This window comes from Pseudomonas sp. GP01-A4, from assembly GCF_058780865.1.
On record NZ_JBYSWF010000017.1, the window covers coordinates 56,384 to 103,866 of the forward strand.

Genomic DNA, 47,483 nt, shown 5'->3' on the forward strand with positions numbered 1-47,483 from the left:
CTCGCGGCTGGTTCTGGCGGGTGACCGTGGGTTTCGTGGTGTTCCATGTGCTGCGGCATTTTCCGTCGTGGACCGGCTGGTTGCCGGCCCACAAGCCGAGGTTGAAACCCTTCGTTCTTGAGGAGCGTGCGGATCATGACCCAAGCTCGCATCGCTGAAGAAAGCGCTCGCCCCGGCTTCTTGAAACGCTGGAAAAAACCGCTGACGGTGGTGTTTTTCCTGGTGCTGATCGTGTTGTTCACCCTGCTCGCCCGGCGTATCGACTGGAGCGAAGTGCTCGACACCCTGGGCGACTTCAAGCTGCGCACGCTGCTCATCGCGGGTGCGCTGACCCTGTGCAGTTTCCTGGTGTATTCGTGCTTCGACCTGATCGGCCGCACCTACATCCGCCAGCCGTTGGGCTGGAAGCAGATTTTGCCGGTGGGCATCATCAGCTATGCGTTCAACCTCAACCTGAGCGCGTGGGTTGGGGGCATCGCCATGCGCTATCGGTTGTATTCCCGACTCGGGGTGAGCAGCGGGAACATCGCGAAGATCCTCGGCTTGAGCCTGGCCACCAACTGGTTCGGCTACATGGCGATCGCCGGCGCGGTATTCAGCAGCGGGCTGGTGACATTGCCGCCGGGGTGGAAGCTCAGCAGCGGTGCGTTGCAAGGCGTCGGCGTGCTGTTGGTAATGGCGAGCCTGGGTTACCTGCTGGCCTGTCGCTTGTCGAAAAAGCGCGCATGGTCGATACGCGGGATTGAAATCAGCCTGCCGTCGCTGCGCATGGCAGTGTTGCAGTTGGCGCTCGGCGCGCTGAACTGGTCGCTGATGGCAGCAGTGATTTTTACCCTGCTGCCCAAGCAGCTGGATTACCCCGTGGTGCTCGGGGTGTTGCTGATCAGCAGCATTGCCGGAGTGGTCACACACATCCCGGCGGGGCTTGGTGTGCTGGAGGCTGTCTTCATTGCCTTGCTGCAGCACGAAGCGTCCCGCGGCAGCCTGCTCGCGGGGTTGATCGCCTACCGCGCGATCTACTTCATCCTGCCGCTGCTGGTGGCCCTGGTGATGTACCTCGCGGTGGAAGCCAAGGCCAAGGCGCTGCGGGTGAAGAAGACGCCTACGACTGGATGATACTCAAGCGTTCGCCCACCACCATCTCGGTGATCCAGTCCACGAGGATCGAGGTGTAGGCCTGCTGGGACACAGGGTCGCTCAGGGAGTGGTCCGCACCGTCGATAATCCGGTGGGTCAGCGAGTGCGTCTGCTGGCAGGCGGCGCGGTAGCTCATGATGGTGGCGTGGGGCACGTGGTCATCCGTTTCGGATTCAACGATCAGCACATCACCGGTGAACGCCGCGCAGGCATGCAGCGCGCGATTGGTTTCGGCGTGCACAAAGGTCCCGCGATAATCCATCAAGTCGGCCTTGTCCAGGTCGCGCTTGGGCTTGAGCCATTCCTGGTCGCGGTACAACGCGGGCACCCGCAGCGCCAGCCAGCGCACAGGGCGCAGCGAAGTGAGGATGGCGGCCAGGTAACCGCCGTAGCTGGTGCCTACCACCGCCACCGCCGAGGTGTCGATGGCCGGGTGTGACAACAGGCGGTCGTAGGCCGCGAGCAGGTCGCGCAGGTTGTCTTCGCGGGTGACGCGGGATAACGGAATGCCGTTGCCGGCATGGCCACGCAGGTCGAATGTAAGGCATACACAACCGAGCCCGGCGATACCCTTGGCGCGTTCCAGGTCACGCTCCTGGCTCCCGCCCCAGCCGTGCACAAACAACACCCCCGGTACTTTCGATTTGGGACTGAGGAAGGTCCCGCTCATCTGTTCGTCGTCGATATCAATGGCAATGGTTTCGCTTCTAGCCGTCATAGGATTTGACCGTCACGTACTTGAGAAGAAAGTCGCTGTTTTCTGCCGGGCCCCGGTACACCTCGATCGCGTCAGCCGGCAGTGGCTGGTCGACGTAGGTTTCTACCGACGAGACATAAATCGCCCGCAGCCCGGGATTGTTGACGAAGCTTTGCAGCGCCGCGACTTCCGCGCTGCTGGCCCCGCCCATGCGCCAGGACTGCTCGAGCACGCCGCTGCGGCGTTGGCCGTCGCTGTCCAGGCCCTGGGCGATGTCGTAATTGCGCCGCGAGGCGTAGAACCCGGGATAGGCCTCATCCGCCGCGTTATCGAAGACCTGCGCTTGCTGGATGGCCAGGCGCACGTCATCGGGCAGGTCGAGCTTGAGCAGGTCTTCGTAGTAGCCCTGGACCACCAACAGGTTGGAACCACCATAGACCTCTTCGCCCTGCCCGTCCCGGGTCAGGTATTGATCGCCGCAGTAGCTGATGACGTGATCGCCGATAAAGCTCTGGCCGACACTGTGGGTGACCACGTCGCGCAGGTCCTGCTCCAGCACCACGCCGTCGCTGAACAATTGCGCCGCATCAGGGCGCGCGAGGATGGCGTCGAACTCGTCGAGGCTGCGGATCACTTCCTGGCCGCGACCGGCGCAGGCATGCACGGGCTTGAGACGGATCGGGCCGGTGTACAGCAAATGGGTCGCCGCCGGCCGCGCATCTTCCAGGGCGTGCACACTCAACCCATCCAGCACCACATTGCGGATGCGCTCGGAAAACAGCGGCGACCAGCCTTCGGGCGCAACCGCGTTTTTATTCAGCAAACCGTGGCTGATGGCCTTGGTACAGATGAAATCGTGATCGACGTAGCCGCCCCACAAATCCTCAGGGCCTTTGACGCCGAATTGCCGCGCCTGGGCCGCACCGACCAGCGTCTGAGTGGGCAATAGATAGAGGTCGCGCCCACTGTGCTGCTCAGGGTTATAGCTGCCGCCATATTTGAGCCCGAGGACGTGCGCCAGCCAGCGGGCCAGGGCGCGGTTGGTCTCCACTTCGTGCAATGGCGCTTGCGGACGGATTGAATGCGCCACCACGATTTTTTTGCGATTTGTCGGGGTCATGCGTCCCCCTTGGCTCTGCTGCCATGTGTGTAAGGAAACGGTAGCAGGGATCAAGCCAAGGCGGCGTTTGTCTAAACGCGCGGGGAATCAATCAGTTGCGGGAAAAGCGATAGCACTTGGCCTGTTTTATTCTGCACGATGTGATCCCGGTGTCGCGGTTTTCTGCACGATTCAGGCTTGCGCCTTGGAGGGCGTCACGCCGAAACGGCTGCGGTAATCACTTGGCGCCAGCCCGGTGATTTTCTTGAAGGTGGCGCGGAAGGCGCCGGGGTCCTGATACCCCACGGTCCAGGCGATGTGATCAATGGTGCCGTTGGTGAACTCGAGCATTTGGCGCGCCTTGCCGACACGCAGGTGCTGGCAATATTCGGTGGGTTTCAAACCGGTGGCGGCGCGGAACCGTCGCAGGAAGGTGCGTTCCTCAAGTCCCGCCTCCTGCGCCATGGCAGCCAACGAAACATCCACCGCACCGCTGGCCTGCAGCCAATGTTGCACCTTGAGAATCGCAGCGTCGCCATGGGCAAGGATCGGCGCAAAGTTACTGCCGCACTCACTGGCGCTGTCACTGTGTTCGATCACCAGGAAACGCGCGGTGCTGGCAGCGATGCTCGGGCCGAGCAAACGGTCCACCAGGCGCAGGCCCAATTCGGACCAGGCCATGAGGCCGGCGGTGGTGATCAAGTCGCCGTCGTCGACGATGGGTTTGTCGGCTTCCAGGCGAATCGCCGGATAACGGGCGGCGAAGGTTTTCGCCGACGTCCAGTGCGTGGTGGCGCTGCGACCGTCCAACAGGCCGCTTTCCGCCATCAGGATCGAACCTACGCACACGCCGCCCAGAATGGTCCCGGAGCGATGTTGCTGGCGCAGCCAATCCAGCAATTCGGCGGACGCCTGGCCCTCGGAAAAGCCGGCAATGGAGGGTGGAATCAGCAAGGCCGTCAACCTATCCCCGCTACCGGGCTCGCTATCGAATACACGGGTCGGCGCACCGCCTGTTTCAGCCTGCCAATGGCTGATGCGCAGGGACGGCAGTTGCTCGGACTGATGCTCGGTCGCAATCCGGTTGGCGACCGCGAACAGGTCGGTCAAGCCATGCACGGCGGCCATTTGCGCACCGCTGTAGATCAGCACGCCGAGTTCGACGATCGCCATTGTCAGTTTTCCCTCTGTTATTGTCGGTGCGGCCAATCCCCAGGCGTCACGCCAGCCAGGATACTGGACGCATCAACCCTCACAAGGAAACCAACATGGCCAAGCAAGCGCTCATCCTAATCGATATCCAGAACGACTACTTCCCCCAGGGCAAGTGGCCGCTAGACGGAGTGGACGCGGCGGCAGACAAGGCGCAGCAAGTGCTACAGGCATTTCGCCAGGCAGGCGATACGGTGATTCACGTACGCCACGAATTCACCTCCGACGATGCCCCCTTCTTCACCCCGGGCTCGGAAGGTGCACACCTGCACCCCAAGGTGCTGAACCAGGCCGATGAGCCCGTGGTGCTCAAGCATTTCGTCAATGCGTTCCGCGAAACCAACCTGCGGGCCCTGCTGGAACAACGCAGCATCACCGAACTGGTGGTGGTAGGCAGCATGAGCCATATGTGCATCGACGGCGTGGTGCGCGCCGCGTCGGACCTGGGCTACAGCGTGACCGTGATCCACGATGCCTGCGCCACGCGGGACCTGGAATTCAATGGCAGCGTCGTGCCGGCAGCCCAGGTGCATGCGGCGTTTATGTCGTCGCTGGGGTTTGCTTATGCGAGCGTGGTGTCGGCGGAACAGTTCTTGTCCGCCGATTGACCTTCTCCGCGCTTACCGGGTAGCGATGATGAACAGGCGCGGAAACGGCAGCAACACAGTGCCATCGGCCAGCGCTGGATAAGCCTTGGTGATCCGCGCCAGGTACTCGTCGAGGAAGGCGTTCCTTTCTGACTCGGTCAGGGGCGCCAGGAATGGACGCAACGCCGAACCCTTGAACCACTCCACCACCGCGGCGGAACCTGCCAGCGGATGGTGGTAAGTGGTGCGCCATACATCCACGGTGGAACAGTGTTGGCTCAGCAACTCAAAGTAGTAGCTCGCGGTATGGCGTTCATTGTGTTTGACGCTGCCGATCTTTGCGGCCCACGGGCCGTCCGCCGCGACTTCCCGCGCCAGCTTGTGGGCCGGCTCGTCAAGATTGTCGGGCGTCTGCACCGCCAGGGTGCCGCCGGGAGTCAGTTGATTGACTAAATGCGGATACAGCGTGGCGTGATCAGGCAGCCATTGCAGCGATGCATTGGCGAGGATGACGTCGAATTTCTGCACAGGGTTCCAGGCGCCGATATCAGCCAATTCGAAGTTCAACGCGGGCAGGCGCTTGCGGGCGTCGACCAGCATGTCATCGGAACTGTCCATGCCGGTGACCAATGCCTGCGGAAAGCGATCAGCCAGGACTTCAGTCGAATTGCCCGGGCCGCAACCCAGGTCGACGGCGGTGCGCACATCACCCTCAGGGATGGCCGCTACCAGATCCCGGACGGGACGAGTGCGCTGTTGTTCGAACATCGAGTATTGCTTGGCTGACCAGGTCATTGCGGCATTCCTTCTTCTGTGAGGAGTGAGGACAGCCTAAATCTTGTGATCCATGAGAACAAATGCCACGATTGATCATCTCCCATACCTGAAAAGTATCCCTATGCTGGAACTCAGGCAGCTCAGGGCCTTTGTCGCGATTGCCGAAGAAGGCTATATCACCCGCGCGGCAGAACGTCTGGGCATGCAGCAACCGCCGCTGACCCGCCTGTTGCAAAGTCTTGAAGCCGAGTTGGGTGTGGTGCTGATGGAGCGCCTGCCACGAGGCGTGCGCCCGACCACTGCGGGGCTGGCCTTGCTGGAGGAGGCGCGGCATATCTTGGCCAGCGTCGATGGTGTGGCCGACATTGTGCGCCGCGCCGCCCGAGGTGAACGCGGACGCCTGGCGATTGGTTTCACCAGCTCCGCCGCCTTGCATCCGTTTGTGCCCAGCGTACTGCGCCTGTTTCGGGAAACCTTTGTCGGCGTTTCAGTGGTACTGGAAGAAGCCGGTACCGGTGAACTGCTGGACGCGTTGCTGCACGAAAAGCTCGACGCGGCGTTCATTCGCTCGCCGCTGAGCGGGACGCAGGCGTTGCAGGACCAGCCAATTCTGGTAGAGCCAATGTTGCTGGCGCTGCCTACCGATCATCCACTGGCTATCAACCCGTCGACGCCGCTGCCATTGGCGGCATTGGCCACCGAGGCGTTTGTGCTGTATCGCCGCCGGGTGGGGCTTGGGTTGTATGACGCGATTCTGGTGGCGTGTCGCGAAGCAGGTTTCAGCCCGCAGGTTGTGCAAGAGGCGCCGCGCATGACGGCGACATTGAGCCTGGTGGCTGCGGGGCTTGGGGTTTCGGTTGTGCCTGCCTCAATGCAACGGTTGCGGGGCGACGGGATTGTTTATCGGGAGCTTTCGGAGTGCCGGAGCCTGGTGGCGCCGTTGCACCTGGCTACCCGGGTAGGTGATACGTCGTCGGTATTGGAGAGGTTTCGGGAGTTGGTGGTGAGCGCCGCTTCTACTGACGTTTAGCGGATTGCCGTGTCCGCAATGAAAAACCCCCGGGGCCAAGGCCACCGGGGGTTTTCTGGTGTTACGCGACAGTTCTGGGTCTCAAGCGACCTTAGAACGGAATATCGTCATCAAAGCTGTCGAAGTCGGCTGCCGGCTGAGGAGCGGCCTGCTGTGGCGCTGGACGCGACTCACGCTGTGGCTGCTGGGTTGGCTGCGGACGGGACTGCTGCTGTGGACGCGGTGCCGAGTTGGACATGCCGCCCTGGCCCTGTTGGTCGCCCTGTGGACGGCCGCCCAGCAGTTGCATGGTGCCTTGCATGTCGACCACGATTTCGGTGGTGTAACGCTTGATGCCGTCTTTTTCCCACTCGCGGGTTTGCAGCTTGCCTTCGATGTAGACCTGCGAACCTTTGCGCAGGTATTCACCGGCGATCTCTGCAACCTTGCCGAACATCGACACACGGTGCCATTCGGTTTTCTCGACCTTCTGGCCGGTTTGCTTGTCGGTCCACTGTTCGCTGGTCGCCAGACTCAGGTTGGTCACGGCGTTACCGTTCGGCAAGTAGCGAACTTCGGGATCCTGGCCGCATGTACCGACCAATATGACTTTGTTAACCCCACGGGCCATAACGTTCTCCTAGGCTGGGCGCGCTGTCGGCACTGGGTTGACCAGTTGCTCGAGCGTCGCGCGATCCAATAATTCGGTGTCCAATTTGATGTAAATGGCCGCCTCTTCAGCAACCACGACTGCATCTGTTACCCCAACGACGGCCTTCAGGCGCTCTACCAGACCGGCTTCACGAATCGCTTCGGGCGATAACGGCAGACGCAGGCTTGTGACGTATGGGGGTTCGCGCATGGTAACAGCAAAGGCCAGCCAAAGTGCAGCCAGCCCGGCGCATCCAAGGAACACAACCGACAAACCGCCATGCTGGAACATCCAGCCGCCCATGATCCCGCCCAGTGCAGAACCGAGGAACTGGCTGGTGGAATACACGCCCATCGCCGTGCCTTTGCCGCCGGCCGGTGAAACCTTACTGATCAGCGAAGGCAATGAAGCCTCCAGCAGGTTGAACGCGGTGAAGAACACCACCGTGCCGATCACCAGCGCCCGCAGGCTGTCGCCGAACTGCCAGAAGAATAGCTCAGTGAGCATCAATGTCGCGACGGCGCCCAGCAGAACTCGTTTCATTTTGCGTTTCTTCTCGCCGTAGATGATGAACGGGATCATGGCGAAGAACGAAATCAGCAGCGCGGCCAGGTACACCCACCAGTGCTGCTCCTTGGGCAGCCCGGCTTTTTGTACCAGGGCCAGGGGCAAGGCGACGAAGCTGCACATCAGCATTGCGTGCAATACGAAGATACCCAAATCCAGGCGCAACAGGTCCGGGTGCTTGAGTGTCGGCAGCAATGCCTGCTTGGCGACGCCCGACTCACGGTGCTGCAACGGCCCCGTGGAATGCGGAACCATGAAGGCTACGATCACGATGCCGAACAGCGCCATGCCACCCGTCGCCAGGAACAGGCCGTGCAAGCCGAACGCGCGGGTCAGCAGCGGGCCAACTACCATCGCCACGGCGAACGAAAGACCGATGGTCATGCCGATCATCGCCATGGCCTTGGTACGGTGTTGTTCGCGGGTCAGGTCGGAGAGCAGTGCCATGACGGCGGCGGAAATCGCGCCGGCGCCTTGCAGGACGCGTCCGGCGATCACGCCCCAGATAGAGTCGGCATTGGCCGCAAGCACACTGCCCAGGGCGAAGACGATCAGGCCGAGGTAGATCACCGGCCGGCGGCCGATGCGGTCGGAAATGACGCCGAACGGAATCTGAAACAGCGCCTGGGTCAGGCCATAGGCGCCAATCGCCAGGCCGATCAGGGCCGGGGTCGCTCCTGCGAGATCCATTCCATAGGTTGCCAGCACCGGCAACACCATAAACATGCCAAGCATACGGAATGCGAACACCAGGGCCAGACCGCTTGCTGCGCGGGTCTCGCTGCCACTCATGCGTTCGCTGTGGGGATCGTGCATGGATAAACCTCGTGTGAACCGGCGGCGATTCTACCAGTCCCATCGATTGAGAGGGTATATGCGGCGCTTTGCCGCGCAGCTTTCATGTAAGGCTGCACCCGGCACTTTGACAGTGTATATTCATCCAGTCTTTAGCCGTATACTCCTGCATTATTTACGCCCGCCGTGCGAGGCCATCTTGGACAAGATCCTGATTCGTGGGGCTCGAACCCACAACCTGAAGAACATCGACCTGACCCTGCCACGGGACAAACTGATCGTCATCACCGGCTTGTCCGGGTCCGGCAAGTCGTCCCTGGCGTTTGACACGCTGTACGCCGAAGGCCAGCGCCGCTACGTGGAATCCCTGTCGGCCTATGCCCGCCAATTCCTGTCGATGATGGAAAAGCCCGACGTCGACACCATTGAAGGCCTGTCGCCTGCGATTTCCATCGAACAGAAATCCACCTCCCACAACCCGCGTTCCACCGTGGGCACCATCACCGAGATCTACGACTACCTGCGTCTGCTGTATGCCCGCGTCGGTATTCCCCGCTGCCCGGACCACGACATTCCCCTGGAAGCCCAGACCGTCAGCCAGATGGTCGACCTGGTGCTGGCCCAGCCGGAAGGCGCCAAGCTGATGCTGCTGGCACCGGTGATTCGCGAGCGCAAGGGTGAACACCTTTCGGTCTTTGAAGAACTGCGTGCCCAGGGTTTCGTGCGTGCCCGCATCAACGGCAAGCTCTACGAGCTGGACGAAGCGCCGAAGCTGGATAAACAGAAGAAGCACTCGATTGATGTGGTCGTCGACCGTTTCAAGGTGCGTGCCGATTTGCAGCAGCGCCTGGCGGAGTCTTTCGAGACCGCGCTGAAGCTGGCAGACGGCATTGCCCTGGTGGCGCCGATGGACGACGAACCCGGGGAAGAAATCATCTTCTCCGCGCGCTTCGCCTGCCCGATCTGCGGCCATGCCATCAGCGAGCTGGAACCGAAGCTGTTTTCCTTCAACAACCCGGCCGGCGCTTGCCCGACCTGTGATGGCCTGGGGGTTAAGCAATTCTTCGACATCAAGCGCCTGGTCAACGGTGACCTCACACTGGCGGAGGGTGCGATACGTGGCTGGGACAGGCGTAACGTCTATTACTTCCAGATGCTGGGTTCGTTGGCTTCGCACTACAAGTTCAGCCTGGAAGTGCCGTTCAACGAACTGCCGGCCGAACAGCAGAAATTCATCCTGCATGGCAGCGGTTCACAGAACGTCGACTTCAAGTATTTGAACGACCGTGGCGATATCGTCAAACGCTCGCACCCGTTCGAAGGCATCGTGCCGAACCTGGAGCGGCGCTACCGCGAGACGGAGTCCGCCAGCGTGCGCGAGGAACTGGCCAAGTTCCTCAGCACCCAGCCTTGCCCGGATTGCCGTGGCACACGCCTGCGCCGTGAGGCACGGCATGTGTGGGTTGGCGAGAAGACCCTGCCGGCAGTGACCAACCTGCCGATTGGCGATGCCTGCGAATACTTCGGCACGCTGAAACTGACGGGCCGCCGCGGGGAAATTGCCGACAAGATCCTCAAGGAGATTCGTGAACGGCTGCAGTTCCTGGTCAACGTGGGCCTGGACTACCTGTCGCTGGACCGCAGTGCCGACACGCTTTCCGGCGGTGAAGCCCAGCGGATTCGCTTGGCCAGCCAGATCGGTGCCGGCCTGGTGGGCGTGTTGTACATCCTCGATGAACCGTCGATTGGATTGCATCAACGGGACAACGACCGCTTGCTGGGCACGCTGAAGCACCTGCGGGACATCGGCAATACGGTGATCGTGGTCGAGCACGATGAAGACGCGATTCGCCTGGCCGATTATGTGGTCGATATCGGCCCGGGAGCGGGTGTTCACGGTGGGCATATTGTCGCCGAGGGCACGCCGGCTGAAGTGATGGCGCATCCTGACTCGCTGACCGGTAAGTACCTGTCGGGTCGCGTGAAGATCGCCGTGCCGGCCAAACGCACCCCGCGCAACAAGAAGATGGCACTGCACCTCAAGGGCGCGCGTGGCAACAACCTGCGCAATGTCGACCTGGAGATCCCGCTGGGCCTGCTGACCTGTGTGACCGGTGTATCCGGTTCGGGCAAATCAACGCTGATCAACAACACGCTGTTCCCGTTGAGTGCCACTGCACTGAACGGCGCGACCACCCTGGAAGCCGCCGCTCACGACAGCATCAAGGGCCTGGAACACCTGGACAAGGTGGTCGATATCGACCAAAGCCCGATTGGCCGCACACCGCGCTCCAACCCGGCGACCTACACCGGGCTGTTCACGCCGATTCGCGAGCTGTTCGCCGGCGTGCCGGAATCGCGCTCCCGTGGCTACGGGCCTGGCCGGTTCTCGTTCAACGTCAAGGGCGGCCGCTGCGAAGCGTGCCAGGGCGATGGCTTGATCAAGGTGGAGATGCACTTCCTGCCGGACATCTACGTGCCGTGCGACGTGTGCAAGAGCAAGCGCTACAACCGCGAAACCCTGGAGATCAAGTACAAGGGCAAGAGCATTCACGAAACCCTCGAGATGACGATCGAGGAAGCGCGGGTGTTCTTCGACGCGGTACCGGCCCTGGCGCGCAAGCTGCAGACACTGATGGATGTTGGCCTGTCGTACATCAAGCTGGGTCAGTCGGCGACGACGCTGTCGGGTGGCGAGGCCCAGCGGGTCAAGCTGTCTCGCGAGCTGTCCAAGCGTGATACCGGCAAGACGCTGTACATCCTCGACGAGCCGACCACAGGCCTGCACTTCGCGGATATTCAGCAATTGCTGGATGTGCTGCATCGCCTGCGTGACCACGGCAACACGGTGGTAGTGATCGAGCACAATCTGGATGTGATCAAGACCGCCGACTGGCTGGTGGACCTGGGGCCGGAAGGCGGTTCCAAAGGTGGGCAGATCATTGCGGTCGGCACACCGGAGCAAGTCTCGGAGATGAAGCAGTCTCACACCGGCTTCTACCTCAAGCCTCTGCTGGCTCGCGACAAGGACTGATTGTTCAGCCCCACGAAAAAGCCCCTGTCACCGTGTAAGTGACAGGGGCTTTTTAGTAGCTGGAGGAATCAGAACTGCGATTGCAGGTAATTCTCCAGGCCAATCAGCTTGATCAGGCCCAACTGCTTTTCCAGCCAGTAGGTGTGATCCTCTTCGGTGTCATTCAACTGCACCCGCAGGATTTCCCGCGTGACGTAGTCGTTGTGCTGCTCGCAGAGCTCAATGCCCTTGCAGAGCGCGGCACGGACCTTGTACTCAAGGCGCAAGTCGCTGGCGAGCATCTCAGGCACCGTGGTGCCGGTATCCAGGTCGTCGGGACGCATACGGGGCGTGCCTTCGAGCATCAGGATACGGCGCATCAGTGCGTCGGCGTGCTGTGCCTCTTCTTCCATTTCATGGTTGATACGCTCGTAGAGCTCGGTAAAGCCCCAGTCTTCGTACATCCGCGAGTGAATGAAATATTGGTCACGAGCTGCCAGTTCGCCCGTCAGCAACGTGTTGAGGTAATCGATTACGTCGGGGTGACCTTGCATCGCCCTACATCTCCCTGCTTGAAAGTCTGTAGTTTGAACCATGATGACCCGGAGGTCACGGGACCAACGGCAGAAAAGTGAAGATTTCCGGTGAAAAGTAGCTTAAATAACGCAAAAACCGCCCAAATGAGGGCGGTTCTGCTTATCGTTTAGAGTCAGTTAAGCGATACACCCAGTGCAGATGCGATCCCTTCTCCATAAGCCGGGTCGGCCTTGAAGAAGTACTGCAACTGGCGCTGCACCACGTCGCTGGAAACACCCGCCATTGCGCCGGCGATATTGTTGATCAGCAGGGCTTTCTGCTCATCGTTCATCAGGCGGAACAGCGCACCGGCATGGCTGTAGTAGTCGGTATCTTCGCGGTGATCGTAACGATCAGCCGCACCGCTCAGGGCCAAGGCTGGCTCGGCGTACTGAGGAGCCTGCTTCGGCGCATCGGCGTAGCTGTTTGGCTCGTAATTGGGGGCCGCACCACCATTGGAGCCGAATGCCATCGAACCATCACGCTGGTAGCTGTTGACCGGGCTGCGTGGCGCATTCACCGGCAGTTGCTGGTGATTGGTACCTACGCGGTAGCGATGGGCATCGGCGTAAGCGAACACGCGCCCTTGCAGCATGCGGTCTGGCGACAGGCCAACACCCGGGACCATGTTGCTTGGACCGAAAGCCGCCTGTTCAACTTCAGCGAAGTAGTTCAGCGGGTTGCGGTTCAGTTCCAGCTCACCCACTTCGATCAGCGGGAACTCTTTCTGCGACCAGGTCTTGGTCACGTCGAACGGGTTTTCGTAGTGAGCGTTGGCCTGGGCCTCAGTCATGATCTGAATGCACACGCGCCATTTCGGGAAGTCACCACGCTCAATAGCACCGAACAGATCGCGCTGAGCGTAATCAGGGTCGGTACCGGCCAGGCGTGCAGCGTCAGCCGGCGCCAGGTTCTTGATACCTTGCTTGGTCTTGTAGTGCCACTTCACCCAGTGGCGCTCGCCTTTGGCGTTAATCAAGCTGTAGGTGTGACTGCCGAAGCCGTGCATGTGACGGTAGCCGTCCGGGATGCCACGGTCCGAAAACAGGATGGTGACCTGGTGCAGCGCCTCAGGGGAGTGCGACCAGAAGTCCCACATCATCTGTGCACTTTTCAGGTTGCTTTGCGGCAGGCGCTTTTGGGTGTGGATAAAGTCGGGAAACTTCAGCGGGTCGCGGATGAAGAACACCGGGGTGTTGTTACCAACGATGTCCCAGTTGCCTTCTTCGGTGTAGAACTTCAACGCGAAACCACGCGGGTCGCGCTCAGTATCAGCCGAACCACGCTCGCCACCCACCGTGGAGAAGCGCAGGAAAGTCGGAGTTTGCTTGCCCACAGAATCGAAGAGCTTGGCGCTGGTGTACTGCGTGATGTCTTGAGTGACGGTGAAGGTACCGTAAGCGCCCGAGCCTTTGGCGTGTACACGACGCTCAGGAATGTTTTCACGGTTGAAGTGAGCGAGCTTCTCGATCAGGTGAAAGTCGTCGAGCAGCAGCGGGCCGCGTGGGCCGGCGGAACGGGAATTCTGGTTATCCGCGACAGGTGCGCCGCTGGCGGTAGTAAGGGTTTTATTCTGGCTCATGCTCAATCTTCCTCAGGTCAGTCTTGGAACTGCCGGCTAATCGGCTTGGAGCGATTATTGATCAGGAAGATGACACCATCAAATTTATTAAATCATACCCACCGATAGAAATTAACTAACGATCCATCCGAACGGATATCAGAAGTAGCTGCACGGGCTGAACGTGTATTCGCTCGAGGTAATTCCAGTTTTTAACGCGCACAAAAAACCGGGCACTAGGCCCGGTTCTTCGTTACAGACTGACGTCTTACTCAGCGGATACAGCTTCACCGCCAACTGGACGATCGATCAGCTCAACGTACGCCATAGGCGCGTTGTCACCAGCGCGGAAACCGCACTTGAGGATGCGCAGGTAGCCACCCTCACGGGTAGCGTAACGCTTGCCCAGGTCGTTGAAGAGCTTACCAACGATAGCTTTCGAACGAGTACGGTCGAAAGCCAGACGGCGGTTAGCCAGGCTGTCTGTCTTGGCCAAAGTAATCAGCGGCTCAGCAACGCGACGCAGTTCTTTAGCTTTCGGCAGTGTAGTTTTGATCAGCTCGTGCTCGAACAGCGACACCGCCATGTTCTGGAACATAGCCTTACGGTGCGAGCTGGTACGGCTCAGGTGACGACCACTTTTACGATGACGCATGGTTCATTCCTTACCAAACTCACGTTCGGTGATTACGACGATCAGGCAGTCGCCTTGTCGTCCTTCTTAAGACTTGCAGGCGGCCAGTTGTCGAGGCGCATGCCGAGGGACAGACCGCGGGAGGCCAGAACGTCCTTGATTTCAGTCAAGGATTTCTTGCCCAGGTTCGGAGTCTTCAACAGTTCTACTTCGGTGCGCTGAATCAGATCACCGATGTAGTAAATGTTTTCCGCCTTAAGGCAGTTAGCCGAACGTACAGTCAGTTCCAGATCGTCAACCGGGCGAAGCAGGATCGGATCGATCTCGTCTTCCTGCTCGATTACCACTGGTTCGCTGTCACCCTTGAGGTCGACGAACGCAGCCAACTGCTGTTGCAGAATGGTTGCAGCGCGGCGGATAGCCTCTTCAGGATCCAGAGTACCGTTGGTTTCCAGATCAATAACCAGCTTGTCCAGGTTAGTACGCTGTTCGACACGGGCGTTTTCCACCACGTATGCGATACGGCGAACCGGGCTGAACGAAGAGTCGAGCTGCAAGCGACCAATGCTGCGGCTTTCGTCTTCATCGCTCTGACGCGAGTCGGCCGGTTCATAACCACGACCACGAGCTACGGTGAGCTTCATGTTCAGGGCGCCGTTAGACGCCAGGTTAGCGATTACGTGATCGGGATTAACGATCTCGACATCATGATCCAGCTGAATATCGGCAGCGGTAACCACCCCCGAACCCTTCTTCGACAAGGTCAGCGTAACTTCGTCACGGCCGTGCAGCTTGATAGCCAGACCTTTAAGGTTCAACAGGATTTCAATTACGTCTTCCTGTACACCTTCGATGGCGCTGTACTCGTGGAGCACACCGTCAATCTCGGCCTCGACTACTGCACAGCCGGGCATTGAGGACAACAGGATGCGGCGCAGCGCGTTGCCCAGGGTGTGGCCAAAACCACGCTCGAGAGGCTCGAGAGTGATCTTGGCGCGGGTTGGACTGACAACCTGCACATCAATGTGACGGGGTGTCAGGAACTCATTTACCGAAATCTGCATGGATGCACCTATTTTCTAGCCCTTACTTGGAGTAGAGCTCGACAATCAGGCTTTCGTTGATGTCGGCGGACAGATCACTGCGAGCAGGAACGTTCTTGAAAACGCCCGACTTCTTCTCAGTGTCTACTTCTACCCATTCTACGCGGCCACGTTGGGCACACAGATCGAGAGCTTGGACAATGCGAAGTTGATTTTTTGCTTTCTCGCGAATCGCGACCACGTCACCAGCACGAACCTGGTACGACGGGACGTTAACGGTTTGGCCGTTTACGCTGACGGATTTGTGCGATACCAGCTGACGGGATTCGGCACGAGTCGAACCAAAGCCCATACGGTATACAACGTTGTCCAGACGGCATTCGAGCAGTTGCAGCAGGTTTTCACCGGTTGCACCTTTCTTGCCAGCAGCTTCTTTGTAGTAGCCGCTGAACTGACGCTCGAGAACGCCGTAGATACGACGGACCTTCTGCTTTTCACGCAGTTGGGTGCCGTAGTCGGACTGGCGACCGCGGCGTTGGCCGTGGATACCAGGTGCTACTTCAATGTTGCACTTCGATTCGATCGCGCGCACGCCGCTCTTCAGAAAGAGATCGGTGCCTTCACGACGAGCGAGTTTGCATTTTGGACCAATGTAACGAGCCATTCTTTACAATCTCCTGGATTACACGCGGCGCTTCTTCGGCGGACGGCACCCGTTGTGCGGGATTGGCGTCACGTCGGTGATGCTGGCGATCTTATAGCCACAGCCGTTCAATGCACGGACAGCAGACTCACGACCTGGACCTGGACCTTTGACGTTGACGTCGAGGTTTTTCAGGCCATATTCCAGCGCAGCTTGACCAGCACGTTCAGCAGCTACTTGAGCAGCAAACGGGGTGGACTTGCGGGAACCGCGGAAACCCGAACCACCGGAGGTAGCCCAAGAAAGCGCGTTACCTTGACGGTCGGTGATGGTCACGATTGTGTTGTTAAAAGATGCATGGATGTGGGCGATGCCATCAACCACTGTCTTTTTAACTTTTTTACGAGGACGAGCAGCAGGTTTTGCCATGATTAATTTCCTGTCGATTCGCGTGGGCGATTACTTGCGGATCGGCTTACGCGGACCTTTACGGGTACGCGCGTTAGTCTTGGTACGCTGACCGCGTACTGGAAGACCACGACGATGACGCAGACCACGGTAGCAACCGAGGTCCATCAAACGCTTGATTTTCATGTTGATTTCGCGACGCAGGTCACCTTCAGTGGTGAACTTCGCCACTTCGCCACGCAACAGCTCAATCTGCTCGTCGCTCAGATCCTTGATCTTTGCGGCTGGGTTTACCCCAGTATCTGCGCAAATTTTCTGCGCAGTAGTGCGACCAACACCATAGATGTAGGTCAGCGAGATAACAGTGTGCTTGTTATCTGGAATGTTAACGCCTGCAATACGGGCCATTCAGTGGGACTCCAATTGACAGCTACCTACGCCCCGGAAGCCAAGAAATAGGGCGCGAGATAATATCGCTGTAATAACAAATAATCAACCCGGCAGCGCACTAGCTGCCGGGCTTCAAGCGGATCACACTCAGCCTTGGCGCTGTTTGTGACGCGGTTCCGCGCTGCAAATTACTCGAACAACACCTTCGCGGCGAATAATCTTGCAGTTACGGCACAGCTTTTTCACCGATGCACGAACTTTCATCACCAACTCCTCGAACCTTATGGGTACTCAGCGCAACATGCCGCTGCCGTAACCCTTCAGGTTGGCTTTCTTCATCAGGGATTCGTACTGGTGCGAAACGAGGTGCGATTGTACTTGGGACATGAAGTCCATCACAACCACGACGACGATCAGCAACGAGGTCCCGCCAAGGTAGAACGGAACGTTTGCTGCAACCACCAGGAACTGGGGCAACAGGCAGACGGCCGTCATATATAGAGCACCGAACATGGTCAAGCGAGTCAGAACGCCATCAATGTAGCGCGCAGACTGCTCACCTGGACGAATACCCGGAATAAAGGCACCGGACTTCTTCAGGTTTTCCGCTACGTCTTTCGGATTGAACATCAACGCCGTATAGAAGAAGCAGAAGAAAATAATCCCTGCACTAAACAGCAGAATATTCAACGGCTGACCAGGAGCGATCGACTGCGAGATGTCCTGCAACCAGCCCATACCTTCAGACTGACCGAACCAGGCACCCAACGAAGCCGGAAACAGCAAAATGCTGCTCGCGAAAATGGCAGGAATAACCCCAGCCATGTTCACTTTCAGCGGCAGGTGGCTGGTCTGCGCGGCAAAGACCTTGCGGCCCTGCTGACGCTTGGCGTAGTGAACAGCAATACGACGCTGGCCACGCTCAATGAACACCACAAAACCGATAATCGCTACTGCCAACAAACCGATGGCAACCAGGGCGAAGATATTGATATCACCCTGACGTGCAGACTCGAAAGACTGCCCAATCGCTCTCGGAAGACCGGCAACGATACCTGCGAAAATCAACATCGAGATACCGTTACCAACACCACGCTCAGTAATCTGCTCACCCAGCCACATCATGAACATCGCACCAGCCACAAATGTGGATACCGCGACGAAATGGAAGCCAAAGTCACCAGTGAACGCAACACCCTGCCCGGCCAGGCCAACGGACATGCCGATAGCCTGGACCAGGGCGAGGATGACAGTGCCGTAGCGGGTGTACTGGCTTATCTTGCGACGGCCAGCTTCACCTTCCTTCTTCAACTGCTCCAACTGCGGACTGACGGCGGTCATCAGTTGCATGATGATCGATGCCGAGATGTACGGCATGATCCCCAGTGCAAAGATACTCATCCGTTCCAGCGCGCCGCCGGAAAACATGTTGAACAAGCTAAGAATGGTCCCCTCATTCTGTCGAAACAGGTCTGCGAGTCGGTCCGGGTTGATACCTGGAACCGGGATGTGTGCGCCTATTCGGTAGACGATAATCGCCAGGAACAGAAAACGCAGACGAGCCCAAAGTTCAGACATACCGCCTTTGCCGAGCGCTGAGAGAGCACCTTGCTTAGCCATTTATTCCTCGAACTTGCCGCCAGCTGCTTCGATAGCCGAACGCGCACCTTTGGTGGCGCCGATTCCCTTGCCGATAGTGACAGCGCGAGTCACTTCACCGGACAGCATGATTTTCACACGCTGTACGTTGACGTTGATCACGTTGGCATCTTTCAGGGTCTGCACGGTAACGATGTCGCCCTCCACTTTGGCCAGCTCGGACAGACGCACTTCTGCGCGGTCCATGGCTTTCAGGGAAACGAAACCGAACTTCGGCAGGCGACGATGCAGCGGCTGTTGACCGCCCTCAAAGCCTGGAGCGATGGTGCCACCGGAGCGGGAGGACTGACCTTTGTGGCCACGGCCACCGGTCTTGCCCAAACCACTACCGATACCACGGCCCGGACGATGCTTTTCGCGACGGGAACCCGGCGCTGGACTCAGATCATTGAGTTTCATCGAATTAACCCTCGACACGCAGCATGTAGTAAGCCTTGTTGATCATCCCGCGATTCTCGGGAGTATCAAGTACTTCTACAGTGTGACCGATGCGACGCAGACCCAAACCCTTAACGCACAATTTGTGGTTAGGGATGCGGCCGGTCATGCTTTTGATCAGCGTTACTTTAACGGTAGCCATGATCAGAAGATCTCCTTGACGCTTTTGCCACGCTTGGCGGCAATGGATTCAGGAGACTGCATTGCTTTCAAACCCTTGAAAGTGGCGTGAACCACGTTCACCGGGTTAGTCGAGCCGTAGCACTTGGCCAGAACGTTCTGAACGCCAGCAACTTCGAGGACAGCACGCATAGCGCCGCCAGCGATGATACCGGTACCTTCAGAGGCAGGCTGCATGTACACCTTCGAAGCGCCGTGAGCGGACTTCATTGCGTACTGCAGAGTAGTGCCGTTCAGATCAACTTGGATCATGTTGCGACGAGCAGCTTCCATTGCCTTCTGGATCGCAGCAGGCACTTCACGTGACTTGCCACGGCCGAAGCCAACGCGCCCTTTACCATCACCTACCACGGTCAACGCGGTGAAAGTGAAGATACGGCCGCCTTTAACGGTTTTGGCTACGCGGTTAACTTGAACCAGCTTCTCAATGTAGCCTTCGTCGCGCTTTTGGTCGTTATTTGACATAACTTAGAACTCCAGCCCAGCTTCACGAGCAGCATCAGCCAGCGCTTTCACGCGGCCGTGGTACTTGAAGCCAGAGCGGTCGAAAGCCACTTGCGAGACGCCGGCGGCCTTAGCACGCGTAGCGACCAGCTGGCCAACCTTAGTGGCCGCGTCGATGTTGCCAGTGGCACCATCACGCAGTTCTTTATCCAAAGTCGAGGCGCTTGCCAGGACTTTGTTGCCGTCGGCCGAGATGACCTGGGCGTAGATGTGCTGCGACGAGCGGAACACGCAGAGACGCACGACTTCGAGTTCGTGCATTTTCAGGCGTGCTTTGCGAGCGCGACGCAGTCGAGTAACTTTTTTGTCGGTCATTTGCTATGCCCTACTTCTTCTTGGCTTCTTTACGACGGACGACTTCGTCCGCGTAGCGCACACCTTTGCCTTTGTACGGCTCTGGTGGACGGAAGTCGCGGATCTCAGCGGCCACCTGACCTACCAGCTGCTTATCAATACCCTTGATCAGGATATCGGTTTGGCTAGGGGTCTCAGCGGTGATGCCTTCCGGCAGTTCGTAATCCACTGGGTGCGAGAAGCCAAGGGCCAGGTTCAGAACCGTGCCTTTTGCTTGCGCTTTGTAACCAACACCGACCAGCTGGAGCTTGCGCTCGAAGCCTTGGCTTACGCCTTGGACCATGTTGTTTACCAACGCACGAGTGGTACCGGCCATTGCGCGAGTTTGTTGATCGCCATTGCGAGCAGCGAAACGCAGCTCACCAGCTTCTTCAACGATCTCAACGGACGAATGGATGTTCAGTTCCAGAGTGCCCTTGGCACCCTTCACCGAAAGCTGTTGGCCTGCGAATTTTACTTCGACACCGGCTGGCAGCTTAACGGGGTTCTTAGCGACGCGTGACATGCTTATCCCCCCTTAGAACACAGTGCAAAGAACTTCGCCGCCGACACCGGCAGCGCGCGCAGCACGATCCGTCATCACACCTTTGTTGGTGGAGACGATAGACACACCGAGACCGCCACGAACTTTTGGCAGATCATCAACGGACTTGTACTGACGCAGGCCTGGACGGCTAACGCGCTTCACTTCTTCGATGACCGGACGGCCTTCGAAGTACTTCAGCTCGATGGACAGCAGTGGTTTGATTTCGCTGCTGATCTGATAACCCGCAATGTAGCCTTCGTCTTTCAGGACTTTGGCAACAGCAACCTTCAACGTGGAAGATGGCATGCTTACGACGGACTTTTCAGCCATCTGGGCATTACGGATACGAGTTAGCATGTCCGCTAACGGGTCCTGCATACTCATGGCTAGACGCTCCTAATACAAAAAAATTAGCCTTGCGGCCATTACGTGTCGCCGAGAATCTCCGAGCACAAAACACACGGGCTCAGGCGAGCCGCGTATTTTAGACACACTCCGGAAATGAAACAAGCCCCAAAAGGGGCTTGTTCCAGATTCTAGGCCACCGGCGGTCAGTATCTTGCGATCCTGGCCACCGAGACTTCGAACGTACTTACCAGCTGGCTTTAACCAGACCTGGTACGTCACCACGCATTGCCGCTTCACGCAGTTTGTTACGGCCAAGGCCGAACTTGCGGTAAACGCCGTGTGGACGACCGGTCAGGCGGCAGCGGTTACGCATGCGCGAAGCGCTTGCGTCACGTGGCTGCTTCTGCAGAGCAACTGTAGCTTCCCAACGCGCTTCTGGACTTGCGTTCAGATCAACGATGATTGCTTTCAGTGCTGCACGCTTCTTGGCGTACTTGGCAACCGTGAGCTGACGCTTCAGCTCGCGGTTTTTCATGCTCATCTTGGCCATGGTCCTACTCCAATCAGTTGCGGAACGGGAATTTGAACGCACGCAGCAGAGCGCGGCCTTCATCATCGTTCTTGGCAGTGGTGGTCAGGGTGATGTCCAGACCGCGGAGAGCATCGATCTTGTCGTAGTCGATTTCCGGGAAGATGATCTGCTCTTTAACGCCCATGCTGTAGTTACCACGACCATCGAAGGACTTGGCATTCAGGCCGCGGAAGTCGCGGACCCGAGGCAGGGAGATCGACAGCAGACGATCCAGGAATTCGTACATACGCTCACGGCGCAGAGTCACTTTGACGCCGATCGGCCATCCTTCACGGACTTTAAAGCCAGCGATGGATTTACGAGCGTAGGTCACAACGACTTTTTGGCCGGTGATCTTTTCCAGGTCAGCAACAGCGTGCTCGATGACTTTTTTGTCGCCGATCGCTTCGCCCAGACCCATGTTCAGGGTGATTTTGGTAACGCGCGGAACTTCCATCACGTTCGAAAGCTTAAGTTCTTCCTTAAGTTTCGGTGCGATTTCCTTCCGGTAAATCTCTTTTAGTCGTGCCATGGTCTTCTACCTAGCAGTGTTCAAGCATCAACCGCTTTTTGGGTCGACTTGAAGACACGAATTTTCTTACCGTCTTCTACTTTGAAACCAACGCGGTCAGCCTTGTTGGTTTCGCCGTTGAAGATGGCGACGTTAGAAGCGTGCAGTGGCGCTTCTTTCTCGACGATACCGCCTTGTACGCCCGACATCGGGTTAGGCTTGGTATGACGCTTGACCAGGTTCAGACCACCAACGACCAGACGGTCATCAGCAAGAACCTTCAGCACCTTACCGCGCTTACCTTTGTCTTTGCCGGCGATCACGATGATCTCGTCGTCACGACGAATCTTTTGCATGTCGGATCTCCTTACAGCACTTCTGGGGCGAGCGAGACGATCTTCATGAACTTCTCAGTACGAAGTTCACGGGTCACTGGCCCAAAGATACGGGTGCCGATCGGCTCTTGCTTGTTGTTCAGAAGAACAGCAGCGTTGCCATCAAAGCGGATAATGGAGCCATCTGCACGGCGTACGCCGTGACGAGTGCGGACTACAACAGCAGTCATCACTTGGCCTTTTTTCACTTTACCGCGAGGAATTGCTTCCTTCACGGTAACTTTGATGATGTCACCGATACCAGCGTAACGACGATGGGAGCCACCCAGCACCTTGATGCACATAACGCGGCGTGCGCCGCTGTTATCGGCCACATCGAGCATGGATTGAGTCTGAATCATATAATTTCTCCGACCCCTAGTCCTTAGACTTCCACAGCGCGTTCGAGAACATCAACCAGGGCCCAAGACTTGGTCTTGGCCAACGGACGAGTTTCACGAATAGTGACTTTGTCGCCGATGTGGCACTGGTTGGTTTCGTCGTGCGCGTGCAGCTTAGTCGAACGCTTAACGTATTTACCGTAGATCGGGTGCTTAACGCGACGCTCGATCAAAACGGTGATGGTTTTGTCCATCTTGTCGCTGACAACACGGCCAGTCAGCGTACGGACAGTCTTTTCGGCTTCAGCCATGATCACTTACCTGCCTGCTGGTTGAGCACAGTCTTCACGCGAGCAATGTCACGCTTAACTTGCGAGAGCAGATGAGACTGCCCCAACTGGCCAGTTGCTTTCTGCATACGCAGATTGAACTGGTCGCGCAGCAGGCCGAGCAGTTGCTCGTTCAGCTGCTGTGCGGATTTTTCACGAAGTTCATTCGCTTTCATCACATCACCGTCCGTTTAACAAAGGAGGTGGCGAGCGGCAGCTTTGCAGCAGCCAGGGCGAAAGCCTCACGCGCCAGCTCTTCAGTAACACCCTCGATTTCATACAGGACTTTGCCTGGCTGAATCTGGGCAACCCAATATTCCACGTTACCCTTACCTTTACCCATCCGAACTTCGAGGGGCTTTTTGGAGATAGGCTTGTCCGGGAATACACGGATCCAGATCTTGCCGCCACGTTTAACGTGACGGGTCAGTGCACGACGCGCTGACTCGATCTGACGAGCGGTGAGACGACCACGAGCTACAGACTTCAGCGCATATTCGCCGAAGCTGACTTTGCTACCGCGCTGAGCCAGACCACGGTTGTGGCCTGTCATCTGCTTGCGGAACTTCGTACGCTTTGGTTGCAACATTTGGCGTACCCCTTACTTAGCAGCTTTTTTACGAGGCGCTGGTGCTTGTGGTTTCAGTTCTTCTTGGCGACCACCAATTACTTCGCCTTTGAAGATCCAAACCTTTACACCGATCACACCGTAGGTGGTGTGAGCTTCGTAGTTGGCATAGTCGATGTCGGCACGCAGGGTGTGCAGTGGCACACGACCTTCGCGATACCATTCAGTACGTGCGATTTCAGCACCGCCGAGACGACCGCTCACTTGGATTTTGATGCCTTTGGCACCAATGCGCATGGCGTTCTGTACTGCGCGCTTCATAGCGCGACGGAACATAACGCGACGCTCCAGCTGCTGAGCTACGCTCTGCGCAACCAGCATACCGTCGAGCTCCGGCTTGCGGATCTCTTCGATATTGATGTGCACAGGCACACCCATTTGCTTGGTCAGGTCCTGACGCAGTTTCTCAACATCTTCACCTTTCTTCCCGATAACGATACCTGGACGAGCGGTGTGGATGGTGATACGTGCAGTTTGAGCAGGACGATGGATATCGATACGGCTCACGGACGCGCTTTTTAGTTTGTCTTGGAGATACTCACGCACCTTCAGATCAGCGAACAAGTAGTCCGCATAAGTCCGACCGTCTGCGTACCAGACGGAGGTGTGCTCCTTGACGATTCCCAGGCGAATGCCAATGGGATGTACTTTCTGACCCATCTCTTCGACTCCGTTACTTGTCAGCAACCTTGACAGTGATATGGCAAGACCGCTTGACGATGCGATCAGCTCGGCCTTTGGCACGAGGCATGATGCGCTTCAGCGAACGCCCTTCGTTGACGAAAACGGTGCTGACCTTCAGGTCATCAACGTCTGCGCCTTCGTTGTGCTCGGCGTTGGCTACGGCCGACTCCAGCACTTTCTTGATGATCTCGGCGGCTTTCTTACTGCTGAAAGCCAACAGGTTGAGCGCTTCGCCCACCTTCTTCCCGCGGATCTGGTCGGCGACCAAGCGGGCTTTCTGGGCGGAGATTCGAGCGCCCGACAACTTAGCGGCTACTTCCATCGTTCCTTACCCCTTAACGCTTGGCTTTCTTGTCTGCCACGTGCCCACGATATGTGCGGGTACCGGCAAACTCGCCTAGTTTGTGGCCGACCATGTCTTCGTTCACGAGAACTGGAACATGTTGACGACCGTTATGCACTGCAATGGTCAGACCGACCATTTGTGGCAGGATCATCGAACGACGCGACCAGGTTTTCACCGGTTTGCGATCGTTCTTTTCCGCCGCCACTTCGATCTTCTTCAGTAGGTGAAGATCAATAAAAGGACCTTTTTTCAGAGAACGTGGCACTGTCGTATCCCTCTATTTACTTGCGACGACGGACGATCATTTTGTCGGTACGCTTATTACCACGAGTCTTCGCGCCCTTAGTCGGGAAGCCCCATGGCGATACCGGATGACGACCACCAGAGGTACGACCTTCACCACCACCGTGTGGGTGGTCAACCGGGTTCATGGCAACACCACGAACGGTTGGGCGAACGCCACGCCAGCGTTTGGCACCAGCTTTACCCAGCGAACGCAGGCTGTGCTCGGAGTTCGAGACTTCGCCCAGGGTCGCACGGCATTCAGCCAATACTTTACGCATTTCACCAGAGCGCAGACGCAGGGTCACGTAGACACCTTCACGAGCGATCAGCTGAGCCGAAGCACCAGCGGAACGAGCGATTTGCGCGCCTTTACCCGGCTTCAATTCGATGCCGTGTACGGTGCTACCAACTGGAATGTTGCGCAGTTGCAGAGCGTTGCCCGGCTTGATCGGTGCCAAAGCACCTGCGATCAGCTGGTCACCAGCACTCACGCCTTTAGGGGCGATGATGTAGCGACGCTCGCCATCTGCGTACAGCAGCAGAGCGATGTGAGCAGTACGGTTTGGATCGTATTCGATACGCTCGACAGTGGCAGCGATGCCATCTTTGTCGTTGCGACGGAAGTCGACCAGACGATAATGCTGCTTATGGCCACCACCGATGTGACGAGTGGTAATACGACCATTGTTGTTACGACCACCAGTCTTCGACTTCTTCTCGAGCAGCGGTGCGTGAGGAGCGCCTTTATGCAGCTCCTGGTTGACCACCTTGACCACAAAACGGCGGCCAGGGGAAGTCGGTTTGCATTTAACGATTGCCATGATGCACCCCTTCCTTACTCAGCACTGCTGCTGAAATCGAGATCTTGGCCTGGCTGAAGGGAGATAACTGCCTTCTTCCAGTCATTACGCTTGCCCAGACCGCGAGCAGTGCGCTTGCTCTTACCCAGAACATTCAGGGTAGTAACACGCTCTACTTTCACGCTGAACAGGCTTTCGACGGCCTTCTTGATTTCCAGCTTGGTTGCGTCAGTTGCAACTTTGAAAACGAACTGGCCTTTCTTGTCAGCCAGAACCGTAGCCTTTTCGGAAACGTGCGGGCCAAGCAGAACTTTAAATACGCGTTCCTGGTTCATCCCAGCAGCTCCTCGAATTTCTTCACGGCCGACACGGTGATCAACACCTTGTCGTATGCGATCAGACTAACTGGATCGGAACCTTGCACGTCACGTACATCAACGTGTGGCAGGTTGCGAGCAGCCAGGTACAGGTTCTGATCAACAGCTTCAGACACGATCAGGACGTCAGTCAGGCCCATGCCGTTCAGCTTGTTCAACAGATCTTTGGTTTTCGGCGCTTCAACAGCGAAGTCCTGAACCACGACCAGACGATCAGTACGCACGAGTTCAGCAAGGATGGAGCGCAGTGCTGCGCGATACATCTTCTTGTTGAGCTTCTGGGTGTGATCCTGTGGACGTGCTGCGAAAGTGGTACCGCCGCCACGCCAGATTGGGCTACGGATAGTACCGGCACGAGCGCGGCCAGTACCTTTCTGACGCCAAGGGCGCTTACCGCCACCACGAACGTCGGAACGGGTCTTTTGCTGCTTGCTACCTTGACGGCCGCCGGCCATGTAGGCCACGACTGCTTGGTGAACCAGCGTCTCGTTGAATTCGCCGCCAAATGTCAGTTCGGAAACTTCGATCGCTTGAGCGTCATTTACGTTTAATTGCATGTCAGCTTCCCCTTAACCGCGAGCCTTGGCCGCTGGACGTACAACCAGGTTGCCGCCAGTAGCGCCAGGAACAGCACCCTTGACCAACAACAGATTGCGTTCAGCGTCGACGCGCACTACTTCGAGGGACTGCACGGTCACGCGCTCAGCGCCCATATGACCGGACATTTTTTTGCCCTTGAATACACGACCAGGAGTCTGGCACTGGCCAATAGAGCCCGGGACGCGGTGGGAAACGGAGTTACCGTGAGTGTTGTCTTGGCCACGGAAATTCCAACGCTTGATCGTACCCTGGAAGCCTTTACCCTTGGACTGACCGGTTACATCAACCAGTTGACCAGCGGCGAAGATTTCAGCGTTGATCAGATCGCCAGCCTGGTAGTCGCCGTCTTCAAGACGGAACTCCATGACAGTACGACCAGCTGCAACGTTTGCTTTAGCGAAGTGACCTGCTTGAGCAGCAGTCACACGCGAAGCACGACGCTCGCCGACAGTGACTTGCACTGCACGATAGCCATCGGTTTCTTCAGTTTTAAACTGGGTGACGCGATTCGGTTCGATCTCAATGACCGTGACCGGAATGGAGACACCTTCTTCGGTGAAAATACGGGTCATACCGCATTTACGACCGACTACACCAATAGTCATGTTGTAAACCTCATGAGTGTACGGGGCTTTCACCCGCTATGGCCGCCCATTTCAGAGCGTTACACGACTAAGACCCAAGTCTTAGCCGAGGCTGATCTGTACTTCCACACCGGCCGCCAGATCAAGCTTCATAAGTGCATCAACGGTTTTATCCGTTGGCAGGACGATGTCCAGCACGCGCTTATGAGTACGGATCTCGTACTGGTCACGCGCGTCTTTGTTGACGTGCGGGGAGACCAGAACGGTGAACCGCTCTTTACGGGTAGGCAGTGGAATTGGACCACGCACTTGAGCACCAGTACGTTTCGCGGTTTCCACGATTTCCTGGGTGGATTGGTCGATCAGTTTGTGGTCAAAAGCCTTCAACCTGATACGAATTTGCTGATTTGCCATTGGATTTCAGACTCCGGCTGCTATTCCCAGCGAGCGCAACACGCCCGTTAAAAGGAGGCGCAATTCTATAGACGCCCCATATGGGTGTCAACTCAATAAAAAAGCCCCCGCTGAGCGGGGGCTTTTTCAAGTCATCACTTATTAAGCGATGATTTTGGCTACGACGCCAGCGCCGACGGTACGACCGCCTTCACGGATAGCGAAACGCAGACCATCTTCCATTGCGATGGTTTTGATCAGGGTGACAACCATTTTGATGTTGTCGCCTGGCATTACCATTTCAACGCCTTCCGGCAGTTCGCAGTTACCGGTCACGTCAGTGGTCCGGAAGTAGAACTGTGGACGGTAGCCTTTGAAGAACGGAGTGTGACGACCGCCTTCTTCTTTGCTCAACACGTACACTTCAGCTTCGAAGGTAGTGTGCGGCTTAACCGAACCTGGCTTGACCAGAACCTGGCCACGCTCAACGTCGTCACGCTTGGTACCACGCAGCAGAACGCCGCAGTTCTCGCCTGCACGACCTTCGTCGAGCAGTTTACGGAACATTTCAACACCGGTGCAGGTGGTGACGGTAGTGTCACGCAGACCAACGATTTCCAGTGGATCTTGAACCTTAACGATACCGCGCTCGATACGACCAGTCACAACAGTACCACGACCGGAGATCGAGAATACGTCTTCGATTGGCATCAGGAACGGCTTGTCGATAACACGAACTGGATCTGGGATGTAGCTGTCCAGAGTCTCAACCAGTTTACGAACGGCAGTGGTGCCCATTTCGTTGTCGTCAAGACCGTCCAGAGCCATACGAGCAGAACCGATGATGATCGGAGTGTCGTCGCCTGGGAAGTCGTAAGTGCTCAGCAGATCGCGCACTTCCATCTCAACCAGTTCCAGCAGCTCAGCGTCGTCTACCAGGTCAGCCTTGTTCAGGAAAACCACGATGTACGGAACGCCTACCTGACGGGACAGCAGGATGTGCTCACGGGTTTGTGGCATCGGACCATCAGCGGCCGAGCAAACCAGGATCGCGCCGTCCATCTGGGCAGCACCGGTGATCATGTTCTTCACATAGTCAGCGTGACCTGGGCAGTCAACGTGAGCGTAGTGACGGATCAGCGAGTTGTATTCAACGTGCGCGGTGTTGATGGTGATACCACGAGCTTTTTCTTCTGGTGCGCTGTCGATCTTGTCGAAGTCAACACGAGCCGAACCGAAAACTTCGGAGCAGACGCGAGTCAGAGCAGCGGTCAGAGTGGTTTTACCGTGGTCAACGTGGCCGATAGTGCCAACGTTTACGTGCGGTAGGGAACGATCAAATTTTTCTTTAGCCACGACAATTAACTCCTTGCCTAAAGGACTGAATCAGCCTTGTTTTTTGGATACAGTTTCAGCGATGTGCGCCGGAGCTGTGTTGTATTTTTTGAATTCCATAGAGTAGCTTGCGCGACCCTGAGACATGGAACGAACGTCGGTCGCATAACCGAACATCTCGCCCAACGGAACCTCGGCACGAATCACTTTGCCGGAAACCGTATCTTCCATACCCAAGATCATGCCGCGACGACGGTTAAGGTCGCCCATCACGTCACCCATGTAGTCTTCAGGCGTAACGACTTCTACTGCCATGATTGGCTCAAGCAACTCACCACCGCCCTTCTGGGCCAGTTGCTTGGTAGCCATGGAAGCAGCCACCTTAAACGCCATCTCGTTGGAGTCGACGTCGTGGTAAGAACCGTCAAAAACGGTCGCCTTCAGGCCGATGAGCGGATAGCCGGCAACAACACCGTTCTTCATCTGCTCTTCGATACCCTTCTGGATAGCCGGGATGTATTCCTTAGGAACAACACCGCCCACTACTTCGTTCACGAATTGCAGACCTTCCTGACCTTCATCAGCAGGAGCAAAACGGATCCAGCAATGGCCGAACTGGCCACGACCGCCGGACTGACGAACGAATTTGCCTTCGATTTCGCAGTTCTTCGTGATGCGCTCACGATAGGAAACCTGAGGCTTACCGATGTTGGCTTCGACGTTGAACTCACGGCGCATCCGGTCAACCAGGATGTCCAGGTGAAGCTCGCCCATGCCGGAGATGATCGTTTGACCAGTCTCTTCATCAGTCTTGACGCGGAAAGATGGATCTTCCTGAGCAAGCTTGCCCAGAGCGATACCCATTTTTTCCTGGTCATCCTTGGTCTTAGGCTCAACGGCAACCGAAATAACCGGCTCCGGGAAGTCCATGCGAACCAGGATGATTGGCTTGGCAGCGTCGCACAAGGTCTCACCAGTGGTGACGTCCTTCATGCCGATCAGGGCCGCGATGTCACCAGCGCGTACTTCCTTGATCTCTTCACGGGCGTTTGCGTGCATTTGCACCATACGACCCACACGCTCTTTCTTGCCTTTAACCGAGTTGATCACGCCGTCGCCGGAGGCCAACACGCCCGAGTAAACGCGGACGAAGGTCAAAGTACCCACGAATGGGTCAGTAGCGATCTTGAACGCCAGAGCCGAGAACGGCTCGCTGTCATCGGCGTGACGCTCCATCTCTTCTTCCTCGTTATCAGGGTTGGTACCCTTGATAGCAGGAATGTCGGTTGGAGCAGGCAGGTAGTCGATAACGGCGTCGAGAACCAGGGGAACACCCTTGTTCTTGAAGGAAGAACCGCAAACAGCCAGAACGATCTCACCAGCGATAGTACGCTGACGCAGAGCGGCCTTGATTTCCACGTTGGTGAGTTCTTCACCTTCGAGGTACTTGTTCATCAGCTCTTCGCTGGCTTCGGCAGCAGCCTCAACCATGTTGTTACGCCACTCGTCAGCCAGCTCCTGCAGTTCTGCAGGGATAGGCTTACGAACAGGAACCATGCCTTTGTCAGCGTCATTCCAGTAAACAGCTTCCATGTTGATCAGATCGATCTGACCCTGGAAGTTGTCTTCGGAACCGATAGCCAACTGGATTGGCACCGGAGTGTGACCCAGACGCTGTTTGATCTGACCGATCACGCGCAGGAAGTTGGCACCAGCACGGTCCATCTTGTTTACGTAAACAAGACGTGGAACGCCGTACTTGTTGGCCTGACGCCATACGGTTTCCGACTGAGGCTCAACACCCGAAGTACCGCAGAACACAACGACAGCGCCGTCGAGTACACGCAGGGAACGCTCAACTTCAATGGTGAAGTCTACGTGGCCCGGGGTATCGATTACGTTGAAGCGGTGCTCGTCCTTGTACTGCTTCTCGGAACCTTTCCAGAAGGCGGTAATAGCAGCAGAAGTAATGGTAATACCACGCTCCTGCTCCTGAACCATCCAGTCTGTGGTCGCGGCGCCGTCATGCACCTCGCCCATTTTGTGACTTTTGCCGGTGTAAAACAGTACGCGCTCGGTGGTGGTGGTTTTACCAGCATCCACGTGAGCAACGATACCGATGTTACGGTAGCGGCTAATCGGAGTAGTACGAGCCATAAAGCCCTCGCAAAATTAGTGAAGCTAGAATTAGAAGCGGTAGTGCGAGAAAGCTTTGTTGGCTTCAGCCATACGGTGCACGTCTTCACGCTTCTTAACAGCAGCACCTTTACCTTCAGCAGCGTCCAACAGTTCGCCAGCCAAACGCAGGGCCATAGACTTCTCGCCGCGCTTACGGGCGAAGTCTACCAACCAGCGCATTGCCAAAGCGTTACGACGGGACGGGCGAACTTCAACCGGAACCTGGTAAGTAGCACCGCCTACACGGCGCGACTTCACTTCGACCAGCGGAGCGATGGCGTCGAGAGCTTTCTCGAAGATTTCCAGGGGGTCGCTGTTCTTGCGTTCTTTAACCTTTTCCAGCGCGCCATAAACGATACGCTCGGCAACGGCTTTCTTGCCGCTTTCCATTACGTGGTTCATGAACTTGGCCAGGATTTGGCTTCCGTATTTTGGATCGTCAAGCACTTCGCGCTTGGCTGCTACGCGTCTTCTTGGCATGGATAAGCCCTCAAACGGTCTTCAGGTTCGCTCGGAATCGGTGCCCTTTCGGGACGCCTCCGACCTTACTCTTATCGACTCAGAAAATAAGATGATTCAGTTTTACAAAAAGCCGCTACTACTTAGGCTTCTTGGTACCGTACTTCGAACGACCCTGGTTACGACCTTTAACGCCGGAAGTATCCAAGGAGCCGCGTACGGTGTGGTAACGAACACCTGGCAAGTCTTTTACACGACCGCCGCGGATCAGTACCACGCTGTGCTCTTGCAGGTTGTGACCTTCACCGCCGATGTACGAGGAAACCTCGAAACCGTTGGTCAGGCGCACACGGCATACTTTACGCAGTGCCGAGTTAGGTTTTTTCGGCGTAGTGGTATACACGCGAGTGCATACGCCACGACGTTGCGGGCAGTTCTGCAGCGCAGGCACGTCGGATTTCTCGACGATACGCTTACGCGGCTGACGTACCAGCTGGTTGATAGTTGCCATCTACTAGCTCCACTGTTGTCTTGCGACGCTATTGTCTTGCAAGAAAAGCAAAATGGCAGGAACGAATTCCCGCCAAATTTAGGGGTACAAGAGTCTAAAGAGGATCTTGTCCCCAGTCAAGGCAAGGCCCCGACCTCCCCTTCCATCGAACCGGGACAAATCTGTCTCGATCCGACGAACGGGGCTGCCAGGGCCCGGTCTTATTTACCGCAGAACTCAGTTACCGCTTGAGTTCAGCGCTTCGGTCAGTGCAGCTTCCACTTCACTGGCGCTTACGCGCAACGGCTTGTCGAGTTCACGGCGACGCTTACGCTCGCTGTGGTAGGCCAAACCGGTACCGGCCGGGATCAGACGACCCACAACCACGTTTTCTTTCAGGCCGCGCAGGTAATCGCGCTTGCCGGTTACCGCTGCTTCGGTCAGTACGCGAGTAGTCTCCTGGAAGGAGGCCGCCGAGATGAACGACTCAGTGGACAACGACGCCTTGGTGATACCCAGCAACACACGAGTGAACTTGGAAACGAATTTCTCGTCGTTCGCCAGGCGCTCGTTCTCTACCAGTACGTGAGTCAGTTCCATCTGGTCGCCCTTGATGAAACTCGAATCGCCGGATTCAGCGATTTCAACTTTACGCAGCATCTGACGCAGGATGGTCTCGATGTGCTTATCGTTGATCTTCACGCCTTGCAGACGGTAAACGTCCTGGATCTCGTTAACGATGTACTTGGCCAGCGCACTCACACCCAGCAGACGCAGGATGTCGTGTGGATCGCTCGGGCCGTCGGAGATAACTTCGCCGCGGTTTACCTGTTCGCCTTCGAAAACGTTCAGGTGACGCCACTTCGGAATCAGCTCTTCGTACGGATCGCTACCGTCGTTCGGGGTGATAACCAGGCGGCGCTTGCCCTTGGTCTCTTTACCGAACGCGATGGTGCCGCTGACTTCAGCCAGAATCGACGCTTCTTTCGGACGACGAGCTTCGAACAAGTCGGCAACACGCGGCAGACCACCAGTGATGTCACGGGTCTTCGAAGTTTCTTGCGGGATACGAGCGATAACATCACCGATCGCGATCTTCGCACCATCCGCAACACCGACCAGGGCGTTGGCTGGCAGGAAGTACTGAGCGATAACGTCAGTGCCTGGCAGCAACAGATCCTTGCCGTTGTCATCAACCATCTTCACGGCAGGACGGATATCTTTGCCTGCAGCTGGACGGTCTTTGGCGTCGAGTACTTCAATGTTGGTCATACCGGTCAATTCGTCAGTCTGACGCTTGATCGTGATGCCTTCTTCCATGCCCACGTAGGTCACGGTACCTTTCATTTCGGTAACGATTGGGTGAGTGTGCGGATCCCACTTGGCCACGATTGCGCCAGCGTCGACCTTGTCACCTTCTTTAACCGAAATCACAGCACCGTACGGCAGCTTGTAACGCTCACGCTCACGACCGTAGTCATCAGCGATTGCCAGCTCACCGGAACGGGACACAGCAACCAGGTGGCCATCCACTCGCTCAACGTGCTTCAGGTTGTGCAGACGGACGGTACCGCCATTCTTCACCTGAACGCTGTCGGCTGCGGAGGTCCGGCTTGCCGCACCACCGATGTGGAACGTACGCATGGTCAGCTGGGTACCTGGCTCACCGATGGACTGGGCAGCGATAACGCCGACCGCTTCACCGATGTTCACCTGGTGACCACGAGCCAAGTCACGGCCGTAGCACTTGGCGCAAATGCCGTAGCGGGTTTCGCAGCTGATCGGCGAGCGAACAATCACTTCGTCGATGCTGTTGAGTTCGATGAACTCGACCCACTTCTCGTCTACCAGGGTGCCGGCAGGAACGATGACTTCCTCGGTACCTGGCTTGAATACGTCACGGGCGATTACTCGACCCAGTACGCGCTCACCCAACGGTTCTACAACGTCGCCGCCTTCGATGTGCGGAGTCATCAGCAGACCGTGTTCGGTGCCGCAGTCAACTTCAGTCACAACCAAGTCTTGCGCAACGTCTACCAGACGACGAGTCAGGTAACCGGAGTTAGCGGTTTTCAACGCGGTATCCGCCAGACCTTTACGAGCACCGTGAGTCGAGATGAAGTACTGAAGTACGCTCAAACCTTCACGGAAGTTCGCAGTAATCGGCGTTTCGATGATGGAACCGTCCGGCTTGGCCATCAGGCCACGCATACCGGCGAGCTGACGGATCTGCGCAGCAGAACCCCGTGCGCCCGAGTCGGCCATCATGTACATCGAGTTGAACGACTCTTGATCGACTTCCACGCCATGACGGTCGATAACACGCTCTTTCGAGAGGTTCGACATCATCGCCTTCGACACTTCGTCGTTGGCCTTGGACCAAAGGTCGATCACTTTGTTGTACTTCTCGCCCTGGGTTACCAGGCCGGAGGCGTACTGGCTTTCGATCTCTTTCACTTCATCGGTGGCAGCACCGATGATGGCGGCTTTCTCGTCCGGGATAACGAAGTCGTTAACACCGATGGAAACGCCGGAAATGGTCGAATAAGCAAAACCGGTGTACATCAACTGGTCAGCGAAGATAACGGTCTCTTTCAAACCAACCACGCGGTAGCACTGGTTGATCAGCTTGGAGATCGCCTTTTTCTTCATTGGCTGGTTGACCACGTCGTACGACAGGCCAGGTGGAACAACCTGGAACAGCAGCGCACGGCCGACAGTGGTGTCGACGATACGGGTGTTCTTGACGCTGCCACCGTCACGATCGTTGATGGTTTCGTGGATGCGGACTTTAACCTTGGCGTGCAGTGCGGCTTCGCCGGCACGGAACACACGGTCAACTTCCTGCAGATCCGCGAACACACGACCTTCGCCCTTGGCGTTGATCGCTTCACGAGTCATGTAGTACAGACCCAATACAACGTCCTGCGACGGAACGATGATTGGCTCACCGTTGGCTGGCGACAGAATGTTGTTGGTCGACATCATCAACGCACGCGCTTCCAGCTGGGCTTCCAGCGTCAGCGGTACGTGCACGGCCATTTGGTCGCCGTCGAAGTCGGCGTTGTACGCAGCACAGACCAGCGGGTGCAGCTGGATAGCCTTACCTTCGATCAGTACTGGCTCAAACGCCTGGATACCCAGACGGTGAAGGGTCGGTGCACGGTTGAGGAGAACCGGGTGTTCACGGATCACTTCAGCGAGAACGTCCCAAACCTCTGGCAGCTCGCGCTCGACCATTTTCTTGGCAGCTTTGATGGTGGTCGCGAGACCACGCATTTCCAGCTTGCCGAAAATGAACGGCTTGAACAGCTCGAGAGCCATCTTCTTCGGCAGACCGCACTGGTGCAGACGCAGGGTCGGGCCTACGGTAATTACCGAACGACCGGAGTAGTCAACACGCTTACCGAGCAAGTTCTGACGGAAACGACCTTGCTTACCCTTGATCATGTCAGCCAGGGATTTCAGAGGACGCTTGTTCGAACCGGTGATAGCGCGGCCACGACGACCGTTGTCGAGCAGGGCATCGACAGCTTCCTGCAACATACGCTTTTCGTTGCGCACGATGATGTCCGGAGCGGACAGGTCGAGCAGACGCTTCAAGCGGTTGTTACGGTTGATCACGCGACGGTACAGGTCGTTGAGGTCGGAAGTCGCGAAGCGACCACCATCCAACGGTACCAGCGGACGCAGGTCTGGCGGCAGAACCGGCAGAACGGTCAGCACCATCCACTCTGGCAAGTTGCCGGAACCCTGGAAGGCTTCCATCAACTTCAGACGCTTGGACAGTTTCTTGATCTTGGTTTCGGAGTTGGTTTGCGGAATTTCTTCACGCAGACGGCCAATCTCGTGTTCCAGGTCGATAGCGTGCAGCAGTTCGCGGACAGCTTCGGCACCCATGCGGGCATCGAAATCGTCGCCGAACTCTTCCAGCGCTTCGAAATACTGCTCGTCGTTCAGCAGCTGACCCTTTTCAAGGGTGGTCATGCCTGGATCGATAACGACATAGCTCTCGAAGTAGAGAACGCGCTCGATATCACGCAGGGTCATGTCCATCAGCAAGCCGATACGGGACGGCAGTGATTTCAGGAACCAGATGTGGGCAACCGGCGAAGCCAGCTCGATGTGCGCCATGCGCTCACGACGAACCTTGGCCAGTGCAACTTCAACGCCGCACTTCTCGCAGATCACACCACGGTGCTTCAAGCGCTTGTACTTACCGCACAGGCACTCGTAATCCTTTACCGGGCCAAAGATCTTGGCGCAGAACAGGCCGTCACGCTCTGGTTTGAACGTACGGTAGTTGATGGTTTCCGGCTTTTTAACTTCACCGAACGACCACGAACGGATCATCTCAGGCGATGCCAACCCAATACGGATGGCGTCGAACTCTTCGACTTGACCCTGGTTTTTCAGCAAATTCAGTAGGTCTTTCAAGGCCTTTCCTCCTGGCGGAGCAGAGAGCGGGCTAAACAACCCCGCTCTCGATTCGCGTCACGTGTTATTCGGTTTCCAGATCGATATCGATGCCGAGGGAACGAATTTCTTTGATCAACACGTTGAAAGACTCGGGCATGCCCGGCTCCATACGGTGATCGCCGTCCACGATGTTTTTGTACATCTTGGTCCGACCGTTCACATCGTCCGACTTCACTGTGAGCATTTCTTGCAGAGTGTAAGCAGCACCGTATGCTTCCAGTGCCCAGACCTCCATCTCCCCGAAACGCTGACCACCGAACTGAGCCTTACCACCCAGCGGCTGCTGGGTAACCAGGCTGTACGAACCGGTAGAACGAGCGTGCATCTTGTCGTCTACCAAGTGGTTCAGCTTCAGCATGTACATGTAGCCAACAGTAACCGGGCGCTCAAACTTGTTGCCGGTACGGCCGTCGAACAGCTGCATCTGGCCGCTTTCTGGCAGGTCTGCCAGTTTCAGCATGGCCTTGATTTCGCTTTCCTTGGCACCGTCGAACACCGGGGTAGCCATTGGAACGCCGCCGCGCAGGTTCTTCGCCAGATCCAGGATTTCCTGGTCGGAGAAGGTGTCCAGTTCTTCGTTGCGACCGCCGATCTCGTTGTAGATCTCGTGCAGGAACTTACGCAGGTCTGCGACCTTGCGCTGCTCTTCGATCATACGGTTGATCTTCTCGCCCAGACCTTTGGCCGCGAGGCCCAGGTGGGTTTCAAGGATCTGACCAACGTTCATACGCGAAGGTACGCCCAACGGGTTGAGGACGACGTCTACCGGGGTGCCATTGGCATCGTGCGGCATGTCTTCAACCGGCATGATCACGGAGACCACACCTTTGTTACCGTGACGACCGGCCATCTTGTCGCCCGGCTGGATGCGGCGACGGATTGCCAGGTAAACCTTGACGATTTTCAGCACGCCTGGAGCCAGGTCATCGCCCTGCTGCAGTTTGCGCTTCTTGTCTTCGAACTTGTCGTCCAGCAGACGGCGACGATCGACGATGTAGGCCTGGGCCTTCTCGAGCTGCTCGTTCAGAGCATCTTCAGCCATGCGCAGTTTGAACCACTGCCCGTGCTCAAGACCGTCGAGTACTTCGTCGGTGATGTCCTGACCTTTCTTCAGACCTGCGCCGCCTTCAGCCTTGTGGCCTACCAGGGCGGAACGCAGACGTTCGAAGGTCGCGCCTTCAACGATACGGAACTCTTCGTTCAGATCCTTGCGGATCTCGTCGAGTTGGGTCTTCTCGATGGACAGCGCACGAGCATCACGCTCAACGCCGTCACGGGTGAAGACCTGTACGTCGATGACAGTGCCCTTGGTACCGGTAGGTACACGCAGGGAAGTGTCTTTAACGTCGCTGGCTTTTTCACCGAAGATGGCACGCAACAGCTTCTCTTCCGGAGTCAGTTGGGTCTCGCCTTTCGGAGTGACCTTACCTACCAGAATGTCGCCTGCGCCAACTTCAGCACCTACGTAAACGATACCGGCTTCGTCCAGCTTGTTCAGTGCAGCTTCACCCACGTTCGGGATGTCTGCAGTGATTTCCTCTGGCCCAAGCTTGGTGTCACGCGCCACACAGGTCAGTTCCTGAATGTGGATCGTGGTGAAGCGATCTTCCTGAACCACACGCTCGGACAGGCAGATGGAGTCTTCGAAGTTGTAACCGTTCCAGGCCATGAACGCGATGCGCATGTTCTGACCCAGTGCCAGCTCACCCATATCGGTGGACGGACCGTCTGCCATGATGTCGCTGCGCTGAACCCGATCACCCTTGCTGACCAGCGGACGCTGGTTGATGCAGGTGTTCTGGTTGGAGCGGGTGTATTTGGTCAGGTTGTAGATGTCGACACCGGCTTCGCCAGTTTCAACTTCGTCATCGGCAACACGAACCACGATACGGCTGGCATCAACGGAGTCGATCACGCCGCCACGACGAGCCACGACGCAAACGCCGGAGTCACGGGCTACGTTACGCTCCATGCCGGTACCTACCAGCGGCTTGTCAGCGCGCAGGGTCGGTACAGCTTGACGCTGCATGTTGGAACCCATCAACGCACGGTTGGCGTCATCGTGCTCCAGGAACGGGATCAGCGACGCTGCAACCGAAACTACCTGCTTCGGCGATACGTCCATCAAGGTGACGTCTTCCGGCGCCTTGACGGTGAACTCGTTCAAGTGACGAACAGCTACCAGCTCGTCGATCAGCATTTTCTTGTCGTTCATCGTGGCCGAAGCCTGAGCGATCACGTGATCAGCTTCTTCGATGGCGGACAGGAACACGATCTCGTCGGTGACCAGTGCGTCTTTCACCACGCGGTACGGGCTCTCGAGGAAGCCGTACTGGTTGGTGCGCGCATAGGCAGCCAGGGAGTTGATCAGGCCGATGTTCGGACCTTCCGGCGTTTCAATCGGGCATACACGACCGTAGTGAGTCGGGTGTACGTCACGGACTTCAAAGCCTGCACGCTCACGAGTCAGACCGCCCGGGCCCAGTGCGGAAACACGGCGCTTGTGGGTGATCTCGGAGAGCGGGTTGTTCTGGTCCATGAACTGCGAGAGCTGGCTGGAACCGAAGAACTCTTTCACCGCCGCAGCCACTGGCTTGGCGTTGATCAGGTCTTGCGGCATCAGGCCTTCGCTTTCGGCCATCGACAGACGCTCTTTGACCGCACGCTCAACACGTACCAGGCCAACGCGGAACTGGTTCTCGGCCATTTCGCCTACGCAGCGAACACGACGGTTACCCAGGTGGTCGATGTCATCGACGATGCCTTTGCCGTTACGGATGTCGACCAGGGTCTTCAGTACCGCGACGATGTCTTCCTTGCACAGCACGCCCGAACCTTCGATCTCGGTACGACCGATACGACGGTTGAACTTCATCCGGCCGACCGCAGACAGGTCATAGCGCTCAGGGCTGAAGAACAGGTTGTTGAACAGGGTCTCGGCAGCGTCTTTGGTTGGTGGCTCGCCAGGACGCATCATGCGATAGATCTCGACCAGCGCTTCCAATTGGTTGCTGGTGGAGTCGATCTTCAGGGTGTCGGAGACGAACGGGCCGCAGTCGATGTCATTGGTGTACAGGGTCTCGATGCGAACAACCTGGGACTTGGCGATTTTCGCCAGGATCTCGGTGTTCAGCTCGGTGTTGCATTCAGCCAGGATTTCGCCGGTGGCCGGGTGCACGATGACCTTGGCGGTGGTGCGACCCAGGACGTAGTCCAGAGGCACTTCCAGCGTCTTGATACCGGCTTTTTCGATCTGGTTGATGTGGCGCGCGGTAATACGGCGGCCGGCTTCAACGATGACCTTGCCTTTTTCGTCCTGGATGTCCAGAACGGCAATCTCACCACGCAGGCGCTGAGGCACCAGTTCCAGGCTGAGGGTTTCGCCGCTCAGGTGGAACACGTTAGTGGTGTAGAAAGCGTCCAGCACTTGCTCAGTGGTATAGCCGAGCGCGCGCAGCAGTACCGAGGCCGGCAGCTTGCGACGACGGTCGATACGCACGAACACGCAGTCTTTCGGGTCGAACTCGAAGTCCAACCACGAACCGCGGTACGGAATGATCCGCGCGGAGTACAGGAGCTTGCCGGAGCTGTGCGTCTTGCCGCGGTCGTGGTCAAAGAACACGCCCGGGGAACGGTGCAGCTGGGAAACGATAACGCGCTCGGTACCGTTGATAACGAAGGTACCGTTCTCAGTCATCAGGGGGATTTCACCCATGTAGACTTCTTGCTCTTTGATGTCCTTGATCGCTTTGTTCGACGACTCTTTGTCGAAGATGATCAGACGGACTTTTACCCGCAAAGGTACGGCGTACGTAACACCGCGCAACACGCATTCTTTGACATCAAATGCCGGTTCGCCCAGGCGATAACCGACGTACTCCAGCGCAGCATTGCCGGAGTAGCTGATGATCGGGAAAACGGATTTGAAGGCCGCATGCAGGCCCACGTCGCGGAACTGATCTTTGGTCGCTCCCGCCTGCAAGAATTCACGATACGAATCCAGCTGGATAGCCAGAAGGTACGGGACATCCATGACGTCCGGCAACTTGCTAAAGTCCTTGCGGATACGTTTTTTCTCAGTATATGAGTAAGCCATCAGCGTTCCCCAGCTTGGTCACCTGCTTGTTTGGCCCCTCCCGACGGGAGCAGCCAGAAAATCTTGCAAACCCCATGGTTTGCGCCACCGCATCGGGTGGTTACAGCGCGTTATAGGCGACGACCGAGTCGATTGCCAATAACGGAAAAAGGCCGGTGGCAAGAGCCACCAGCCATCAGCCTTCAGCTTAACGCTTGGGCTGGAGACGCAAGGTCGATGCTTACTTCAGCTCGACTTTAGCGCCTGCTTCTTCCAGCACTGCTTTAGCTTTGTCAGCTGCGTCTTTCGACACTGCTTCCAGAACCTGGGCAGGGGCGCCGTCAACTACTGCCTTGGCTTCTTTCAGGCCCAGACCGGTCAGTTCACGTACTGCCTTGATCACGTTTACTTTCTTCTCGCCAGCTTCCAGCAGCATGACGTTGAATTCGGTTTGCTCTTCAGCAGCAACAGCGGCAACAGCTGGGCCAGCCGAAGCAGCGGCAGCGGAAACACCGAATTTTTCTTCGAAAGCTTTGATCAGCTCAACAACCTGCAGAACCGACATTTCAGCTACGGCGTTGAGGATATCGTCTTGGGAGATAGACATTGCTGTAATTCCTGAATTGGGGGACGGCCTACGCGGCCATCGAAATAAACAAAAATACGCGAGAGGAGATGCTCAGCCTTAGGCTGCGGCAGCTTCTTTTTGCTCGCGAACTGCGGCCAGAGTACGAGCCAACTTGCTGGTAGCGCCTTGAATCACGCTCATCAGCTGAGAAATAGCTTCGTTACGGGTCGGCAGTGTTGCCAGTACGTCGATTTGGTTAGCTGCGAGGAACTTGCCCTCGAACGCAGCTGCCTTGATCTCGAACTTATCCTGACCCTTGGCGAATTCCTTGAACAAACGGGCAGCAGCGCCAGGATGTTCCTTGGAGAACGCAATCAGGGTCGGGCCAGTGAACACGTCGTTGAGGACACTGTATTCAGTGTCAGCAACAGCGCGCTTGAGCAGGGTGTTACGTACAACACGTACGTATACGCCAGCTTCACGAGCCTCTTTACGGAGTCCGGTCATAGCGCTTACTGTCACACCACGGGCATCAGCCACGACAGCGGACAGAGCAGCTTTGGCAGCCTCGTTGACTTCAGCGACGATGGCCTTCTTGTCTTCGAGATTAATTGCCACGGGTTTAACTCCTGCTTGTTACCGTTTCATCTGGCCTGGGCCGGATGTCGTTTTGGTGTCTGATTCGGTAAGGAACCGGGAGCACCATCTGCGTAGGCTTGTGGTTTAAGACTTGCGTCGCCTACGGTCTTGGATAGCCCCCGCCAGGCAGGGACCCCAATCTTTCAATTGGCGCAATTACTTGCGCCAATTTGTGTCTTATACGTCCAGCGAGCCTTGGTCGATGACCAGACCTGGGCCCATAGTGGTGCTCAGGGTAACGCGCTTGACGTAGATACCTTTCGAGGAAGCTGGCTTGATACGCTTCAGATCAGCGATCAGGGCTTCAACGTTTTCCTTCAGCTTGACGGCATCAAAGCCGACTTTGCCAACGGAGGTGTGAATGATGCCGTTTTTGTCGGTGCGATAACGAACCTGACCAGCTTTGGCGTTTTTAACCGCGGTAGCTACGTCTGGAGTCACGGTGCCGACTTTAGGGTTAGGCATCAGGCCACGTGGACCGAGGATCTGACCCAACTGACCTACAACGCGCATTGCATCCGGGGAAGCAATTACGACGTCATAGTTCAGGTCGCCGCCTTTCATTTCGGCAGCCAGGTCGTCCATGCCAACGCGATCGGCGCCGGCGGCCAGAGCAGCTTCAGCTGCTGGGCCTTGGGTGAAGACAGCTACACGTACAGTCTTGCCAGTACCGTGTGGCAGCACAGTAGCGCTACGAACGACCTGGTCGGATTTACGTGGGTCAACGCCCAGGTTTACAGCAACGTCAACAGACTCGCTGAACTTGACAGTCGACAGCTCGGTCAGCAGAGCAGCAGCGTCTACAAAGTTGTAGGACTTGCCCGCTTCGATTTTGCCGGCGATAGCCTTTTGGCGCTTGGTCAGCTTAGCCATTACACACCCTCCACGTTAAGGCCCATGCTACGAGCAGAACCGGCGATGGTACGCACGGCTGCATCCATATCAGCTGCAGTCAGATCCGCGTTTTTGGTTTTCGCGATTTCTTCCAGCTGAGCACGGGTCACGGTGCCAACCTTAACGGTGTTAGGACGAGCGGAACCGCTAGTCAGACCAGCAGCTTTCTTCAACAGAACCGAAGCCGGGGTCGACTTGGTTTCGAAGGTGAAGCTACGGTCGCTGTATACAGTGATGATCACTGGAGTCGGCAGACCTGGCTCAATACCCTGAGTACGGGCGTTGAAGGCCTTGCAGAATTCCATGATGTTCACGCCGTGCTGACCCAGAGCTGGACCAACAGGTGGGCTTGGGTTGGCCTGAGCGGCCTTCACTTGCAGCTTGATGTAAGCGGTAATCTTCTTGGCCATGAGGCACTCCAATTACGGGTTCGAACGCCTCGAAAGGCTCCCCGGTTACTTGCGCGTTTATCCCAGTGACGACAAAACCCCACAGCCTAAGGCTGCGGGGTTGGGATGCTTGCTCAGCTAGACTTTTTCGACCTGGCTGAACTCTAGCTCTACCGGAGTAGAGCGACCGAAAATGAGCACTGCCACTTGGATCCGGCTCTTTTCGTAGTTAACTTCTTCGACGGTGCCGTTAAAATCAGCGAACGGACCATCTGTGACACGAACAACCTCACCCGGCTCGAACAACGTCTTCGGCTTGGGCTTGTCGCTACCATCAGCAACGCGACGCAGAATTGCTTCTGCTTCTTTGTCAGTGATCGGAGCAGGCTTATCAGCGGTACCGCCGATGAAACCCATGACGCGAGGAGTGTCCTTGACCAAGTGCCAAGTACCCTCATTCATGTCCATTTGAACCAGCACGTAGCCAGGGAAGAACTTACGTTCGCTTTTGCGTTTCTGGCCATTACGCATTTCAACCACTTCTTCAGTGGGAACCAGAATTTCGCCGAAGCCATCTTCCATGCCTGCCAGCTTTACGCGCTCTAGCAAAGAGCGCATGACATGCTTCTCGTAACCCGAGTAAGCATGCACAACGTACCAACGCTTAGCCACGGGACACCCTTAGCCAACAATCAAGGAAACAAGCCAGCCGAGCAGGGAATCAAGCCCCCACAACAGCAACGCCATAACCAGAACAACAGCTACCACGATCAACGTGGTCTGCGTGGTTTCTTGGCGAGTCGGCCAAACGACTTTACGGATCTCGGTACGAGCTTCCTTCACCAGGACCGCAAACGACTTGCCTTTTGCAGTCTGCAGGCCAACAAAGGCAGCAACAGCAGCAAGGGCGAGCAATGCGAGGACACGGTACAGGATTGGCGACCCAGAGTAGTACTGGTTACCAACAACGCCTACAACCACAACAGCGACTACTACAAGCCACTTGAGCAGATCGAAGCGAGAGCCTTGAGCTTCAGCCTTAGGAGTCATCTATGAAGATCCTGTGAAAAGAAAGCCAGACACACCAAGTGAATCTGGCAGGTCAGGAGGGAATCGAACCCCCAACCTACGGTTTTGGAGACCGTCGCTCTGCCAATTGAGCTACTGACCTAAAACAAAATCAGGCCGACAATTATGCCGATCTGAAAAAGACTTTACAACAACAAACCCCTGCAGACCTGAAACCCACCCAAACAAAACAGCGAGAGAGGGCATATTCAACCGGAGGTAGCTGTTAAAACAAAGGCAGATATTTTCATATCTGCCTTGTTATATGGAGCTCTTGAGCGGATTTGAACCGCTGACCTCACCCTTACCAAGGGTGTGCTCTACCAACTGAGCTACAAGAGCGAAACAACTTGCACAACCTGCAAACTTGGAGCGGGTAGCGGGAATCGAACCCGCATCATCAGCTTGGAAGGCTGAGGTTCTACCACTAAACTATACCCGCGGAGCTTGCAGCTCACGCTAAAATGGTGGAGGGGGAAGGATTCGAACCTTCGAAGTCGTAGACGTCAGATTTACAGTCTGATCCCTTTGGCCGCTCGGGAACCCCTCCTAAGCGAGCCGGCATTCTACATCATGCCAGCCTTCTGTCAAGCATTTTCTCATTAAAAAATATGAGGTTAGCTGCGTTGACCTTCGCTTCACCCTGTCGACCTAGAAGGTCTTCACTGCGAAGCGGGCGCCATTCTATGCAAACTATTCGAAGGTTGCAATGCCTTCGCACGGCATTATTTTATGTTTTAACTCATTGAATTCATTAACAAGGTTTTCAAAGGGCAGATCATCGGCCAGACGCCTGCTTTCAGGGGCCACTCGCAGCCAATATCCCGACGCATCAGGCAGGTTCAGAGACTGCAGCCTGACCTTGATATCCAGGCTCGTGAGGCGCTGCTCAACGGATTGAGCCTCTTTCTGATCAGGCAAACCGCCGATATACAAGCACATCGCCTGCGCATCAGGCGCTTTTGCCCTGTCTCGCCGAACCATCGCATCAGCCGATTCGCTCAACAGGCGGATATCTTGCTGAGAACCACGATAGAGAGCCAAAGGCGTGACATCTTTAGCGCGCAGAGGGGCCTCCTGCTGATGCCAGATGTAATAGAAGACATTGAGGACCAGCAAAAGCAGAAACAGCCAACGCATAAAAACCTCAGGACAAAGGGCACGCCATCGCCAAGCCAACAAAAACCAGATCAGGGACAAGCCTACCGTGAGGCACAGCGTCAGCCACGAGCTCAGCGTCCCCACCGGTAAGGAAGACGGTAAAATCGCTCCCCCAATAGCTTCGAGCCAACTCCAGCTGGGTCAACACAAAACCCCTCAGCATGAGCGTACAGCCGCGCTCTACCGCCTCCACAGTTGTGCGCCCTGGAGACAGCGCCTCAAGAGCCCGTTCAGCGGCGATATCGTCATAGCGTATTTTGCGGGTATGTGTTCGAAGCTGATTACGCATCAGCGGCATCCCCGGACAAATGAAACCGCCGAGATGCTCACCGTCTGCGGAAATGAAGTCCGCTGTTGCGGCGGTGCCAAAATCGAGCACCAGGCACGCGCCCGACGCCAGCTGAAACCCACCCAGCATCGCGAGCCAACGATCCAGTCCCAGGCGCTCGAAATCTTCGTACCCGTTCCGCACCCCACCCATCTGCCTCGCCGAAGCAGCACACAGCACCTTGACGCCAAATGCCTCGACCAGGGTAGCGACCAGTTGACTTGTCTCATCCGAAGCGCGAACACTCACCAGCCGGCAGTCTTTTAACGCGAGCCCCGGGAGCGCGAACAGGCTGTCGATCAGCGAGGCATCCGACCCAACGACACCTTCGGCAAAGATACGAGCCTTATCCGACTCAAGTACCCGCCATTTGATAAAGCTATTCCCACAGTCGAGCTCAAGAATCATCACGCAACCTCAGGCTTAGCTCACCACCGCTATATACTTTCTCAACACCATCCACGCTCAACCGCAATGCACCTTGCCCATCGACCCCCAGCACCACGCCGTCAATCTGGTTCACGCCCGCGATGAGCGATACAGGCCGGCCCTGCCATAAATGGCTTTGCTCCCACTCACCCTGAATTGCCGAAAAGCCAGATGCCTGGTGACGCTCAAGATAAGCCTGCAGCTGCACTCCAAGACGCGCTACCAGGTAGTTGCGATCAACAGCACTGCCGCTCTCCAACTGTACGGAGCTCCATTGCTGATCGACCTCATCCGCCTTCTGCATGTTCACGTTGATGCCGATACCAATAACGACGTGACAGACGTCAGCGGGATCCCCGACCAGTTCCAGGAGAATTCCGGCGATCTTTTTCTGCCCGACCAAAACGTCATTTGGCCACTTCAACCCTGCACCACGAACACCCGCGTCGCGCAGCGCCTGCATAACTGCAAGTCCGACCACCAGGCTTAGCCCTTCCAACTGACGCATGCCGCCTTCGATCCGCATCACAAGGCTGTAGTAGACGTTTTGAGCGAAAGGACTGACCCACTTTCGTCCGCGCCTTCCCCTGCCTGCAGTTTGCTGTTCTGAAAGCACAAGAAATGGCGCAGTGCGACCCGATTCAATCAGCCGCAATGCCTCGGCATTGGTAGAGTCAATGGAGTCAGAGATATGAACAGGCCATGCAGGAACAGGTACATGCCGAGCTATTTCATCGGCACTTAACAGTATCAGGGGCGCAGCCAACTGATACCCCCTGCCGCGCACTTTATGGATAGGTAGACCCAATTCCGCCTCGAGATGCTGAAGCTGCTTCCATACAGCACTGCGACTGACACCCAAGGCAGCACCGAGCGCCTCCCCGGAGTGGAATCGGCCATCTTTTAGAAGTTTCAACAACGTCAGCATGCAGGTCTCGCCTCACAATGAGGCACGCATGATAGCCATGCATTAGGCCATTGCATAGAAAGGCAGGACGTTAGCATTGAAGATGCTTGAAATTCGACCGCCCAAATTTTCCGACCGCGCAAAACAAAACCCCTGACTGCATAAGCAATCAGGGGTTCTGGAATTTAATCTTGACGATGACCTACTCTCACATGGGGAAACCCCACACTACCATCGGCGATGCATCGTTTCACTGCTGAGTTCGGGATGGGATCAGGTGGTTCCAATGCTCTATGGTCGTCAAGAAATTCGGGTACTGAGTCGTGGCCAGCTGGCCTCGCTTCAGCAAATTGGGTATGTGATAGCTTTCGGTGTTTTGCAAGATCTCGAACTTTCGGTTCGTTTCGTCTTCACACACCGCAATCTGGTCTCTTCGACGCAAATTGCTTGGG

At 56.7% G+C, this 47,483-nt stretch carries 56 protein-coding genes, 4 tRNA genes and 1 rRNA gene (1 of these 61 cut by a window edge); 5 read left to right on the forward strand and 56 right to left on the reverse strand.

The window, feature by feature from the left end:
• Window positions 1-158: the final stretch of a cardiolipin synthase ClsB gene (gene clsB, locus AC3WKX_RS12650; protein ID WP_003210028.1), read on the forward strand. Its footprint begins 1,141 nt before the window's first position; the window shows 158 of its 1,299 coding nt (coding positions 1,142-1,299); its start codon lies off the left edge, out of view; the stop codon is at window positions 156-158.
• Window positions 136-1,116 carry a lysylphosphatidylglycerol synthase domain-containing protein gene (locus AC3WKX_RS12655; RefSeq protein WP_102605438.1) on the forward strand — a complete coding sequence of 327 codons (981 nt, stop codon included), beginning with the start codon at window positions 136-138 and terminating at the stop codon, window positions 1,114-1,116. Before clsB ends, AC3WKX_RS12655 begins: the two co-directional genes overlap by 23 nt.
• Here AC3WKX_RS12655 and AC3WKX_RS12660 read toward each other — a convergent pair.
• The 3 genes from AC3WKX_RS12660 to AC3WKX_RS12670 form a co-directional block, all read right to left on the reverse strand.
• Entirely contained in the window at window positions 1,103-1,855 is a 753-nt protein-coding gene (locus tag AC3WKX_RS12660) for an alpha/beta hydrolase family protein (protein WP_003210032.1), read from the reverse strand. The two genes, AC3WKX_RS12655 and AC3WKX_RS12660, sit on opposite strands and share 14 nt — an antisense overlap.
• Complete coding sequence (locus tag AC3WKX_RS12665; protein WP_102605437.1) at window positions 1,845-2,954, reverse strand: DUF3182 family protein; 1,110 nt, start codon at window positions 2,952-2,954, stop codon at window positions 1,845-1,847. Before AC3WKX_RS12665 ends, AC3WKX_RS12660 begins: the two co-directional genes overlap by 11 nt.
• Before the next feature lie 171 nt (window positions 2,955-3,125).
• Window positions 3,126-4,106, reverse strand: a complete 981-nt coding sequence (locus tag AC3WKX_RS12670; RefSeq protein ID WP_102605436.1) for a GlxA family transcriptional regulator — start codon at window positions 4,104-4,106, stop codon at window positions 3,126-3,128.
• A gap of 95 nt (window positions 4,107-4,201) precedes the next feature.
• On the opposite strand from AC3WKX_RS12670, the gene AC3WKX_RS12675 reads away from it, so the two are divergent.
• The gene (locus AC3WKX_RS12675; protein WP_102370002.1) at window positions 4,202-4,753 is read left to right on the forward strand and encodes a cysteine hydrolase family protein; all 552 of its coding nucleotides are present in this window, start codon (window positions 4,202-4,204) and stop codon (window positions 4,751-4,753) included.
• A gap of 12 nt (window positions 4,754-4,765) precedes the next feature.
• On the opposite strand, the gene tam is transcribed toward AC3WKX_RS12675, so the two are convergent.
• Window positions 4,766-5,527, reverse strand: a complete 762-nt coding sequence (tam, locus tag AC3WKX_RS12680; protein ID WP_102605435.1) for a trans-aconitate 2-methyltransferase — start codon at window positions 5,525-5,527, stop codon at window positions 4,766-4,768.
• 103 nt (window positions 5,528-5,630) lie between these two features.
• Here tam and AC3WKX_RS12685 point away from each other — a divergent pair, with 103 nt between their 5' ends.
• The gene (locus tag AC3WKX_RS12685; RefSeq protein ID WP_173883020.1) at window positions 5,631-6,539 is read left to right on the forward strand and encodes a LysR family transcriptional regulator; all 909 of its coding nucleotides are present in this window, start codon (window positions 5,631-5,633) and stop codon (window positions 6,537-6,539) included.
• Window positions 6,540-6,630: 91 nt separating this feature from the next.
• Here AC3WKX_RS12685 and AC3WKX_RS12690 read toward each other — a convergent pair whose 3' ends face one another.
• Both AC3WKX_RS12690 and AC3WKX_RS12695 read right to left on the reverse strand, forming a co-directional pair.
• Window positions 6,631-7,149, reverse strand: coding sequence for a single-stranded DNA-binding protein (locus AC3WKX_RS12690; protein ID WP_003210042.1), 519 nt, complete (start codon window positions 7,147-7,149; stop codon window positions 6,631-6,633).
• A gap of 9 nt (window positions 7,150-7,158) precedes the next feature.
• Window positions 7,159-8,553 (reverse strand): MFS transporter, encoded by a 1,395-nt coding sequence (locus AC3WKX_RS12695; protein ID WP_102605433.1) that lies wholly within the window; start codon window positions 8,551-8,553, stop codon window positions 7,159-7,161.
• 178 nt (window positions 8,554-8,731) lie between these two features.
• On the opposite strand from AC3WKX_RS12695, the gene uvrA reads away from it, so the two are divergent.
• Window positions 8,732-11,566 carry an excinuclease ABC subunit UvrA gene (uvrA, locus tag AC3WKX_RS12700; RefSeq protein WP_003210046.1) on the forward strand — a complete coding sequence of 945 codons (2,835 nt, stop codon included), beginning with the start codon at window positions 8,732-8,734 and terminating at the stop codon, window positions 11,564-11,566.
• 68 nt (window positions 11,567-11,634) lie between these two features.
• On the opposite strand, the gene bfr is transcribed toward uvrA, so the two are convergent.
• The 50 genes from bfr to rrf form a co-directional block, all read right to left on the reverse strand.
• Window positions 11,635-12,099 carry a bacterioferritin gene (bfr, locus tag AC3WKX_RS12705; protein WP_003210048.1) on the reverse strand — a complete coding sequence of 155 codons (465 nt, stop codon included), beginning with the start codon at window positions 12,097-12,099 and terminating at the stop codon, window positions 11,635-11,637.
• Window positions 12,100-12,254: 155 nt separating this feature from the next.
• Window positions 12,255-13,703, reverse strand: coding sequence for a catalase (locus tag AC3WKX_RS12710; RefSeq protein WP_008436430.1), 1,449 nt, complete (start codon window positions 13,701-13,703; stop codon window positions 12,255-12,257).
• A 247-nt stretch (window positions 13,704-13,950) separates the two neighbouring features.
• Window positions 13,951-14,337: a 50S ribosomal protein L17 gene (gene rplQ / locus AC3WKX_RS12715; RefSeq protein WP_003210053.1), complete on the reverse strand. Its 387-nt coding sequence runs from the start codon at window positions 14,335-14,337 to the stop codon at window positions 13,951-13,953.
• A 41-nt stretch (window positions 14,338-14,378) separates the two neighbouring features.
• The gene (locus tag AC3WKX_RS12720; RefSeq protein ID WP_003176403.1) at window positions 14,379-15,380 is read right to left on the reverse strand and encodes a DNA-directed RNA polymerase subunit alpha; all 1,002 of its coding nucleotides are present in this window, start codon (window positions 15,378-15,380) and stop codon (window positions 14,379-14,381) included.
• A 22-nt stretch (window positions 15,381-15,402) separates the two neighbouring features.
• Complete coding sequence (gene rpsD / locus AC3WKX_RS12725; protein ID WP_102605432.1) at window positions 15,403-16,023, reverse strand: 30S ribosomal protein S4; 621 nt, start codon at window positions 16,021-16,023, stop codon at window positions 15,403-15,405.
• A gap of 18 nt (window positions 16,024-16,041) precedes the next feature.
• Window positions 16,042-16,431 carry a 30S ribosomal protein S11 gene (rpsK, locus tag AC3WKX_RS12730; RefSeq protein ID WP_002555466.1) on the reverse strand — a complete coding sequence of 130 codons (390 nt, stop codon included), beginning with the start codon at window positions 16,429-16,431 and terminating at the stop codon, window positions 16,042-16,044.
• Window positions 16,432-16,461: 30 nt separating this feature from the next.
• Window positions 16,462-16,818, reverse strand: coding sequence for a 30S ribosomal protein S13 (gene rpsM / locus AC3WKX_RS12735; RefSeq protein WP_003210063.1), 357 nt, complete (start codon window positions 16,816-16,818; stop codon window positions 16,462-16,464).
• 129 nt (window positions 16,819-16,947) lie between these two features.
• Window positions 16,948-17,064, reverse strand: a complete 117-nt coding sequence (rpmJ, locus tag AC3WKX_RS12740; protein WP_002555468.1) for a 50S ribosomal protein L36 — start codon at window positions 17,062-17,064, stop codon at window positions 16,948-16,950.
• 27 nt (window positions 17,065-17,091) lie between these two features.
• Window positions 17,092-18,420, reverse strand: coding sequence for a preprotein translocase subunit SecY (secY, locus tag AC3WKX_RS12745; RefSeq protein WP_003210064.1), 1,329 nt, complete (start codon window positions 18,418-18,420; stop codon window positions 17,092-17,094).
• Window positions 18,421-18,858 carry a 50S ribosomal protein L15 gene (gene rplO / locus AC3WKX_RS12750; RefSeq protein WP_003210066.1) on the reverse strand — a complete coding sequence of 146 codons (438 nt, stop codon included), beginning with the start codon at window positions 18,856-18,858 and terminating at the stop codon, window positions 18,421-18,423. It abuts the gene before it with no gap.
• Window positions 18,859-18,862: 4 nt separating this feature from the next.
• Entirely contained in the window at window positions 18,863-19,039 is a 177-nt protein-coding gene (gene rpmD, locus AC3WKX_RS12755) for a 50S ribosomal protein L30 (protein WP_003186033.1), read from the reverse strand.
• Between the two features lie 2 nt (window positions 19,040-19,041).
• A complete protein-coding gene (gene rpsE, locus AC3WKX_RS12760) occupies window positions 19,042-19,542 on the reverse strand; it encodes a 30S ribosomal protein S5 (protein WP_003186035.1) in 501 nt (166 codons plus the stop codon).
• A gap of 3 nt (window positions 19,543-19,545) precedes the next feature.
• Window positions 19,546-19,896, reverse strand: a complete 351-nt coding sequence (rplR, locus tag AC3WKX_RS12765) for a 50S ribosomal protein L18 (protein WP_003186037.1) — start codon at window positions 19,894-19,896, stop codon at window positions 19,546-19,548.
• Between the two features lie 10 nt (window positions 19,897-19,906).
• Window positions 19,907-20,440, reverse strand: coding sequence for a 50S ribosomal protein L6 (gene rplF / locus AC3WKX_RS12770; RefSeq protein ID WP_003176412.1), 534 nt, complete (start codon window positions 20,438-20,440; stop codon window positions 19,907-19,909).
• Between the two features lie 12 nt (window positions 20,441-20,452).
• Window positions 20,453-20,845 (reverse strand): 30S ribosomal protein S8, encoded by a 393-nt coding sequence (rpsH, locus tag AC3WKX_RS12775; protein WP_003186040.1) that lies wholly within the window; start codon window positions 20,843-20,845, stop codon window positions 20,453-20,455.
• Between the two features lie 208 nt (window positions 20,846-21,053).
• Window positions 21,054-21,359: a 30S ribosomal protein S14 gene (rpsN, locus tag AC3WKX_RS12780; protein ID WP_003176414.1), complete on the reverse strand. Its 306-nt coding sequence runs from the start codon at window positions 21,357-21,359 to the stop codon at window positions 21,054-21,056.
• A 13-nt stretch (window positions 21,360-21,372) separates the two neighbouring features.
• Window positions 21,373-21,912, reverse strand: a complete 540-nt coding sequence (gene rplE / locus AC3WKX_RS12785; protein ID WP_003210069.1) for a 50S ribosomal protein L5 — start codon at window positions 21,910-21,912, stop codon at window positions 21,373-21,375.
• Window positions 21,913-21,932: 20 nt separating this feature from the next.
• A complete protein-coding gene (rplX, locus tag AC3WKX_RS12790) occupies window positions 21,933-22,247 on the reverse strand; it encodes a 50S ribosomal protein L24 (RefSeq protein ID WP_007896770.1) in 315 nt (104 codons plus the stop codon).
• Window positions 22,248-22,258: 11 nt separating this feature from the next.
• The gene (gene rplN, locus AC3WKX_RS12795) at window positions 22,259-22,627 is read right to left on the reverse strand and encodes a 50S ribosomal protein L14 (protein ID WP_002555479.1); all 369 of its coding nucleotides are present in this window, start codon (window positions 22,625-22,627) and stop codon (window positions 22,259-22,261) included.
• Between the two features lie 23 nt (window positions 22,628-22,650).
• A complete protein-coding gene (rpsQ, locus tag AC3WKX_RS12800) occupies window positions 22,651-22,917 on the reverse strand; it encodes a 30S ribosomal protein S17 (protein WP_003176419.1) in 267 nt (88 codons plus the stop codon).
• A gap of 2 nt (window positions 22,918-22,919) precedes the next feature.
• Window positions 22,920-23,111, reverse strand: a complete 192-nt coding sequence (gene rpmC, locus AC3WKX_RS12805; RefSeq protein WP_002555481.1) for a 50S ribosomal protein L29 — start codon at window positions 23,109-23,111, stop codon at window positions 22,920-22,922.
• Window positions 23,111-23,524 carry a 50S ribosomal protein L16 gene (gene rplP, locus AC3WKX_RS12810; RefSeq protein WP_003210075.1) on the reverse strand — a complete coding sequence of 138 codons (414 nt, stop codon included), beginning with the start codon at window positions 23,522-23,524 and terminating at the stop codon, window positions 23,111-23,113. The genes rpmC and rplP overlap by 1 nt, the downstream gene beginning before the upstream one ends.
• A gap of 12 nt (window positions 23,525-23,536) precedes the next feature.
• Complete coding sequence (gene rpsC, locus AC3WKX_RS12815; RefSeq protein ID WP_003176422.1) at window positions 23,537-24,223, reverse strand: 30S ribosomal protein S3; 687 nt, start codon at window positions 24,221-24,223, stop codon at window positions 23,537-23,539.
• Window positions 24,224-24,236: 13 nt separating this feature from the next.
• On the reverse strand, window positions 24,237-24,569 hold the full coding sequence (gene rplV / locus AC3WKX_RS12820) for a 50S ribosomal protein L22 (protein WP_003210077.1): 333 nt from the start codon (window positions 24,567-24,569) through the stop codon (window positions 24,237-24,239).
• A gap of 13 nt (window positions 24,570-24,582) precedes the next feature.
• Entirely contained in the window at window positions 24,583-24,858 is a 276-nt protein-coding gene (gene rpsS / locus AC3WKX_RS12825) for a 30S ribosomal protein S19 (protein WP_002555486.1), read from the reverse strand.
• 16 nt (window positions 24,859-24,874) lie between these two features.
• Window positions 24,875-25,699 carry a 50S ribosomal protein L2 gene (gene rplB, locus AC3WKX_RS12830; RefSeq protein ID WP_003210080.1) on the reverse strand — a complete coding sequence of 275 codons (825 nt, stop codon included), beginning with the start codon at window positions 25,697-25,699 and terminating at the stop codon, window positions 24,875-24,877.
• 14 nt (window positions 25,700-25,713) lie between these two features.
• Window positions 25,714-26,013, reverse strand: a complete 300-nt coding sequence (gene rplW, locus AC3WKX_RS12835) for a 50S ribosomal protein L23 (RefSeq protein WP_002555488.1) — start codon at window positions 26,011-26,013, stop codon at window positions 25,714-25,716.
• The gene (rplD, locus tag AC3WKX_RS12840; protein ID WP_003210082.1) at window positions 26,010-26,612 is read right to left on the reverse strand and encodes a 50S ribosomal protein L4; all 603 of its coding nucleotides are present in this window, start codon (window positions 26,610-26,612) and stop codon (window positions 26,010-26,012) included. Before rplD ends, rplW begins: the two co-directional genes overlap by 4 nt.
• A gap of 12 nt (window positions 26,613-26,624) precedes the next feature.
• Complete coding sequence (rplC, locus tag AC3WKX_RS12845) at window positions 26,625-27,260, reverse strand: 50S ribosomal protein L3 (RefSeq protein ID WP_003194649.1); 636 nt, start codon at window positions 27,258-27,260, stop codon at window positions 26,625-26,627.
• A gap of 81 nt (window positions 27,261-27,341) precedes the next feature.
• On the reverse strand, window positions 27,342-27,653 hold the full coding sequence (gene rpsJ, locus AC3WKX_RS12850) for a 30S ribosomal protein S10 (protein ID WP_003210084.1): 312 nt from the start codon (window positions 27,651-27,653) through the stop codon (window positions 27,342-27,344).
• Window positions 27,654-27,794: 141 nt separating this feature from the next.
• Window positions 27,795-28,988, reverse strand: coding sequence for an elongation factor Tu (gene tuf, locus AC3WKX_RS12855; RefSeq protein WP_003210085.1), 1,194 nt, complete (start codon window positions 28,986-28,988; stop codon window positions 27,795-27,797).
• Between the two features lie 30 nt (window positions 28,989-29,018).
• A complete protein-coding gene (gene fusA, locus AC3WKX_RS12860; RefSeq protein WP_003210087.1) occupies window positions 29,019-31,124 on the reverse strand; it encodes an elongation factor G in 2,106 nt (701 codons plus the stop codon).
• A 30-nt stretch (window positions 31,125-31,154) separates the two neighbouring features.
• Complete coding sequence (gene rpsG / locus AC3WKX_RS12865) at window positions 31,155-31,625, reverse strand: 30S ribosomal protein S7 (protein WP_002555493.1); 471 nt, start codon at window positions 31,623-31,625, stop codon at window positions 31,155-31,157.
• 118 nt (window positions 31,626-31,743) lie between these two features.
• Complete coding sequence (gene rpsL / locus AC3WKX_RS12870) at window positions 31,744-32,115, reverse strand: 30S ribosomal protein S12 (RefSeq protein WP_002555494.1); 372 nt, start codon at window positions 32,113-32,115, stop codon at window positions 31,744-31,746.
• Between the two features lie 216 nt (window positions 32,116-32,331).
• Window positions 32,332-36,531, reverse strand: coding sequence for a DNA-directed RNA polymerase subunit beta' (rpoC, locus tag AC3WKX_RS12875; protein ID WP_003210090.1), 4,200 nt, complete (start codon window positions 36,529-36,531; stop codon window positions 32,332-32,334).
• A gap of 64 nt (window positions 36,532-36,595) precedes the next feature.
• Window positions 36,596-40,669: a DNA-directed RNA polymerase subunit beta gene (gene rpoB / locus AC3WKX_RS12880; RefSeq protein WP_017476319.1), complete on the reverse strand. Its 4,074-nt coding sequence runs from the start codon at window positions 40,667-40,669 to the stop codon at window positions 36,596-36,598.
• Window positions 40,670-40,889: 220 nt separating this feature from the next.
• On the reverse strand, window positions 40,890-41,255 hold the full coding sequence (gene rplL, locus AC3WKX_RS12885) for a 50S ribosomal protein L7/L12 (RefSeq protein ID WP_003210093.1): 366 nt from the start codon (window positions 41,253-41,255) through the stop codon (window positions 40,890-40,892).
• A 78-nt stretch (window positions 41,256-41,333) separates the two neighbouring features.
• Window positions 41,334-41,834 (reverse strand): 50S ribosomal protein L10, encoded by a 501-nt coding sequence (gene rplJ / locus AC3WKX_RS12890; protein ID WP_003210095.1) that lies wholly within the window; start codon window positions 41,832-41,834, stop codon window positions 41,334-41,336.
• Window positions 41,835-42,032: 198 nt separating this feature from the next.
• A complete protein-coding gene (gene rplA, locus AC3WKX_RS12895; protein ID WP_003176434.1) occupies window positions 42,033-42,728 on the reverse strand; it encodes a 50S ribosomal protein L1 in 696 nt (231 codons plus the stop codon).
• Window positions 42,728-43,159 carry a 50S ribosomal protein L11 gene (rplK, locus tag AC3WKX_RS12900; RefSeq protein WP_003210097.1) on the reverse strand — a complete coding sequence of 144 codons (432 nt, stop codon included), beginning with the start codon at window positions 43,157-43,159 and terminating at the stop codon, window positions 42,728-42,730. Before rplK ends, rplA begins: the two co-directional genes overlap by 1 nt.
• A gap of 117 nt (window positions 43,160-43,276) precedes the next feature.
• On the reverse strand, window positions 43,277-43,810 hold the full coding sequence (nusG, locus tag AC3WKX_RS12905) for a transcription termination/antitermination protein NusG (protein ID WP_003176436.1): 534 nt from the start codon (window positions 43,808-43,810) through the stop codon (window positions 43,277-43,279).
• Window positions 43,811-43,819: 9 nt separating this feature from the next.
• Window positions 43,820-44,188, reverse strand: a complete 369-nt coding sequence (secE, locus tag AC3WKX_RS12910) for a preprotein translocase subunit SecE (RefSeq protein ID WP_003210099.1) — start codon at window positions 44,186-44,188, stop codon at window positions 43,820-43,822.
• 45 nt (window positions 44,189-44,233) lie between these two features.
• Window positions 44,234-44,309: transfer RNA gene (locus tag AC3WKX_RS12915), tRNA-Trp, on the reverse strand.
• Window positions 44,310-44,472: 163 nt separating this feature from the next.
• Window positions 44,473-44,548 (reverse strand) — tRNA-Thr (locus AC3WKX_RS12920).
• A 26-nt stretch (window positions 44,549-44,574) separates the two neighbouring features.
• Window positions 44,575-44,648, reverse strand: a tRNA-Gly gene (locus tag AC3WKX_RS12925).
• 23 nt (window positions 44,649-44,671) lie between these two features.
• A tRNA-Tyr gene (locus AC3WKX_RS12930) sits at window positions 44,672-44,756 on the reverse strand.
• A gap of 143 nt (window positions 44,757-44,899) precedes the next feature.
• Window positions 44,900-45,346 carry a hypothetical protein gene (locus AC3WKX_RS12935; protein ID WP_008436417.1) on the reverse strand — a complete coding sequence of 149 codons (447 nt, stop codon included), beginning with the start codon at window positions 45,344-45,346 and terminating at the stop codon, window positions 44,900-44,902.
• A 7-nt stretch (window positions 45,347-45,353) separates the two neighbouring features.
• Window positions 45,354-46,103 (reverse strand): pantothenate kinase, encoded by a 750-nt coding sequence (locus tag AC3WKX_RS12940; RefSeq protein WP_008436414.1) that lies wholly within the window; start codon window positions 46,101-46,103, stop codon window positions 45,354-45,356.
• The gene (gene birA, locus AC3WKX_RS12945) at window positions 46,093-47,052 is read right to left on the reverse strand and encodes a bifunctional biotin--[acetyl-CoA-carboxylase] ligase/biotin operon repressor BirA (RefSeq protein WP_003210105.1); all 960 of its coding nucleotides are present in this window, start codon (window positions 47,050-47,052) and stop codon (window positions 46,093-46,095) included. Before birA ends, AC3WKX_RS12940 begins: the two co-directional genes overlap by 11 nt.
• A 168-nt stretch (window positions 47,053-47,220) precedes the next feature.
• Window positions 47,221-47,336: ribosomal RNA gene (gene rrf / locus AC3WKX_RS12950) — 5S ribosomal RNA — on the reverse strand.
• Window positions 47,337-47,483 lie beyond the last annotated feature (147 nt).

Coding starts and splice junctions, on each gene's coding strand:
- AC3WKX_RS12655 (WP_102605438.1), top strand. CDS start 136: ATGACCCAAGCTCGCATCGCTGAAGAAAGCGCTCGCCCCGGCTTCTTG.
- AC3WKX_RS12660 (WP_003210032.1), bottom strand. CDS start 1,855: ATGACGGCTAGAAGCGAAACCATTGCCATTGATATCGACGACGAACAG.
- AC3WKX_RS12665 (WP_102605437.1), bottom strand. CDS start 2,954: ATGACCCCGACAAATCGCAAAAAAATCGTGGTGGCGCATTCAATCCGT.
- AC3WKX_RS12670 (WP_102605436.1), bottom strand. CDS start 4,106: ATGGCGATCGTCGAACTCGGCGTGCTGATCTACAGCGGTGCGCAAATG.
- AC3WKX_RS12675 (WP_102370002.1), top strand. CDS start 4,202: ATGGCCAAGCAAGCGCTCATCCTAATCGATATCCAGAACGACTACTTC.
- tam (WP_102605435.1), bottom strand. CDS start 5,527: ATGACCTGGTCAGCCAAGCAATACTCGATGTTCGAACAACAGCGCACT.
- AC3WKX_RS12685 (WP_173883020.1), top strand. CDS start 5,631: ATGCTGGAACTCAGGCAGCTCAGGGCCTTTGTCGCGATTGCCGAAGAA.
- AC3WKX_RS12690 (WP_003210042.1), bottom strand. CDS start 7,149: ATGGCCCGTGGGGTTAACAAAGTCATATTGGTCGGTACATGCGGCCAG.
- AC3WKX_RS12695 (WP_102605433.1), bottom strand. CDS start 8,553: ATGCACGATCCCCACAGCGAACGCATGAGTGGCAGCGAGACCCGCGCA.
- bfr (WP_003210048.1), bottom strand. CDS start 12,099: ATGCAAGGTCACCCCGACGTAATCGATTACCTCAACACGTTGCTGACG.
- AC3WKX_RS12710 (WP_008436430.1), bottom strand. CDS start 13,703: ATGAGCCAGAATAAAACCCTTACTACCGCCAGCGGCGCACCTGTCGCG.
- rplQ (WP_003210053.1), bottom strand. CDS start 14,337: ATGCGTCATCGTAAAAGTGGTCGTCACCTGAGCCGTACCAGCTCGCAC.
- AC3WKX_RS12720 (WP_003176403.1), bottom strand. CDS start 15,380: ATGCAGATTTCGGTAAATGAGTTCCTGACACCCCGTCACATTGATGTG.
- rpsD (WP_102605432.1), bottom strand. CDS start 16,023: ATGGCTCGTTACATTGGTCCAAAATGCAAACTCGCTCGTCGTGAAGGC.
- rpsK (WP_002555466.1), bottom strand. CDS start 16,431: ATGGCAAAACCTGCTGCTCGTCCTCGTAAAAAAGTTAAAAAGACAGTG.
- rpsM (WP_003210063.1), bottom strand. CDS start 16,818: ATGGCCCGTATTGCAGGCGTTAACATTCCAGATAACAAGCACACTGTT.
- rpmJ (WP_002555468.1), bottom strand. CDS start 17,064: ATGAAAGTTCGTGCATCGGTGAAAAAGCTGTGCCGTAACTGCAAGATT.
- secY (WP_003210064.1), bottom strand. CDS start 18,420: ATGGCTAAGCAAGGTGCTCTCTCAGCGCTCGGCAAAGGCGGTATGTCT.
- rplO (WP_003210066.1), bottom strand. CDS start 18,858: ATGAAACTCAATGATCTGAGTCCAGCGCCGGGTTCCCGTCGCGAAAAG.
- rpmD (WP_003186033.1), bottom strand. CDS start 19,039: ATGGCTACCGTTAAAGTAACGCTGATCAAAAGCATGACCGGCCGCATC.
- rpsE (WP_003186035.1), bottom strand. CDS start 19,542: ATGTCAAATAACGACCAAAAGCGCGACGAAGGCTACATTGAGAAGCTG.
- rplR (WP_003186037.1), bottom strand. CDS start 19,896: ATGACCGACAAAAAAGTTACTCGACTGCGTCGCGCTCGCAAAGCACGC.
- rplF (WP_003176412.1), bottom strand. CDS start 20,440: ATGTCACGCGTCGCTAAGAACCCCGTTAAGCTGCCAGCCGGTGTCGAA.
- rpsH (WP_003186040.1), bottom strand. CDS start 20,845: ATGAGTATGCAGGACCCGTTAGCGGACATGCTAACTCGTATCCGTAAT.
- rpsN (WP_003176414.1), bottom strand. CDS start 21,359: ATGGCCAAGATGAGCATGAAAAACCGCGAGCTGAAGCGTCAGCTCACG.
- rplE (WP_003210069.1), bottom strand. CDS start 21,912: ATGGCACGACTAAAAGAGATTTACCGGAAGGAAATCGCACCGAAACTT.
- rplX (WP_007896770.1), bottom strand. CDS start 22,247: ATGCAAAAGATTCGTCGTGACGACGAGATCATCGTGATCGCCGGCAAA.
- rplN (WP_002555479.1), bottom strand. CDS start 22,627: ATGATTCAGACTCAATCCATGCTCGATGTGGCCGATAACAGCGGCGCA.
- rpsQ (WP_003176419.1), bottom strand. CDS start 22,917: ATGGCTGAAGCCGAAAAGACTGTCCGTACGCTGACTGGCCGTGTTGTC.
- rpmC (WP_002555481.1), bottom strand. CDS start 23,111: ATGAAAGCGAATGAACTTCGTGAAAAATCCGCACAGCAGCTGAACGAG.
- rplP (WP_003210075.1), bottom strand. CDS start 23,524: ATGTTGCAACCAAAGCGTACGAAGTTCCGCAAGCAGATGACAGGCCAC.
- rpsC (WP_003176422.1), bottom strand. CDS start 24,223: ATGGGTCAGAAAGTACATCCCATTGGCATTCGCCTGGGAATCGTCAAG.
- rplV (WP_003210077.1), bottom strand. CDS start 24,569: ATGGAAGTAGCCGCTAAGTTGTCGGGCGCTCGAATCTCCGCCCAGAAA.
- rplB (WP_003210080.1), bottom strand. CDS start 25,699: ATGGCAATCGTTAAATGCAAACCGACTTCCCCTGGCCGCCGTTTTGTG.
- rplW (WP_002555488.1), bottom strand. CDS start 26,013: ATGAACCAGGAACGCGTATTTAAAGTTCTGCTTGGCCCGCACGTTTCC.
- rplD (WP_003210082.1), bottom strand. CDS start 26,612: ATGCAATTAAACGTAAATGACGCTCAAGCGATCGAAGTTTCCGAACTG.
- rplC (WP_003194649.1), bottom strand. CDS start 27,260: ATGACTATTGGTGTAGTCGGTCGTAAATGCGGTATGACCCGTATTTTC.
- rpsJ (WP_003210084.1), bottom strand. CDS start 27,653: ATGGCAAATCAGCAAATTCGTATCAGGTTGAAGGCTTTTGACCACAAA.
- fusA (WP_003210087.1), bottom strand. CDS start 31,124: ATGGCTCGTACTACTCCGATTAGCCGCTACCGTAACATCGGTATCGTT.
- rpsG (WP_002555493.1), bottom strand. CDS start 31,625: ATGCCAAGAAGACGCGTAGCAGCCAAGCGCGAAGTGCTTGACGATCCA.
- rpsL (WP_002555494.1), bottom strand. CDS start 32,115: ATGGCAACTATCAACCAGCTGGTACGTCAGCCGCGTAAGCGTATCGTC.
- rpoB (WP_017476319.1), bottom strand. CDS start 40,669: ATGGCTTACTCATATACTGAGAAAAAACGTATCCGCAAGGACTTTAGC.
- rplL (WP_003210093.1), bottom strand. CDS start 41,255: ATGTCTATCTCCCAAGACGATATCCTCAACGCCGTAGCTGAAATGTCG.
- rplA (WP_003176434.1), bottom strand. CDS start 42,728: ATGGCTAAGCTGACCAAGCGCCAAAAGGCTATCGCCGGCAAAATCGAA.
- rplK (WP_003210097.1), bottom strand. CDS start 43,159: ATGGCCAAGAAGATTACCGCTTACATCAAGCTGCAAGTGAAGGCCGCT.
- secE (WP_003210099.1), bottom strand. CDS start 44,188: ATGACTCCTAAGGCTGAAGCTCAAGGCTCTCGCTTCGATCTGCTCAAG.
- AC3WKX_RS12935 (WP_008436417.1), bottom strand. CDS start 45,346: ATGCGTTGGCTGTTTCTGCTTTTGCTGGTCCTCAATGTCTTCTATTAC.
- AC3WKX_RS12940 (WP_008436414.1), bottom strand. CDS start 46,103: ATGATTCTTGAGCTCGACTGTGGGAATAGCTTTATCAAATGGCGGGTA.
- birA (WP_003210105.1), bottom strand. CDS start 47,052: ATGCTGACGTTGTTGAAACTTCTAAAAGATGGCCGATTCCACTCCGGG.